The 56,523-nt window shown below is 34.9% G+C and carries 63 protein-coding genes and 1 riboswitch (2 of these 64 cut by a window edge); of the genes, 42 read left to right on the forward strand and 21 right to left on the reverse strand.

The features are described from left to right. Window positions 1-294, reverse strand: the 5' portion of a protein-coding gene (locus LMD38_RS07035; protein ID WP_062821087.1) for an alpha-glycosidase. Its footprint begins 1,467 nt before the window's first position; the window shows 294 of its 1,761 coding nt (coding positions 1-294); the start codon lies at window positions 292-294; its stop codon lies off the left edge, out of view. Between the two features lie 324 nt (window positions 295-618). Between LMD38_RS07035 and LMD38_RS07040 the strand changes: the two genes are divergently transcribed. The 4 genes from LMD38_RS07040 to malR all read left to right on the forward strand — a co-directional run bounded on the left by LMD38_RS07040 (window position 619) and on the right by malR (window position 5,402). Next, a complete protein-coding gene (locus LMD38_RS07040) occupies window positions 619-1,878 on the forward strand; it encodes an extracellular solute-binding protein (protein ID WP_062821086.1) in 1,260 nt (419 codons plus the stop codon). Between the two features lie 76 nt (window positions 1,879-1,954). Next, window positions 1,955-3,256, forward strand: a complete 1,302-nt coding sequence (gene malC, locus LMD38_RS07045) for a maltosaccharide ABC transporter permease MalC (RefSeq protein ID WP_062821085.1) — start codon at window positions 1,955-1,957, stop codon at window positions 3,254-3,256. Continuing rightward, a complete protein-coding gene (gene malD / locus LMD38_RS07050) occupies window positions 3,257-4,099 on the forward strand; it encodes a maltosaccharide ABC transporter permease MalD (protein ID WP_062821084.1) in 843 nt (280 codons plus the stop codon). Window positions 4,100-4,379: 280 nt separating this feature from the next. Further along, the gene (malR, locus tag LMD38_RS07055) at window positions 4,380-5,402 is read left to right on the forward strand and encodes a maltose operon transcriptional repressor MalR (RefSeq protein ID WP_062821083.1); all 1,023 of its coding nucleotides are present in this window, start codon (window positions 4,380-4,382) and stop codon (window positions 5,400-5,402) included. Window positions 5,403-5,416: 14 nt separating this feature from the next. Here malR and LMD38_RS07060 read toward each other — a convergent pair whose 3' ends face one another. Together LMD38_RS07060 and LMD38_RS07065 are read right to left on the reverse strand one after the other, a co-directional pair. Next, entirely contained in the window at window positions 5,417-6,580 is a 1,164-nt protein-coding gene (locus LMD38_RS07060) for an aminotransferase A (RefSeq protein WP_062821082.1), read from the reverse strand. A gap of 123 nt (window positions 6,581-6,703) precedes the next feature. Beyond that, the gene (locus LMD38_RS07065) at window positions 6,704-6,904 is read right to left on the reverse strand and encodes a hypothetical protein (protein ID WP_000929285.1); all 201 of its coding nucleotides are present in this window, start codon (window positions 6,902-6,904) and stop codon (window positions 6,704-6,706) included. A 309-nt stretch (window positions 6,905-7,213) separates the two neighbouring features. Here LMD38_RS07065 and kinB point away from each other — a divergent pair, with 309 nt between their 5' ends. Then, window positions 7,214-8,488 (forward strand): sporulation sensor histidine kinase KinB, encoded by a 1,275-nt coding sequence (gene kinB / locus LMD38_RS07070; protein ID WP_062821081.1) that lies wholly within the window; start codon window positions 7,214-7,216, stop codon window positions 8,486-8,488. A 53-nt stretch (window positions 8,489-8,541) separates the two neighbouring features. Here kinB and LMD38_RS07075 read toward each other — a convergent pair whose 3' ends face one another. Further along, window positions 8,542-9,291: a DUF3967 domain-containing protein gene (locus LMD38_RS07075; protein ID WP_000388461.1), complete on the reverse strand. Its 750-nt coding sequence runs from the start codon at window positions 9,289-9,291 to the stop codon at window positions 8,542-8,544. Window positions 9,292-9,680: 389 nt separating this feature from the next. Between LMD38_RS07075 and nucA the strand changes: the two genes are divergently transcribed. Both nucA and comJ read left to right on the forward strand, forming a co-directional pair. After that, window positions 9,681-10,115, forward strand: coding sequence for a DNA-entry nuclease (gene nucA / locus LMD38_RS07080; protein WP_000811499.1), 435 nt, complete (start codon window positions 9,681-9,683; stop codon window positions 10,113-10,115). 35 nt (window positions 10,116-10,150) lie between these two features. Continuing rightward, entirely contained in the window at window positions 10,151-10,540 is a 390-nt protein-coding gene (gene comJ, locus LMD38_RS07085; protein WP_061182412.1) for a competence protein ComJ, read from the forward strand. A gap of 37 nt (window positions 10,541-10,577) precedes the next feature. Here comJ and metE read toward each other — a convergent pair whose 3' ends face one another. Both metE and LMD38_RS07095 read right to left on the reverse strand, forming a co-directional pair. After that, entirely contained in the window at window positions 10,578-12,866 is a 2,289-nt protein-coding gene (gene metE / locus LMD38_RS07090; protein WP_062821080.1) for a 5-methyltetrahydropteroyltriglutamate--homocysteine S-methyltransferase, read from the reverse strand. A 128-nt stretch (window positions 12,867-12,994) separates the two neighbouring features. Further along, a riboswitch (cobalamin riboswitch) is annotated at window positions 12,995-13,182 on the reverse strand. A gap of 353 nt (window positions 13,183-13,535) precedes the next feature. Next, entirely contained in the window at window positions 13,536-14,093 is a 558-nt protein-coding gene (locus LMD38_RS07095) for a PadR family transcriptional regulator (RefSeq protein ID WP_062821079.1), read from the reverse strand. Window positions 14,094-14,197: 104 nt separating this feature from the next. On the opposite strand from LMD38_RS07095, the gene LMD38_RS07100 reads away from it, so the two are divergent. Then, complete coding sequence (locus LMD38_RS07100) at window positions 14,198-15,634, forward strand: IS4 family transposase (protein ID WP_001053964.1); 1,437 nt, start codon at window positions 14,198-14,200, stop codon at window positions 15,632-15,634. Between the two features lie 207 nt (window positions 15,635-15,841). Here LMD38_RS07100 and LMD38_RS07105 read toward each other — a convergent pair whose 3' ends face one another. Continuing rightward, the gene (locus LMD38_RS07105) at window positions 15,842-17,383 is read right to left on the reverse strand and encodes an MDR family MFS transporter (RefSeq protein WP_061183943.1); all 1,542 of its coding nucleotides are present in this window, start codon (window positions 17,381-17,383) and stop codon (window positions 15,842-15,844) included. A 424-nt stretch (window positions 17,384-17,807) separates the two neighbouring features. Between LMD38_RS07105 and LMD38_RS07110 the strand changes: the two genes are divergently transcribed. Continuing rightward, window positions 17,808-18,308 carry a hypothetical protein gene (locus LMD38_RS07110; RefSeq protein ID WP_000708167.1) on the forward strand — a complete coding sequence of 167 codons (501 nt, stop codon included), beginning with the start codon at window positions 17,808-17,810 and terminating at the stop codon, window positions 18,306-18,308. Here LMD38_RS07110 and LMD38_RS28805 read toward each other — a convergent pair. Next, a complete protein-coding gene (locus LMD38_RS28805; RefSeq protein ID WP_041184695.1) occupies window positions 18,248-18,481 on the reverse strand; it encodes a hypothetical protein in 234 nt (77 codons plus the stop codon). The two genes, LMD38_RS07110 and LMD38_RS28805, sit on opposite strands and share 61 nt — an antisense overlap. A 162-nt stretch (window positions 18,482-18,643) precedes the next feature. Here LMD38_RS28805 and LMD38_RS07120 point away from each other — a divergent pair, with 162 nt between their 5' ends. Next, window positions 18,644-19,285 (forward strand): diguanylate cyclase domain-containing protein, encoded by a 642-nt coding sequence (locus LMD38_RS07120; RefSeq protein WP_000680842.1) that lies wholly within the window; start codon window positions 18,644-18,646, stop codon window positions 19,283-19,285. A 630-nt stretch (window positions 19,286-19,915) separates the two neighbouring features. After that, the gene (locus LMD38_RS07125; RefSeq protein ID WP_000922491.1) at window positions 19,916-20,578 is read left to right on the forward strand and encodes a YkyA family protein; all 663 of its coding nucleotides are present in this window, start codon (window positions 19,916-19,918) and stop codon (window positions 20,576-20,578) included. A gap of 31 nt (window positions 20,579-20,609) precedes the next feature. Here LMD38_RS07125 and LMD38_RS07130 read toward each other — a convergent pair whose 3' ends face one another. Continuing rightward, complete coding sequence (locus LMD38_RS07130; RefSeq protein ID WP_000804868.1) at window positions 20,610-21,068, reverse strand: YkyB family protein; 459 nt, start codon at window positions 21,066-21,068, stop codon at window positions 20,610-20,612. A gap of 177 nt (window positions 21,069-21,245) precedes the next feature. Between LMD38_RS07130 and ppx the strand changes: the two genes are divergently transcribed. After that, window positions 21,246-22,784, forward strand: coding sequence for an exopolyphosphatase (gene ppx / locus LMD38_RS07135; RefSeq protein ID WP_000658869.1), 1,539 nt, complete (start codon window positions 21,246-21,248; stop codon window positions 22,782-22,784). Between the two features lie 107 nt (window positions 22,785-22,891). Further along, window positions 22,892-25,000 (forward strand): polyphosphate kinase, encoded by a 2,109-nt coding sequence (locus LMD38_RS07140; protein WP_014893533.1) that lies wholly within the window; start codon window positions 22,892-22,894, stop codon window positions 24,998-25,000. Between the two features lie 159 nt (window positions 25,001-25,159). On the opposite strand, the gene LMD38_RS07145 is transcribed toward LMD38_RS07140, so the two are convergent. After that, complete coding sequence (locus LMD38_RS07145) at window positions 25,160-25,396, reverse strand: hypothetical protein (RefSeq protein ID WP_000283744.1); 237 nt, start codon at window positions 25,394-25,396, stop codon at window positions 25,160-25,162. A 97-nt stretch (window positions 25,397-25,493) separates the two neighbouring features. Next, window positions 25,494-26,351, reverse strand: coding sequence for a metallophosphoesterase (locus LMD38_RS07150; RefSeq protein WP_000724516.1), 858 nt, complete (start codon window positions 26,349-26,351; stop codon window positions 25,494-25,496). 242 nt (window positions 26,352-26,593) lie between these two features. Between LMD38_RS07150 and fadH the strand changes: the two genes are divergently transcribed. From fadH to LMD38_RS07165, 3 genes are all read left to right on the forward strand, one after another. Then, entirely contained in the window at window positions 26,594-27,358 is a 765-nt protein-coding gene (fadH, locus tag LMD38_RS07155) for a 2,4-dienoyl-CoA reductase (protein ID WP_062822403.1), read from the forward strand. Between the two features lie 225 nt (window positions 27,359-27,583). Further along, entirely contained in the window at window positions 27,584-28,801 is a 1,218-nt protein-coding gene (locus tag LMD38_RS07160) for an EAL domain-containing protein (protein ID WP_000564304.1), read from the forward strand. A 182-nt stretch (window positions 28,802-28,983) separates the two neighbouring features. Next, entirely contained in the window at window positions 28,984-29,472 is a 489-nt protein-coding gene (locus LMD38_RS07165) for a DUF3993 domain-containing protein (RefSeq protein WP_001233820.1), read from the forward strand. Window positions 29,473-29,580: 108 nt separating this feature from the next. Here the strand turns inward: LMD38_RS07165 and LMD38_RS07170 are convergent, their stop codons facing one another. Continuing rightward, window positions 29,581-29,817 carry a glutaredoxin family protein gene (locus LMD38_RS07170; RefSeq protein WP_000717880.1) on the reverse strand — a complete coding sequence of 79 codons (237 nt, stop codon included), beginning with the start codon at window positions 29,815-29,817 and terminating at the stop codon, window positions 29,581-29,583. A 233-nt stretch (window positions 29,818-30,050) separates the two neighbouring features. Here LMD38_RS07170 and LMD38_RS07175 point away from each other — a divergent pair, with 233 nt between their 5' ends. From LMD38_RS07175 to LMD38_RS07220, 10 genes are all read left to right on the forward strand, one after another. Beyond that, entirely contained in the window at window positions 30,051-30,287 is a 237-nt protein-coding gene (locus LMD38_RS07175) for a YkuJ family protein (protein WP_000055151.1), read from the forward strand. A gap of 200 nt (window positions 30,288-30,487) precedes the next feature. Beyond that, window positions 30,488-30,637: a hypothetical protein gene (locus LMD38_RS07180; protein WP_000440537.1), complete on the forward strand. Its 150-nt coding sequence runs from the start codon at window positions 30,488-30,490 to the stop codon at window positions 30,635-30,637. Window positions 30,638-30,711: 74 nt separating this feature from the next. Beyond that, on the forward strand, window positions 30,712-31,230 hold the full coding sequence (locus LMD38_RS07185; RefSeq protein WP_000896650.1) for a ribonuclease H-like YkuK family protein: 519 nt from the start codon (window positions 30,712-30,714) through the stop codon (window positions 31,228-31,230). 107 nt (window positions 31,231-31,337) lie between these two features. Continuing rightward, a complete protein-coding gene (gene abbA / locus LMD38_RS07190) occupies window positions 31,338-31,529 on the forward strand; it encodes an antirepressor AbbA (protein ID WP_000817794.1) in 192 nt (63 codons plus the stop codon). 170 nt (window positions 31,530-31,699) lie between these two features. Then, window positions 31,700-32,143 (forward strand): cyclic-di-AMP-binding protein CbpB, encoded by a 444-nt coding sequence (cbpB, locus tag LMD38_RS07195; RefSeq protein WP_000623566.1) that lies wholly within the window; start codon window positions 31,700-31,702, stop codon window positions 32,141-32,143. Between the two features lie 142 nt (window positions 32,144-32,285). Then, window positions 32,286-33,170 carry a transcriptional regulator CcpC gene (locus LMD38_RS07200; RefSeq protein WP_001984809.1) on the forward strand — a complete coding sequence of 295 codons (885 nt, stop codon included), beginning with the start codon at window positions 32,286-32,288 and terminating at the stop codon, window positions 33,168-33,170. Between the two features lie 71 nt (window positions 33,171-33,241). Next, window positions 33,242-33,964 carry a 2,3,4,5-tetrahydropyridine-2,6-dicarboxylate N-acetyltransferase gene (gene dapD / locus LMD38_RS07205; RefSeq protein ID WP_000783248.1) on the forward strand — a complete coding sequence of 241 codons (723 nt, stop codon included), beginning with the start codon at window positions 33,242-33,244 and terminating at the stop codon, window positions 33,962-33,964. A gap of 61 nt (window positions 33,965-34,025) precedes the next feature. After that, window positions 34,026-35,156, forward strand: a complete 1,131-nt coding sequence (locus LMD38_RS07210; protein WP_062821973.1) for an N-acetyldiaminopimelate deacetylase — start codon at window positions 34,026-34,028, stop codon at window positions 35,154-35,156. Window positions 35,157-35,410: 254 nt separating this feature from the next. Further along, window positions 35,411-36,277, forward strand: coding sequence for a hypothetical protein (locus LMD38_RS07215; protein ID WP_062821974.1), 867 nt, complete (start codon window positions 35,411-35,413; stop codon window positions 36,275-36,277). A gap of 84 nt (window positions 36,278-36,361) precedes the next feature. Further along, window positions 36,362-37,027 carry a potassium channel family protein gene (locus tag LMD38_RS07220; RefSeq protein WP_000504032.1) on the forward strand — a complete coding sequence of 222 codons (666 nt, stop codon included), beginning with the start codon at window positions 36,362-36,364 and terminating at the stop codon, window positions 37,025-37,027. A gap of 39 nt (window positions 37,028-37,066) precedes the next feature. Here LMD38_RS07220 and rnjA read toward each other — a convergent pair whose 3' ends face one another. Next, window positions 37,067-38,734: a ribonuclease J1 gene (gene rnjA, locus LMD38_RS07225; RefSeq protein ID WP_000670369.1), complete on the reverse strand. Its 1,668-nt coding sequence runs from the start codon at window positions 38,732-38,734 to the stop codon at window positions 37,067-37,069. Between the two features lie 4 nt (window positions 38,735-38,738). Continuing rightward, window positions 38,739-38,951 (reverse strand): DNA-dependent RNA polymerase subunit epsilon, encoded by a 213-nt coding sequence (locus LMD38_RS07230; RefSeq protein WP_000576444.1) that lies wholly within the window; start codon window positions 38,949-38,951, stop codon window positions 38,739-38,741. Between the two features lie 547 nt (window positions 38,952-39,498). On the opposite strand from LMD38_RS07230, the gene LMD38_RS07235 reads away from it, so the two are divergent. Continuing rightward, window positions 39,499-40,272, forward strand: coding sequence for a Cof-type HAD-IIB family hydrolase (locus tag LMD38_RS07235; RefSeq protein ID WP_000998288.1), 774 nt, complete (start codon window positions 39,499-39,501; stop codon window positions 40,270-40,272). A gap of 60 nt (window positions 40,273-40,332) precedes the next feature. Here LMD38_RS07235 and def read toward each other — a convergent pair whose 3' ends face one another. Both def and LMD38_RS07245 read right to left on the reverse strand, forming a co-directional pair. Beyond that, entirely contained in the window at window positions 40,333-40,887 is a 555-nt protein-coding gene (def, locus tag LMD38_RS07240; RefSeq protein WP_061183946.1) for a peptide deformylase, read from the reverse strand. Window positions 40,888-41,033: 146 nt separating this feature from the next. Next, the gene (locus tag LMD38_RS07245) at window positions 41,034-41,180 is read right to left on the reverse strand and encodes a YjcZ family sporulation protein (protein WP_000274562.1); all 147 of its coding nucleotides are present in this window, start codon (window positions 41,178-41,180) and stop codon (window positions 41,034-41,036) included. Window positions 41,181-41,693: 513 nt separating this feature from the next. Between LMD38_RS07245 and pdhA the strand changes: the two genes are divergently transcribed. From pdhA to LMD38_RS07270, 5 genes are all read left to right on the forward strand, one after another. Next, entirely contained in the window at window positions 41,694-42,809 is a 1,116-nt protein-coding gene (pdhA, locus tag LMD38_RS07250; protein ID WP_000536893.1) for a pyruvate dehydrogenase E1 component subunit alpha, read from the forward strand. 3 nt (window positions 42,810-42,812) lie between these two features. Further along, complete coding sequence (gene pdhB, locus LMD38_RS07255) at window positions 42,813-43,790, forward strand: pyruvate dehydrogenase complex E1 component subunit beta (protein ID WP_000068166.1); 978 nt, start codon at window positions 42,813-42,815, stop codon at window positions 43,788-43,790. A 92-nt stretch (window positions 43,791-43,882) separates the two neighbouring features. Beyond that, window positions 43,883-45,172, forward strand: a complete 1,290-nt coding sequence (gene pdhC, locus LMD38_RS07260; RefSeq protein WP_000863427.1) for a pyruvate dehydrogenase complex dihydrolipoyllysine-residue acetyltransferase — start codon at window positions 43,883-43,885, stop codon at window positions 45,170-45,172. 5 nt (window positions 45,173-45,177) lie between these two features. Continuing rightward, window positions 45,178-46,590 (forward strand): dihydrolipoyl dehydrogenase, encoded by a 1,413-nt coding sequence (lpdA, locus tag LMD38_RS07265; RefSeq protein ID WP_000260111.1) that lies wholly within the window; start codon window positions 45,178-45,180, stop codon window positions 46,588-46,590. A 239-nt stretch (window positions 46,591-46,829) separates the two neighbouring features. Further along, entirely contained in the window at window positions 46,830-47,057 is a 228-nt protein-coding gene (locus tag LMD38_RS07270; RefSeq protein WP_000697468.1) for a hypothetical protein, read from the forward strand. Window position 47,058: 1 nt separating this feature from the next. Here the strand turns inward: LMD38_RS07270 and LMD38_RS07275 are convergent, their stop codons facing one another. After that, a complete protein-coding gene (locus LMD38_RS07275; protein ID WP_001163309.1) occupies window positions 47,059-47,451 on the reverse strand; it encodes a DUF1885 family protein in 393 nt (130 codons plus the stop codon). A 127-nt stretch (window positions 47,452-47,578) separates the two neighbouring features. Here LMD38_RS07275 and LMD38_RS07280 point away from each other — a divergent pair, with 127 nt between their 5' ends. From LMD38_RS07280 to LMD38_RS07295, 4 genes are all read left to right on the forward strand, one after another. Further along, entirely contained in the window at window positions 47,579-47,875 is a 297-nt protein-coding gene (locus LMD38_RS07280) for a DUF3055 domain-containing protein (protein WP_011040622.1), read from the forward strand. A gap of 196 nt (window positions 47,876-48,071) precedes the next feature. After that, window positions 48,072-48,200: a GapA-binding peptide SR1P gene (locus tag LMD38_RS07285; protein WP_000536778.1), complete on the forward strand. Its 129-nt coding sequence runs from the start codon at window positions 48,072-48,074 to the stop codon at window positions 48,198-48,200. Window positions 48,201-48,259: 59 nt separating this feature from the next. Beyond that, entirely contained in the window at window positions 48,260-48,388 is a 129-nt protein-coding gene (locus LMD38_RS07290; protein ID WP_000536805.1) for a GapA-binding peptide SR1P, read from the forward strand. Window positions 48,389-48,433: 45 nt separating this feature from the next. Next, complete coding sequence (locus LMD38_RS07295) at window positions 48,434-48,562, forward strand: GapA-binding peptide SR1P (protein WP_000536793.1); 129 nt, start codon at window positions 48,434-48,436, stop codon at window positions 48,560-48,562. Between the two features lie 34 nt (window positions 48,563-48,596). Here LMD38_RS07295 and LMD38_RS07300 read toward each other — a convergent pair whose 3' ends face one another. Continuing rightward, window positions 48,597-49,427: a protein-glutamine gamma-glutamyltransferase gene (locus LMD38_RS07300; RefSeq protein WP_062821975.1), complete on the reverse strand. Its 831-nt coding sequence runs from the start codon at window positions 49,425-49,427 to the stop codon at window positions 48,597-48,599. A 75-nt stretch (window positions 49,428-49,502) separates the two neighbouring features. After that, the gene (gene speA, locus LMD38_RS07305; protein ID WP_000084887.1) at window positions 49,503-50,975 is read right to left on the reverse strand and encodes an arginine decarboxylase; all 1,473 of its coding nucleotides are present in this window, start codon (window positions 50,973-50,975) and stop codon (window positions 49,503-49,505) included. 365 nt (window positions 50,976-51,340) lie between these two features. Here speA and LMD38_RS07310 point away from each other — a divergent pair, with 365 nt between their 5' ends. Then, entirely contained in the window at window positions 51,341-51,610 is a 270-nt protein-coding gene (locus tag LMD38_RS07310; RefSeq protein WP_000456556.1) for a UPF0223 family protein, read from the forward strand. 81 nt (window positions 51,611-51,691) lie between these two features. Here LMD38_RS07310 and LMD38_RS07315 read toward each other — a convergent pair whose 3' ends face one another. Beyond that, entirely contained in the window at window positions 51,692-52,318 is a 627-nt protein-coding gene (locus LMD38_RS07315; protein WP_000175082.1) for a YktB family protein, read from the reverse strand. 206 nt (window positions 52,319-52,524) lie between these two features. On the opposite strand from LMD38_RS07315, the gene LMD38_RS07320 reads away from it, so the two are divergent. Further along, window positions 52,525-52,713 (forward strand): hypothetical protein, encoded by a 189-nt coding sequence (locus tag LMD38_RS07320; RefSeq protein WP_001250168.1) that lies wholly within the window; start codon window positions 52,525-52,527, stop codon window positions 52,711-52,713. 88 nt (window positions 52,714-52,801) lie between these two features. Next, window positions 52,802-53,593, forward strand: a complete 792-nt coding sequence (locus tag LMD38_RS07325) for an inositol monophosphatase family protein (RefSeq protein WP_001158698.1) — start codon at window positions 52,802-52,804, stop codon at window positions 53,591-53,593. 44 nt (window positions 53,594-53,637) lie between these two features. Here LMD38_RS07325 and LMD38_RS07330 read toward each other — a convergent pair whose 3' ends face one another. Then, the gene (locus tag LMD38_RS07330) at window positions 53,638-53,817 is read right to left on the reverse strand and encodes a DUF5325 family protein (RefSeq protein WP_000400127.1); all 180 of its coding nucleotides are present in this window, start codon (window positions 53,815-53,817) and stop codon (window positions 53,638-53,640) included. A gap of 140 nt (window positions 53,818-53,957) precedes the next feature. Between LMD38_RS07330 and typA the strand changes: the two genes are divergently transcribed. From typA to LMD38_RS07345, 3 genes are all read left to right on the forward strand, one after another. Further along, window positions 53,958-55,802: a translational GTPase TypA gene (gene typA / locus LMD38_RS07335; protein WP_000914763.1), complete on the forward strand. Its 1,845-nt coding sequence runs from the start codon at window positions 53,958-53,960 to the stop codon at window positions 55,800-55,802. A 157-nt stretch (window positions 55,803-55,959) separates the two neighbouring features. Beyond that, window positions 55,960-56,262, forward strand: a complete 303-nt coding sequence (locus LMD38_RS07340; RefSeq protein WP_000893666.1) for a YlaH-like family protein — start codon at window positions 55,960-55,962, stop codon at window positions 56,260-56,262. A 13-nt stretch (window positions 56,263-56,275) separates the two neighbouring features. Then, window positions 56,276-56,523, forward strand: partial view of a hypothetical protein gene (locus tag LMD38_RS07345; protein WP_061183950.1) — the 5' portion only. 28 nt of this gene lie beyond the right edge of the window; 248 of the gene's 276 nt are visible here — the first part of the coding sequence; its start codon is at window positions 56,276-56,278; the stop codon falls past the right edge of the window.

The raw sequence follows: 56,523 nt of genomic DNA on the forward strand, positions 1-56,523 counted from the left end.
TGCATAAATAAGCGTTTCTGTCTCTGCTTTTAATTCAAATCCATAACGTAAGCGCTTAAATTTTGGCTCGATGGAAATGGACCAATAATCAAACAATGCAGTAGAACCAGTTTTTTTCATCGGTGCACTTGAAGAAATCCACTTCCCGTCTGTCCATTCATAAGGATCACCATAAATAAGATTGGTGCTTTGAACATCGTCTCTTTTCGTACGTATTCGGATATGAATCGTTTTTTCATCGTAAGCGTATGCGTAATTATCTTTTGGCCTATGATAGATGGCGTCTTTAAGCATATAAAAAATCCCCCTTTACTATCTCTATGCATATTGTTCCCTTAAGTATAATAATAAAGCATATGTTGCAAACGATTGCCTTTTGCATAGCTTTAATATTGCTTATAAGAGTAGTATTCATTTCGTATAAAGTCAATGTACAAAGAGTATAGTAATAATATTTTTAAAATTAATATTTGCAAAATGAATAAAAGAATGTATAATGATAGACAAATAGCGCAAACGTTTTCATAGATTGAGATATTGTTTGCGCTTCTATTAAACTATTCAATGCAAACGTTTTCAATTAGTAGGGTACATATACAATTCAGGGAGGTTTTTGGGATGAAGAAAGCATTATCATTATTAACGGTTTCAGCATTATCAATTGGTATGTTATCTGCATGTGGACCGAAAGATTCAGGGAAAAAAGAAGAAAGTAAAGCGAAGAAAGATTACGATCTTCTCGTTTGGGAAGATGAGAAAAAAGGTGTTGGTCTAGAGCAAGCGGTGAAAAGTTTTGAAAAGAAATATAATGTGAAAGTAAAAGTTGAAGAGGTTCAGATGACGAAACAAATAGAAAAACTTCGTCTCGATGGTCCAGCTGGCACAGGACCAGATGTTGTAACATTACCACATGATCATATTGGTAATGCGGTAACAGAAGGACTACTTTCAGAAGTGAAAGTAGATGATACAGTAAAAAGTAAATTTACAGATTTATCAATAGAAGCACAAACATATAACGGAAAAATATACGGTTTACCAAAAGCGATTGAAACACCAATCTTTATTTATAATAAAAAATTGATGCAAAAAGCACCTGAAACGATGGATGAACTGTTTAACTTCTCAAAAGACTTTACGAAAGATGGAAAATACGGATTTTTAGCACTAGGAGATAATTTCTACTTCGCTAATGCATTTATGGCAGGTATGGGTGGTTATGTATTTGGTGAAAAAGATGGAAAGCCAAATGCAAATGATATTGGATTAAATAATAGCGGTGCAGTACAAGGTGCTGAATACATTCAAAAATGGTACAAAGAAAAGTTATTCCCGAAAGGTATTATCGGTGAATCTGGTGGTTCAGCTGCAGATGGATTATTTAATGAAGGAAAAGCAGCATCAATTATGAATGGTCCATGGGCATTCCAAGCGATGGAAAAGGCTGGAATAGATTATGGCGTTGCTCCAATGCCGAAATTACCAAATGGTCAACCAATGAAAACGTTTGTTGGAGTTAAAGGATGGCATGTAACAAGTTTCTCTAAACAAAATGATTTAGCTACAAAGTTCACTGAGTGGGTAACGAATGAAGAAAACGCAAAAATTCGATTTGAGAAAACAAAAGAAATTCCTCCAGTAAAATCAGTAATGGAAGATCCAATTATTAAAGATAACGAAGCTGCAAAAGCAGTTGCAACGCAATCTGAAAATGGAATTCCAATGCCAAACATTCCGGAAATGCAAGAAGTTTGGAAACCAGCTGGAGATGCGCTTCAATTAGTTGTATCAGATAAAGAAGCACCAAAATCCGCACTTGATAGTGCAGTGAAACAAATTAAAGGTAATATTGAGGCAAATCATAGTAAGAAAAAATAAGGTGAAATTCGTGCCTCTAATATGAGGGGCACGAATTCTCTCCCTTCCATGTGGGAAGAAAAAAGGGGGAAGGAACATGCAAACATCTATGGAACCTGCAAAGGGGTTAAACCATTCAAAGCATAGGAAAATGGCAACCATGTTATCAATCATTCCAGGCGTGGGTCAAATGTATAATAAACAATTTGTAAAAGGTCTTATTTTTCTAGTATTAACAGGTTCATTTATTGTAGCCTTTGCTGATTTATTAAATATGGGATTATGGGGCATTGTAACGCTTGGTACAGAAGTTCCACGTGATCATTCTGTCTTTCTATTAGTAGAAGGAATCTTGGCACTCATTGTCATCGTGTTTGGACTCGGAATATATGCATTTAACTTATATGATGCATATCAAAATGGGAAGAAACGTGATATTGGAACACCGTTAAATTCTGTAAAAGAGCAATACCGTAATTTGTTAGATCAAGGCTTTCCTTATTTAATGGTTTCACCAGGTTTTCTACTACTTATCTTTGTTGTCGTATTCCCAATCATCTTCGTAATTTTAATTGGATTTACGAACTATGATTTATATCATTCTCCTCCAGCTAAATTAGTAGATTGGGTGGGCTTTAAAAACTTTATTGATATCTTTACATTACCGATGTGGAGAGATACATTTTTAAGTGTATTTTCTTGGACTGTCATTTGGACATTCGTTGCAACAACATTACAAGTTGCACTTGGTATTTTTTTAGCGATTATCGTAAATCAGCCTGGTATTAAAGGCAAGGCAATTATTCGAACAATCTTTATTTTACCGTGGGCTGTTCCAGCATTCGTATCTATTCTTGTATTTGCTGGTATGTTTAATGAAACATTTGGAGCAATTAATAACCAAGTATTAGCTTTATTCGGGATTGAAAAGATTGCTTGGATGACAGACCCGTTTTGGTCAAAGATTGCTTTAATTATGATTCAAACGTGGCTTGGTTTCCCGTTCGTCTTTGCAATGACAACAGGTATACTGCAATCGATTCCAGGAGAATTATATGAAGCGGCTACAGTAGATGGAGCAACTGCTTGGCAACAGTTCCGCAAAATTACATTGCCACTTGTGTTATACGCAACAGCGCCAATATTAATTACGCAATATACGTTTAATTTTAATAATTTTAGTATTATTTATCTATTTAATAACGGAGGGCCTGCTGTGTCTGGACAAAATGCAGGTGGAACAGATATTTTAATTTCATGGATTTATAAGTTAACGATGACTTCCGCGCAGTACGGAAAAGCAGCAGCTCTTACAATGATTTTATCGTTAATCGTTATTACAGTTGCGTTATGGCAATTTAAGAGAACAAAATCATTCCAAGAAGAGGATATGATGTAAATGAATATTAAACGACAAAAGATGCTACGTCTTTCATTAAGTTATATAGTTATCTTCATAATGTGTGCGATTATTTTCTATCCATTACTATGGATAATTGGCTCATCGTTTAATCCAGGGGATAGTTTATCTGGGTCAAGTATTATTCCGAAAAATGCCACATTAGATCATTATCGCAAGCTACTTGATCTCGATTCAAGTAATTACTTACTTTGGTATAAAAATACTTTGAAAGTTAGCGTAATGACGATGATTTTCTCTGTACTAGCCATTAGTTTTACTGCTTATGCATTTTCAAGATATCGTTTTGTTGGAAGAAAGAATGGTTTATTAACATTTTTAATTTTGCAAATGATCCCAAACTTTGCAGCGTTAATCGCACTATATATATTAGCTCAGTTAACAGGGTTACTTGATACACATCTTGCATTAATTTTAATTTATGTAGGCGGAGCCATTCCGATGAATACATGGCTTATGAAAGGGTATTTTGATACGATTCCGAAAGAGTTGGATGAATCAGCTCGAATGGATGGAGCAGGACATTTTCGTATTTTCTGGCAAATCATTATGCCACTTGCAAAGCCAATCGTAGCGGTTGTAGCGTTATTTACTTTCATCGGTCCATTTACAGATTTCATTTTAGCGAGTATTATTTTGCGCACACCAGAAAATTATACGTTAGCAGTTGGGTTATATGAAATGGTAGCGAAGAAATTTGGTAATGAATTTACAACGTTTGCAGCGGGTTCAGTATTGATTGCAATCCCAATTTCAATTTTATTCCTATCACTACAAAAATATTTTGTTTCCGGTTTAACAGCTGGAGGTACAAAAGGATGAAAAATGGGACATTACGTCCCATTTTTCTTTTCATCTCCCTATAAATAAGTTTATAGGGAGATGAAAAGAGATTTGACATCCCATATGAAAAGAAGTGAAATAAATAGTATATTATAGTATAGGAAAAAAGAGCTCTATCCCTTACAATACATGGAGAGGGAGAATATGATAGGTTTTACAAGATAGAATCAATGAAAGTTTATGACTTCTCCTATTACTTGCAACGGGTGCAAGATGAAAATATATAAAATGGCAGAGAAGTGAAAGGAGGGGGATTTTTATGACAGTTACAATTAAAGATGTGGCGAAGAAGGCGAATGTAGCACCATCTACCGTTTCTCGTGTAATTGCTGATAATCCAAGTATAAGTGAAAAAACAAAGCGTCGTGTTCGGAAAGTAATGAGTGAACTAGGGTATCATCCTAATTTAAACGCAAGAAACCTAGCTAACCAAACAACAAAAACACTTGGCCTTGTTATGCCAAGTTCTGCAAGTAAAGCTTTTCAAAATCCGTTTTTCCCAGAAGTTATAAGAGGGATTAGTTCGTTTGCACATGTGGAAGGGTATGCACTTTATATGTCGACAGGTGAAACGGAAGATGAAATTTTTAATGGTGTTGTAAAGATGGTGCAGGGGCGCCAAATTGGTGGCATTATTCTTTTATATTCAAGAGAGAATGATCGGATTATTCAATATTTACATAAACAAAATTTCCCGTTCGTATTAATCGGGAAACCATATGATCGTAAAGAAGAAATTACATATGTAGATAATGACAATTATACAGCTGCAAGAGAAGTAGCAGAATATTTGATTTCATTAGGTCATAAACAAATCGCGTTCATCGGCGGTGGATCAGATTTACTTGTAACGAGAGATCGTTTGGCTGGTATGAGTGATGCTTTAAAATTAGCAGACATTGTATTACCAAAAGAGTATATTTTACATTTTGATTTCTCAAGAGAAAGTGGTCAACAAGCTGTGGAGGAATTAATGGCGCTAAAGCAACCACCGACAGCAATTATGGCAACGGATGACTTGATTGGACTTGGTGTGCTAAGTGCACTTTCTAAAAAAGGGTTCGTTGTACCGAAGGATGTTTCAATTGTAAGTTTTAATAATGCTTTATTATCAGAAATTTCGAGTCCGCCACTTTCGACAGTTGATGTGAATATATACCAGCTAGGATATGAGGCAGCAAAAGCTTTAGTTGATAAAGTAGAGAATGCAGAGTCTACTGCAAAGTGTATCATTATTCCGCATAAATTATTGAAGCGTCAAACTTGTGATCATTATGCATAAAAAAAGCTAAGAGTTTAACTCTTAGCTTTTTTTTGTAGAAAGGCTTCTAAACGGTCACAGCCTTCTTTTAAAGTTTCAATACTATACGCATAGGACAAGCGAAGGTAGCCTTCCCCATATTCAGAGAATGCTGTTCCGGGAACGACGGCAAGTCCAGCTTCTTTCACAAGATCAAGTGCAAAATCAAATGATGAAGATGTTAAATGGCCAACATATGGGAATAAGTAAAATGCACCTGTTGGCTTTTCAACTGTTAAGCCCATTTGAATGAGTCTATTATATACGTAATCACGGCGTTTTTTGTATTGATGACGCATCATTTTTGGTGCATCTTTAGCAGCTGTTAATGCTTCAATTGCAGCATATTGAGCGATTGAAGTAGCGCACGTTACGTTGTATTGATGAACTTTTAATATATGCCCAGCTAAATAGTTTGGTGCGAATAATAGACCGATACGCCAGCCAGTCATCGAATGCGATTTTGATAAACCGTTAATGACGATAGTCTTTTCGCGCATTTCTGGGAAATGAGCAATCGATGTATGTGTTTGTTCATATACAAGTTCGCTATAAATTTCATCAGAAAGGACGAAAATCTTTTTATCTTTTAAAACATTTACAATATCCTGTAGTTCTTCTTTTGATAAAGTTACACCAGTTGGGTTAGAAGGATACGGCAGTACGACGCATCTTGTTTTTTCTGTAATGGCATTTTTTAGTGCATCGGCTGTTAAACGGAAGCCAGTTTCACGAACATCTATAAATACAGGGGTTGCACCGCATAATCGAATAATCGGCTCGTACCCTGGATAAATAGGGGCAGGTAAAATGACTTCTGTTCCTGGCTCTAAAATCGTTCGAAATGCAACATCAATTGCTTCACTAGCACCGATTGTAACGATGGTTTCGTTTTCAGGTGAATAATGTAAATCGTAGTTATCTTTTACAAAGTTACAAGCTGCCTTGCGTAATTCTAGTAAACCAGCGTTATGTGTATAGCTTGTATAATTTTCTGTAATAGCCCGTTTTGCCGCTTCTTTTACGAGAGAAGGTGTAGGAAAATCAGGTTGTCCAATTGTTAAAGAGATAAGATTATCATAGTTTTGAATCATATTAGAGAATTGACGGATTCCAGAAATTTGGATGTCCTTCACTCTAGGGTTAATGAATTGTTCCATTGTATCTCCCTTTCTTCCGTTTGAAAATTAAATTCATTTTAACATATTTTCTATCATTTCGCTTGCGTATATGGTATGTAGAAAGAGAAGGATAATAGAAAAAAAGCCGCTGTAAGCGACTTTTTAATATCCGTATTCCCAATCTATTTCATCTTCATTCCAAAGTACAGAGGATACTTTGCCAAGGTGAACAACTGATTCATTCACAGCGCATGTGCAATTTTCTTCTCCTGTTTTATGCTGTAACTCTTCGTACACTGATTTTTCAACGTTTTCTAGAACGACCAAATTTTCTTCTTTTAAAACAAGCGTAGTACCCGCCATATTTATCTTCCTCCTACTAAAATAATGATCACTTATTTGTAAACATAGATAGTATGGATTATATGCTGTATTTTGCTATAGTTGTCCGTCTTATGAAGTATTTTTTATTTTCTTTGTAATCCGTATTCATTGTATACTGCCGGGCAGAAATTTGGTACAGGGTTTACATTCATTTCGAAAATCTGTAACAATTATTATGTGTTGTTAACAAAGAATTAACAAATATGTTAAGAAAAATCAAAATTTTAAAACAAACAAACCTGTAAAATGATATAATCATATCAAAATACATATAGGGGATGAGAGGCTATGGAGCTTATCCGTGATTTAATGATCCAAATTGCCATCATTATTTTGCCACTATTTTTATACGAAGCGATTCGTTTAAATCGTTATCAAGAAATGCCTCCGAAGCCGAACCGCTACTTTATTATGTTTTTATCTAGCATTACACTCGTTCTCTCTATGACATACTCTATTTGTTTTGGGGACGTTTGCGGGTATAACTTTCACCCAATCCCAATTGTTAGTGGTTTTTTATATGGTGGGATTGTTGGTTTAATCCCGGCCGTTATTTTTGTTGTCTATGAATGGGCGCTAAAGGGCATAAACCTTCTTCCAGTCATAGAAGTAATATTTCTATTGATAGTTCCATTATTTTTATCAAAGAAATGGTCTCTATTTTCAAGGGATAAGAAGCTAATTTTAGCATTTATGATTTCATCATTGTACGTACTTGTTTCTTTAGTGATTGGTATGATTAACGTTCTGTTAGAAAAGGGATTTACACCATATGTTTCGCACTTATATAGCGGATATATATTTGCTTCGCTTATTATGGTTATGACAATGGTATTTCAGGTGTACTTAACAGAATATTTAAATGAAAATGCAATACTACGTACAGAGATGCAAAAGTCAGAGAAACTTAATATTGTAAGTGAGTTAGCAGCAAGTGTTGCACATGAGGTTCGAAACCCACTCACTGTTGTTCGTGGTTTTATTCAATTGCTAGAAAGTACGGAAGATGTGAAGAATAAGGATTATATGCGTCTCGTATTAGCTGAATTGGACCGGGCAGAACAAATTATTTCAGATTATTTAAATTTAGCAAGACCACAAATTGAGAAAAAAGAACATATTTGCTTATCCGCTCAATTAATAGAAATGACAACTCTTATGTCATCATTTGCAGCGATGCAAGGTGTATATTTGCAAGTTGAGATTTCTGAAAGTCTTTATACGATCGGTGATAAAACGAAATTGAAGCAAGCTATTATGAATGTTGTTAAAAATGGTATTGAAGCAATTCAAGGAAATAAAGGATATTTAAAAGTAACGGCTATGCAAAAAGATGAAACGATTGTAATAAGAGTTAAAGACAGTGGTGTTGGGATGACGAAAGAACAATTAGCAAGGCTCGGACAACCGTATTATTCTTTAAAAGAAAAAGGGACAGGATTAGGACTAATGGTAACATTTAGTATTTTACAAGCGCATAATGGTACGCTGGAATATAAAAGCGAAAGTGGGAAAGGGACTGAAGCGATTATTATATTGCCAGCTGTAAGAAATAAGGAATAAAAGTTACCGATAGAAGGTAACTTTTTATTTTATATTAGAAAAAATATATTATGCTATTCAGTTGTTTTTTCTTGTTTTGTTCGGCTAAATAAACTTCTAAATGATTGGAAAAAGCTTTGTTCTTTTGAGGCGGCGACTAATCTTTTTGTTTCTTGAATTTCGCGAATTACTTGCATAAGTTGTGCATCACGGTTGCTATCTTTATTATAAATTTGATTTACGAGTTTATTCATTTTTTCTTCTTGTTTAGATTCTCGTTTATACATATGATTCATTAATAAGTCCATCTTTTCTTTTTGCAGAGCATCTGTTTGAGCGGCATGATCCACTAACTCTTGTAGCATTTTTTCTTGAGATCCTTCTTTTACATAAACTTGTTGCATCAACTCATCTAGCTTTTCATCTTTTAAACGATTTTGGGTAATAAGGGTAGAATTTTGATGAATAATGGCTTCATTTAGTTGAGCGAGCATTTCAAGTTTTAACATGAACTCCTCGAAGTTACGCCCATCTTCTTTTTCTTTCGGTTGTATTTCTTGCGTATCTTGTATAACTGGTACAGGTGGGGCCTCTTTTTCTTTTAAAATAATTGGTATCGTTTCTGAAATATCTTCCTGCAATGTAGCAGCTCTTTCATGTATAGATTTCAATAGTTTTAAATCATCAAGTTTATAAATACGAGCATCAGCTGTTTTAGAAATTATATAACCATGTTCCTCTAACAGTTGACTATATTTGCGGACTATATGTTTTGGGATGCCTGTTTTATTCGTCACATCTTTCGTTTTATAGGTAGCTTCCATGATATTTCCTCCCCAAAAAGTATCGTATATATCATTTCAATCTTTTATGAGGACTTCCTTTGAAAAAGAATGTCGGAAGGTTATTAGTTTTCTACAGCATTAGTGAAAAGATGAAGAAAAATGAGAGTTTTTGGCGGAATGGCGAAGAAGAGCTAAAATAATGTCTGAAAACATATACAGGATAAGTTTGTTATAATAAAGTGAAACTTTAATCAGTGGGGGTTTTATTCATCCACCACTGATTATCAGCCCTCACCAATCGGGCTTTTACGGACAGTTAATCCCCCACCTAACTTCTTTGCTTTCGCTGAATTTTGAGGTGGGGGTCTTACTGCTCGTTAATGCGTGATAACTGAGGAAAAGAAACAGGTAGAATCACGGAGGTATACATGAAACAATTAAAAGGTATTATCATTTCAATTATTGCAATTCTTTCTATTGTAGTAGCGGTGTATGAAGTGCTTGTTCCAGAGGAAACAAGTATTAAAAAAACAAATGCGTATGATCAAGTTCTAGAATTTCCGAAAGATCGATATCCAGAGACAGGGAAACATATTACGGATGCTATAAAAGAAGGACATTCAGAAGTTTGTACAATCGACCGTGGTGGTGCTGCGGATAGAAGAAAATTATCGTTAGCTCCATACCCATCAAAAAAAGGGTATGATCGTGATGAATGGCCAATGGCGATGTGTAAAGAAGGCGGAAAAGGAGCGCATATTGAATATATAAGTCCAGCCGATAACCGCGGAGCAGGCTCTTGGGTAGGAAATAAGTTAGATAAATACCCAGATGGTACGCGTGTGAAATTTGACGTAAAGTAGTAGTTGCATATTTCATAATGAAGGAGAAGGGAACGATGGAGTTAACAATTTCGTATTCGCAATTAATGTTGATGAACTATGACGGTGATCAGCCTTACGTTGACTGGACGGATGAAGATTTTGAAAGAGGTTATGCGAAGGCGGATGGAACTGTTATTTTTGAAGCACTTTCTGATTATACTTGTGAAGTAAAAGTGACCCTAGGGAAACATATTGAGAAAAAAGAAGTGATTAGAACGGTTACAGTTCCTTTTACAGTTGAAAATGAATGTATCGTTGTAGCAAGTATTCTTTCAAATAAATTTCAAATTCCTATTCCAAATGGTGAGTATACGGTTGTATTACAAGCAACACCTCTTGAAGAACCAACGGATGATGAATTATATAAAATACAATATGAATTCTTTTTTGAAAGTAAAGAATAAAAAATGGGGTATCCTCAAAAAGGATACCCCATTTTTATTATGCGTTTGTTTTTAGCAAGGAACGAGCGTCTTTTGCCGCTTGCACCATGTGCTCTAAAGCTGGAATAACTTCTTCTGTTCTTCTCGTTTTCAAACCACAATCAGGATTAATCCAGAAATATTTAGGATCGCATACTTTTAAAGATTGTTCTACGATTTTATACATTTCATCTTTACTTGGTACACGTGGGCTATGAATATCATATACACCTAGACCGATGCCTTTTTCATATGTTGTATGTTTTAATGTATCAATAAATTCACCGTGACTTCTTGATGTTTCGATAGAAATCACATCTGCATCTAATGCGCGAATCGCATCAACGATATCTTCGAAGTTACTGTAACACATATGAGTATGAATTTGTGTTTCATTTGCTACAGAAGAAGTTGCTAAAAGGAAGGATTGTACTGCCCATGTAATATAAGCGTCCCAATCTTTTTCTTTTAGTGGCATACCTTCACGAAGTGCTGGCTCATCGACTTGAATTACTCGAATTCCAGAAGATTCAAGTCGTTCAATTTCGTGACGAAGAGCTAATGCAATTTGATATGAAACTTCTTTTCTTGGAATGTCATTTCGAACGAAGGACCAATTTAAAATCGTAACAGGTCCAGTTAACATTCCTTTTACAACTTTTTCTGTTAAGCTTTGTGCATAAACAGTTTCCTTAATAGTCATTCCATCAATAAAGGCTACATCACCATAAATAACAGGTGGTTTTACGCAGCGAGAACCGTATGATTGTACCCAACCGTTTTTAGTGAATGAGAAACCAGCAAGGCGCTCACCAAAATATTCGACCATGTCAGTTCTTTCAAATTCACCATGTACAAGAACATCAAGACCAATTTCTTCTTGGTAACGAATCCATTTTTCTGTCTCTTTTTCAATAAATTGTTCATATTGTTCATTTGAAATAGCACCGTTACGCCATTCTTTTCGCGTTTGGCGAACTTCAGTTGTTTGCGGGAAGCTACCGATAGTTGTTGTTGGTAACAACGGTAACTTCAGGGCAACTTGTTGTAATTCATATCGTTTTTCAAATGGAAGAGGACGTGAAAAATCTTCTTCTTTTAATGCTGTTCGTGCTGCTTTGACATCTTCTCGGTTACGTGCAGCAGATGAACGAATTGTATGATGTACATTTCGATATGTTTCCAGCTCATTATGAATGCTTTCTGTACCTTGAGTTAGAGCGGAATGAATAAGAACTAACTCTTCTAATTTTTGATTTGCAAATGCCAACGCATCAAATAGCTCAGTCGATAAGTGAGTTTCTTCTGTTTTATCGATTGGCGTATGCAATAAGCTACAAGAAGGCTGAACGATGAAATCTTTCGTTTGGACTTGTTTTTGTAACGTTGTAAATAACGTAAGAACTTCATCAAGATCGGCTCTCCAAATGTTACGGCCATCTATACAACCAACAGCTAAAGTTTTATCAGCTGGGAATCCATATTTTGAAATAGCATGTAGATTACCTTCTTTACCATGAACGAAATCTAATCCAATACTTGATACTGGGAATGTAATAATTTCTTCATAGTTTTCTTCTACACTATCAAAATATGTTTGTAAAAGAAGATTCGCATTTGGAACTTCTTTACGAATAGCTTCATAAATTTCTTTTGCTTGTTGAACTTCTTCTTTCGTTAAAGAAGCGAAAATCGGTTCATCAACTTGAATGATTTGTGCACCAGCTGCATGTAGTTCTGAAAGCAGTTGTACGTAGGGTGCAACTAACTGTTTTAAAATAGTAGCAAATTGTTCTTGTGTATAGCCTTTAGCTAATTTCAAGAAAGTATATGGTCCTAAAATAACAGGTTTTCCATCTATTCCTAATTCTTGTTTTGCCTCTTCGTATAAGCGAAGTGGACGATTATCTTTTAAAGAGATTTGTAATCCCTCTTCATATTCTGGAACGATATAATGATAGTTTGTGTTAAACCATTTTGTCATTTCGGAAGCTACGTGATCTTTAGAGCCACGCGCCATTGCGAAATATACATCAAGGTAAGATGTAAACTCAGAAAAACGTGATGGGATAAATCCTAGCATATAAGCAGTGTCCAAAACGTGATCGTAATATGTAAAGTCGCCAATTGGAATAAGTTCAATCCCTTTTTCTTGCTGTGCTTTAACGTGTTGAAGACGAATTTCTTTCATTGTTGTTAAAAATTGTTCTTCATCAATTTTATTAGACCAAAAAGCTTCCAATGTTTTTTTCCACTCTCGTTGTAGTCCGATACGTGGATAACCTAAGTTACTTGTTTGAATTGCCATTTCAAATTCCTCCCCAATTGAAAGTAAGCATTTCCGTTTACTAGGAAATACCTATAACAAAAAGCATAAAGGCATAGAAAATAAGCCTTCCTTTTTGTTTTAACACCTCATCATCATCCGTGAATCTATCAGTGTTGTTAAAACAGGCAGGTCTCCTGACTTATGCTTCATATGATTTCTTTCACCTTCCCGTTTTCACAGTGGCATTAAAAAGAAATCTCAGCATTTACAGTGGCGGGACCGTGTTGGAGTTTCACCAAGCTTCCCTTTTAAACACGAAACAAACTGTTCGTGTACCCATTTTCCTTTTGAAAGGAATTTAACAAGCGATATGATATTGAAACAAATTCTAACACAATTTTTGGAATTTTGTCTACTGTTTTGAAATAAGAAAATTCTAAAGTTTTTTTATTTTAATTATTTGTATTTTTCTGATTTTTTTAGAGTGGAGAAACATGAGGAGAATTGAAATAAAGTGCGATTAAATTGATAAAGAAATGGGTACCTATACATACATAAGATGCCAGTTATGTTATTAAATAATTGGTTTATCTTATATAGAAAATTAAACAAGCATAACCCCATCCTAAATTAGAATGGAGTTATATTTGTTTTAGAATTTGAAATAAAATAACTATATTGTCATTTTACAGTTTCTATTTTGAAAGTTTAATCCACATCTATATCAATTTCTGAAAGTCGCCCGGCAACAGCATCTGCAAGAAGGGTGTTTAACCATTGCAATTCAACTGTAATATGTTCAATAACGCTTTGCAAAATATATAGTTGTGCGCGTGGGATTTTTCCTTTGCTACAGTCATAAATAGTTTGCATGTTATGTAAATATTGAACGGTATCATTTTTCTTTTTTTCTAAAATAGGAATTAACTCTTGATCATCACCAAAATGAGCGAAAGAGAGTGCCGAATAAATTGGTTTATATATTTGATTTTTTGCCTCGAATTGTTTTAATAATAATGTGTGAAATAAACGTTTACCTTCGTTTGTTATATGAAAAATTGTTTTATCTGGTCTATTTGTATCTCGAACAATAGTTGTAACACGAATTGCCCCTTGTTTTTCTAATTGCTCAAAGGCATAGTAAAGTGATCCTTTTGCATATTTAATATAACAGTCCATTTGTCGTTCTTTCATTATGTGCTGCACTTCATATGGATGTTTATCCCCTTCGAGTAGCAAGCCGAGAATGACTAATTTCATGCTCATGCTGTCTCAACCCCATGCCCATCAACTTAAGAATTTTCACTACCCCCAAGTGACAAAAAACGTTATTCTTTCTAAAAAGCTAGCTAGAAAGGGTGACATTTTTTATGAATCTTTCGATTCAAGATGAATTACAACTATTTTCTGAAGAACTGTATCGTCATTTAACCCCTTCTCTTTTGGAAGAACTCGCAAAAGAATTGGGTTTTGTAAAAAGAAAACGAAAGTTTTCTGGAAATGAATTAGCTACCATATGTATTTGGGTAAGTCAACGTACAGCGAGTGACTCGCTTGTTCGACTATGCAGTCAATTACATGCGGCCACAGGCACTCTTATGAGTCCAGAAGGACTCAATAAACGCTTTGATAAAAAAGCGGTTGAATTTTTGAAATATATTTTTTCGGCATTATGGAAAAGTAAAATCTGTGAAACATCGGCCATTTCAAGCGCGGCGCTCACGTATTTTCAACGAATTCGTATTTTAGATGCGACGATTTTCCAAGTACCAAAACATTTAGCCCATGTATATCCTGGATCAGGTGGTTGTGCACAAACAGCGGGTATCAAGATTCAATTAGAATATGACTTACATAGCGGACAGTTTCTAAACTTTCAGATAGGTCCAGGAAAAAATAATGATAAGACCTTTGGAACAGAATGCTTAGACACATTACGTCCAAGCGATTTATGTATCCGTGATTTAGGTTATTTTTCATTAGAAGACTTAGATCAAATGGATCAACGAGGTGCTTATTATATATCCAGATTAAAATTAAACCATACCGTGTATGTAAAAAATCCGTTTCCAGAATACTTTCGAAACGGAACCGTAAAAAAGCAATCACAGTATATCCAAGTTGATTTAGAACATATTATGAACAATTTAAAACCCGGTCAAACATACGAAATAAAAGAAGCTTACATTGGAAAGAATCAAAAACTATTCACACGTGTAATTATCTATCGTTTAACAGACAAACAGATACAGGAACGTAGAAAAAAACAAAGTTACACTGAAAGTAAAAAGGGTATTACATTTTCAGAAAAGAGTAAACGATTAACGGGTATCAACATATATGTCTCAAATACGCCTGAAGGAGTTGTTCCGATGGAACAAATACATGACTTTTACTCCCTTCGCTGGCAAATAGAAATTATTTTTAAAACGTGGAAATCCTTATTTCAAATTCATCATTGGCAAACTATCAAAAAAGAGCGATTAGAATGTCATGTGTATGGAAGACTTATTGCCATCTTTATCTGTTCTTCTACGATGTTTAAGATGCGTAAACTTCTTTTGCAAAAGAACAAAAGAGAATTAAGTGAATATAAAGCCATTGGGATGATTCAAGATCATGTATCGCTGTTATATCAAGCGATACAGAGAAACACCCAAAATCTAACAAAGATTTTAATCCGTTTGTTCGACCTCCTACAGAAGAATGGACGGAAATCTCATCGATATGAGAAGAAAACTATCTTTGATATTATGGGTGTTGTCTATGAGTATAATGGGTTTGGAAAACAAAAGAAAGCTGCATAATTTTTAAAATGAAACTCGTTAGAGTTTATTTGGTGTGTGTACTTTTCAATACCAAAAGTACATTACGTGTTTTTTAGTTTGTTTGAACGAAAGTTCATTTTGTTTTCGTTCTTAAGTTGATGGGCATGTGTCTCAACCCCTATATATATAAACTTTATACATATTATAAACGGCATATCCGTTTTCATAAAGGGATATGCCGTTATATTAGCTTACTTGCTTTTGTTTTTGTTTCGTTGTTGGTCCTGTAAAAAGACGCTCATTTCCCATAAGTAAAATGCAAATAATACTTAGTACAGCCGGGATCAGTGCCCAGAAGAATGTACTGGCAATAGATGTAGCTAGAGCTTCTTTAATACCAGTTAATATTTCAGCTGGTATTTTATCGGTAGCACCTGGTGATAATAAGAAACTTGTGTCTCCACCCTTTGGAGCTAATTTTGCTAGTTCAGGTGGGAAGAGAGTGTTTAGTTTATCTGTAAAAATATGATTTTGAATTGTACCGAAAATTGTTACACCAAGAGTCATACCGAGTGAACGGAAAAATGAGTTTGTTGATGTAGCAGAACCACGGTCTCTCATTTCTAATTTGTGAATCGAAGACATACTTAAAACTGAGAATGAGAAACCAACACCAAGTCCAGCGAGAACCATAAATAGTGTTACGAGTAGGCGAGGTGTATCCATTGTTAAAGTGCTTAGTAAATAAATGCCAAGAACGAAGAAAACTCCAGATGCCATCATAATGTTACGATAACTTGTTCGAGAAGCTAACTGTCCACCCGTTTGACTTCCAATTACAGAGCCAATCATCATAGGTGTTAAAATTAACCCAGCATTTGAGGCTGAACCACCGAGAACACCTTGAACAAAGATTGGGATATAAACTGTACAGATGATAAAAGCGGCACCATAGAAAAAGGCAACACCTTGGCTAGCTGCGAATAAAGGTTTTTTAAATAGATGGAAAGAAATGATAGGCTCGGTTGCTTTTCGTTCTACGAAGAAGAAAATAATAAGCATAATAACAACTGTTGTAAATAAGCCGATAATCACAGTGGAATTCCATGCGTATTCTTTACCACCAAGTTCTAAGGCGAACATTAAGCAAACGATACTAATAACAAGTGTAATAGCGCCAGCCCAATCAATTTTTTGTTTTCTAAATTCTAGAGATTCACTGTAATATTTCGTAATGAAGAAGAAGGAAATAAGTCCTAATGGAATATTAATATAGAAGACCCAGTGCCAACTTATATAGTCTGTAATATAAGCACCTAATAAAGGGCCGAATACACTAGATGTTCCGAAAACAGCACCGAATAGCCCTGTCATTTTTCCGCGCTTTTCTGGTGGGAATATGTCGTACATAATAGTGAAGGCGATAGGCATAAGAGCGCCGCCACCAATTCCTTGAATTGCTCTATAAATACTTAGTTGCTCAATACTAGATGCTGTTCCGCAAAGTGCAGAACCGAACAAGAAAAGAATAAGGCCACCAATATAAAAGCGTTTCCGTCCATACATATCAGAAAGTTTTCCGAAGATAGGCATCCCTGCCATTGTTGCTACCATATATGCAGACGTAACCCAAACGAACTTGTCAAATCCTCCTAGGTCTCCAACGATTGTTGCCATTGCTGTTGCAACGATTGTATTATCCATTGCAGCCATTAAAATACCAAGTAGTAAACCCGCAACAACAAATTTTGTCTTGCTGGAGTCTTTTTTTGATAATTGAGATTCCAAAGATAACCCTCCTTTAATAATAAGTAAACTATATTAAGTTTTGAGTGCAGCGCATAAAAATTATAAATATATTTTTTAAAATCAATTTACACAAGTGCACTGACAAAGCCATAAAGAATATTATAGTCAAATTTGACTAAAAGGCAAACTTTTTTTCCGTCAAAATATTCTGTTGTATGGACAGCGAAAGAGTGAGTAATACTTAGTATTGGTAAAAAGTCAATGAAGGAAATTGTAAAAAAATATTTCAGTAAGAATACCTGCTGTTAACAGATGAAAAATGGTTTTTTCTTTACTTTGTCGAATAGGATAAAAGGAAGAGTAATAACTATATATCGTTTGTAACGAGCTTTATTAATATTGTGTAGAGAGGCAGAATAAGGTCGTATGGATATGATGCATCTGAAATGGGGTGAATATTATTATGAAAATATGGAAACGAATTCCGGATCAAGGAAGGCGTTCAATACCGCTACAACCGGTATTATGGATTGATGGCTCAAAAAAGGAAAACGAATGTCCTAACGTAGCAGTTACATTACAAATCCGTAGTATGTATAAAGAAAAATTTTCATATGAACTGACCTGTGATGTAAACGACATACTTATTATTCGAATTGAAGTTGAAAATAAAGGAATGAAAATGATTTCACGAGTTGTAGTAAGTCATATGATTCGGGATTATTTTGCATATATTCCAAATTCATTAAAGGCTGATAAGGGAATGAGCGAGTTTCTGTTCCAGCTTGTAAGGTGGAGAATCGATAATTTATTACCAAATGAGAAGGTAGAATTAATTTGTAAAATAAAAGCAAATAAAGATAAAGAACTCAAAAACACACTATTTCAGGCTACATATACATTTCAATATAACGGAGTATCATATGGTCCGCTGCAAACAAATGAAGTTGTTGTACGGCAATGATAAAAAGGAACCTGTATGAAAGGTTCCTTTTTTGTTCGATCCATATTTACAATAGCGTCAATTTGATTATATGTAATGAAGTTTACTCCGAAAGAATTAAATAGTAATTTTAGCGACAACAGAAACCCCGATAGTAAACGTATAATATCTGATAGATTTTTCTTTTGTAGCATGTAGGTCACCATATTTCTAAAATGATGTATGGTATATATGAAATAGAATAGAAATGGTAGACAAGCTTAAGCGGAAATGTACACTCAATATGTACATTTTTTATTTTGTAGAAAAACATAATTGTTATAGAAACATATATTGGTATAGAAGGGAGGCGAAGTATGAAACATAAAGGGAAAATTAGTGGATTATTACTTGGGAATACAGTGGCAGTTACAGAATGGATTGCGCTTCAGGATGTAATTACAAAACTGGATTCGCGATCATTTTATACCGTCTTTATTATTTATATATTGCAAATGATACTCAGCTATTATTTTGGACATTGGTATGATAAAAGAGCGAGTGGGCGTATGGATACGGAAGTAGGAGGAATGGCAAGTAATGATTTTGTAGTTGATTTTTTTGAGAAAGTAGCTGCTTTATCAGAACGAGATTCTCATAATATTACAGTGTACATTCTTTCTGTGAAAGAATGGAAAGGACTAAAAGAAACAGTGCAAGAAAAAAAATTGGAGGTGTTAGTACAAAAGTTGGAGAGTACGATTGTAAAGACAATTCGTAAAGGCGATGTCGTTACGAAGTGGGATGAAAATAAGTATGTTATTGTGGCGATCGATAACGGACATGAAAAATCGACAATAACAAACCGATTAATGAAAAATATTGAAAGTGAAATAGAAAATGGCTTGTTAAGTATGACTCTATTATTTGGGGCTGCTAGTTATCCAATAGAAGGAAAAACGTTTGAAGAATTGTTAAGAAAGGCACAAAATCAATTGTACCAGCATAGAAATTCGTAAAAAAATAAGTAAAACTTTGATGTAAAGAAATATGATATGAAGAAGTTTTGATTGTAACATTTTTTTGACTTTTATTACAAAAAGGACTTTTTTTGTAATAAAAGTCTTTAAAAATATATGAAATAGGCATATAATTATGATGGATGTGTCAATGCATTTTGCACAATGTGTTTCACTTTAAAAGTGTAGAGGAAAGCATACTCTACACTTTTCCTTTTTAGGGAATAGTTGCAAGATAGCATTTATACTGTGTAAAATGAACAAAGAGATTATTTGATAGAAAGCGGGAAAGGGAATGATAGAATGATAGACGTGAGAGAACAACGAACATCTTTTATCAGGTGAATGATTACTGTTGTTCTTCAAATTAGTATGGTTGTGATGAATTCCGTTGTACTTTTGTGTAATACATAATATCAATAGGTTTTAAAAAGTGCCAAGTAAAAGATGGATATGGAACTGCTATTTAGTCCAAAAACGGAAAATGTAATTTCAAGTAATACAATTTGTACAAGCATTATAAACAATATGAATGATTTTCGTGAAAAAGGTGCGAGTGTGGAGTTTATAGAAGGTTATACAATTTCATAGCTTTTTACACGATGATCGTATATAAGTAGGAGGAAAAAGATGTTGAAATATAGTAAATTAGCAATTGTAACTGCATTATCAATGACTTTACTAGCGGGTTGTTTCGGGCCGAAACCAGAAGAGGAATTATATGTTGCATTTGAAAATGCTGCAAAGCAAGAAAAAACAATGTTTGAAGATGCAAAAAAACTTGAAACTTTAGAGAAAGAGGGACAAGAATTATATAACCAGATTGTTCAAGAAGGAAAAGATAATAATCAAACTGTTAAGGAAAAACTAAACCAAGCAGTGAAAAATACAGATGAACGAGAAAAAGTGCTTAAAAAAGAAAAAGAATCTTTAAATAAGGCACAAGAAGAAGTGAAATCGGCAGATAAATATGTGAAGAAAATTGAAGATAAGAAATTGAAAGATCAAGCGGATAAAGTGAAAAGCACATATGAGAAACGACATGATTCATTTAACAAAATGTATGATAGCTATAATAAATCGTTAAAACAAGAAAAAGAATTATATACAATGCTACAAGATAAAGGTACAAAATTAAAAGATATTAGTGAAAAAGTAAAAGTAGTAAATCAGTCTTACAAAGATATTGAATCAGAAAAAGACAAGTTTAATGAATTTACGAAATCTTATAATACAGAAAAAATAGCTTTTTATAAACAAGCAAATATTAAAATTAAAGAAGAGAAAAAATAAAACAGTTTGGCCTACAATTGGCCAAACTGTTTTATTTTTTTGTATAGGTACGACTATACCATGGGACAGGTTCACTTAATTTTTTTTCTTGTTTTAGCGCTTCAGGACCAATATAATCTTGAAGTGTTTTTTTTGCTACTGTTAAAGATAAGGTTGTTTTCGGATTTCGATAGGAGGATTCAAGATGACCGAGATGTGGTAGGATTCGAAAATCTTCTTTTGTAGGAGGAATATGGAAAAAGTAATCACCTAAACGTATAAGAACATCAGATTGTTGTTGGCTAAAACGTGGATTTCTAGAGAAATGTAATCCTTCTTTAATAGCTTTTTTTTCAGTAATTAAGCGTTCTAAAGCTGTCTTTTTTAACCAGTATAAATACTTCGGATTAGTTGCAGCTTTAGCATGACGATTCACAACGAAAATAGATTGAGCTAGTCGATTAATAGAATGTTGGTTTTGTAATTGAGATTGTGGTTGTGAAGGTTTCATATTAAATCTCCTTTCAATTTTTCATTATTATACCATAAGTAAAAGCGATTTTTATTATATGCAAAAAGTGATTGTATATATTTTCAATATTAAAGCAATATTGTTACAAAAAACAACTATTTTGTATAATAGTAATAGAATGTGTTTTAGAAATTTGATAATGAAAGAGTGAGAAGTTTGAAAGAAATATTAAAACAGCAATATGCCATTATAGATATTGGATCTAATACAATGCGTTTAGTTATTTATGAAAAGCAAAACGGAGGTTTTTATAAAGAGATTGAGAATACGAAAGTGGTTGCAAGGTTAAGGAATTACTTAGTCGATGGTGTGTTGATTGAAGAAGGAATAGAGGTATTGTTACAAACATTATTTCAATTTCAAGAAAGTACACGATTCCATCAGTTGCGCCATGTACTTTGTGTTGCAACAGCAACAATTAGGCAGGCTGAGAATCAAGAGGAAATTAAAAAACTTGTTGAAGGACAAACAGACTTTACTCTTAGAGTATTATCAGAATATGAAGAAGCACGTTACGGCTATTTAGCGGTTATGAATTCAACTTCGTTCTCGGAAGGGATTACAGTAGATATTGGTGGAGGAAGTACGGAAGTTACATACTTTCGAAATAGAGAGATTTTAGAGTATCATAGCTTTCCTTTTGGGGCACTTTCTTTAAAGCAACAATTTATTAAAGAGGATATACCTACTGAAGAAGAGTTGGACAAGCTTCAAACGTACCTAGAATATCAATTTCGAACATTACCATGGTTAATTGATAAGAAATTACCCCTTATTGCAATTGGTGGTAGTGCGAGGAACTTAGTGAAAATTCATCAAAATTTAATTTGTTATCCTATAGCAGGAGTACATTTATACAAGATGAAAGAAGAAGATATTAAAAATGTGAAAGAAGAATTGGAAGGCTTGTCGTTCATAGAACTTCAAAAATTGGAAGGATTGGCAAAAGATCGAGCGGATACAATTGTTCCCGCAGTCGAAGTATTTCATACGCTTGTTAATGTTATAGAGGCACCAGCATTTGTATTAAGTAGAAAAGGATTAAGAGAAGGTGTTTTCTATGAAGAGTTGACAAAAGATTTGGGGATTTCATATTATCCGAACGTGGTCGAAGAAAGTTTGTATTTATTATCACATGAATATGAAATGGACATGGAATTTGTAATGCAGCTTATTAAACATGGAAGATTAATTTGTCAACAGCTTGAAGAAACAGGGCTGATTTCTATGTCAGTAAAAGACTGGGAAGTGTTCCATCAAGCAGCGAAAGTATTTAATATAGGCAAATATATAGACGAAGAAGCGAGCCGCTTACATACGTTTTATTTATTAGCAAATAAAACAATTGATGGTATGATGCATAAAGAGCGAGTTAGATTAGCGCTTATTGCGTCTTATAAATCAAAAATGTTATTCAAACAACATCTGTCTCCGTTTGAAGGATGGTTTGATAAAAACGAACAAAAAAAAATCCGCCTATTAGGGGCTGTTTTACAATTTTCAGCAGCTCTAAATATAAGACAAAGATCGCTTGTTGAATCGATATCTATAACAGAAAGTAAAGAAGGATTAACATTTAAAATTGTATGTGAGCAATCGGCATTAGCGGAAAAAGTGCAAGCTGAAAAGCAAAAAAAGCAGCTGGAAAGAGTATTGAAAACGAATATTAACTTATTCTTCGAATCAAAACACTAAGTTGTACGGATGTCTTTACAAAAAAATAACACTTTGGAATATTGTAATTTGTTAAAATGAAAGTAACTAAATTATAGTAAAAAAGTTTCAAGGGAAGTGTGAAGAGGATGGAAATGTTGAAGGGGAATATAGTCAATTTAAATGATACAGCTTATTACAACAATAGAGAACTAAGTTGGTTAGCATTTAATGAACGTGTACTACAAGAAGCACAGGATGAGATGAATCCGCTTTTAGAAAGATTAAAGTTTATTAGCATTTTTAGCTCCAATTTAGATGAATTCTTTATGGTACGTGTAGCAGGATTGAAGGATCAAGTGAGCGCTGGGTTTAACCAACCAGAAAATAAGGCTGGCTTAACACCAAAAAAGCAATTAAATAAAATTGCGATAAAGGCCCATGAATTAATGACTGTACAATATGATACGTTTAAAAATTATGTGTTGCCAGCGTTAGAGTTAGAGGGGATTGAGCGTTTAACATTCCATGATTTGACGAAAGAACAAAGAGAATTTATAGAAGAGTATTTTGATGAGCAAATTTTCCCAGTCTTAACACCTGTAGCTATCGATGCGTATCGTCCATTTCCTATGTTATTAAATAAAAGTTTGAATTTAGCTACTCTTTTATATGATGAGAAACAAGTGGAGGAAGAAAACCGCACGAAGTTAGGAATTGTACAAGTTCCTTCATTACTTGAACGTTTCATATTTTTACCGAGTGAAGGGCAAAAGCATAAATTTATTTTATTAGAAGATGTAATTAGTGGTTTTACTCATAAATTATTCACTGGATATAAAGTATCATCTGTTACTCGTTTCCGTATTACACGCAATGCGGATTTAACGATTCATGAAGAAGGTGCGAGAGATTTATTAAAAGTAATTGAAAAAGAATTAAAAAAGCGTAAGTGGGGAGCTGCTGTACGTTTAGAAGTTGGCAAAGAACACATTGATGAAAGAGTATTAGCGTTATTATATGAAGTGTTGGAAGTAAAAGATGAAGATGTGTATATAATGGATGGACCGTTAGATTTAACATGTCTATTTTCTTTATATAAAAAACTAGCGCCTTTATATGAACATTTAGTATATCCGGCTCTTATTCCGCAACGACCTCAAGATTTAGGGGATGCGGAAGATGTATTCGAAAAAGCAATTGAGCATGATATTTTATTACATCATCCGTTTGAATCGTTTCAGCCAGTAGTTGATTTTGTTCGTGATGCAGCAGACGACCCGAATGTACTTGCGATCAAACAAACATTATATCGAGTAAGTGGTGATTCTCCAATTATTCAGGCGCTAAAGGTAGCGGCTGAAAAAGGGAAACAAGTGACGGTATTAGTTGAGTTAAAGGCAAGGTTTGATGAAGAAAATAATGTGCATTGGGCTAAAGAATTAGAACAGGCGGGTTGTCATGTGATTTACGGTGTAAGTCATTTGAAAACACATAGTAAAATTACGCTAGTTGTAAGAAGAAAAAACGGAAAAATTGAAAGGTTCGTACATCTTGGAACCGGAAATTACAATGATGCAACCGCAAAGCTATATACTGATTTTGGCTATATTACATCACGAAAAGACTTTGGGGTCGATGCAACAAATTTCTTTAATTATTTGAGTGGTTATACAACAAAGCCGCATTTTCATCATTTATCGGTTGCACCATTTGATATAAGAGAGCAATTTATCGATTTAATAGATGAAGAAATTCGTTATCATAGGCAATATGGAAATGGATATATCATTGCTAAAATGAATTCATTAACTGATAAACCACTTATTAAAAAAATGTATGAAGCATCACAAGCTGGAGTAAAGGTAGAGCTCATCGTTCGAGGAACATGCTGCCTACGACCTGGTATTCCAAATGTAAGTGAAAATATTCGTGTAGTTAGTGTTGTCGGGAGATATTTAGAACATAGCCGTATTTATTATTTCCATCATAATGGAGAAGAGAAAATATATTTATCTTCAGCTGACTGGATGACAAGAAATATGGAGAAACGTGTAGAAATATCTTTCCCGATATTAGATATTGAAATGAAGGCACGAATTAAGGCGATTTTACAGCTTACTTTAGCTGATAATGTGAAAACACGTGAACAAAATAAAGACGGTGAATATTATTATGTTATTAATAATGGGGCAGAAGAGATTGATAGCCAAGTGAAGTTATTTAAGATGGCGTATCAAAACACAGATGCTGAATAATGAGAACAAAGTAAAAAACCTCTTTTTTAAGAGGTTTTTTACTTTGTTCTCTACTTATTATAAAGGATGCGTAGAGAGAATACTTTTTATTATAAGCATGTTAATGGATTATGAATCGGTTAAGAAAGGAAATAACATTAGTAGAATTGTTGCGGTACATTAATAATAGAATGGTTGTTGACAAGGTCCGCCATAACAAGGATAAGGTGTCGGCGGTGGGAAAGGTGGTGGATATGGTGGGTAATACGGTCTAGGACCGAAAGCTAATGCTCCGCCAAGCAGTCCACCAGCAATACCAGCTAGAAATGGGACGCCAAAAAACGGAAAGAAGCGTGAGTCGCCTACTGGACCAATAGGTGCTGAACGGACTGGGATTGGTTGATAATATGGATACATGAACAAACCTCCTTTATTGGACTCACTTTTATCATATGGTAAATGAAACATGGATGAGCGCGTACAAGAAAGGATATGTAAGAAAATAGGCGAATGATTACGAATGTTGGAGTGTAAAAATTGTTATCTCAGGTTTTGCCATAAATCGGAATGGGACACGTGTTCTGCCAAGGCCGCGATTGACATAGAGAGCTAAATCTTGGATCGTATAGAAACCTTCTACATAATTTTTAGCAAGTGCTGGGGTAATAATAGCGCCTAAAAAAGGGATTTGTACTTGTCCGCCATGGCTATGACCAGAAAGTTGTAAGTTAACCGGATATGTAGCAATTTGCGGTGCAATATCTGGTTCGTGAACAAGAACAATGTTATAAATGTTTTTCCGAGCGCGCTGTAGTGTCTCCTTTATTTTTGGTTTGCCTAATAGTATATCATCAAGACCGAAAATTGAAATTTCACTATTATCCAGTAGACGGATTCTCTTTTCACTGTTTAGTAACAGTTCAAATCCAGATTCACGCATGATGTGTTCGTAGTATTCCGTTCCATATCCGCCGTGATCATGGTTACCATAAATAGAAAATTTACCGAAGGGTGCTTGTATATTTTTTAAAATAGATGCAACGAAAGGAGTGTCAGTATATGTTTGATAATTATCAATGAGATCACCAGTAAAAAGAACAATGTCGGGTTTTACAGCATTAATTTTAGAAACGATTTGAGATAAATGTTGGAGAGAGAAATAGTACCCGAGATGTAAATCGCTAAATTGAAGAATCTTCATACCGTGAAAGCTTTTTGGTATGAGTTGTGATTTCAATGTATGTTCTGTAAAAGAGAGCAGATGAGGCTCAATATATTTAGCGTAATAGTATCCGATACTAGTCGTTATAAATGAATATAGGCAAGTACGCATTCCAGTTTTTAAAAAATCTCTTCTCGTAATTTTCTTCATAAAAATATGAGTATACCTATTTGTCTTATATTACATGTGTTCGTTACATTTACAGGTTACTCAAATCTCCTTTCGTTTTTTTTAATATATTTTAAATCATGTAAAAGTAGTATAGATAACGAAAAAGTGAATAAAAAGAAATCTCTTTACGTTAAAATATCAGAAAAGTTTAAAAATATAAAGATTTCTATTAAATAAAATGATAAAATGAATGTGTATTCATTTTTTGGAGGGGGATATATATGAAAGAAAAAGTAGTTATTGTAACAGGTGGATCGAGCGGAATGGGAAAAGGAATGGCGACTCGCTTTGCAAAAGAAGGGGCACGAGTTGTTATTACAGGACGTACAAAGGAAAAACTAGAGGAAACAAAATTGGAAATTGAACAATTTCCAGGACAAATATTACCGGTACAAATGGATGTAAGAAATACGAATGATATTCAGAAAATGATTGAACAGATTGATGAGAAGTTTGGACGAATTGATATTTTAATCAATAATGCAGCTGGAAACTTTATTTGTCCAGCAGAAGATTTATCTGTGAACGGCTGGAATTCGGTTATTAATATTGTGTTAAACGGTACATTTTACTGTAGCCAGGCTGTCGGAAAATATTGGATTGAAAAAGGTATAAAAGGAAATATTATTAACATGGTAGCAACATATGCGTGGGATGCAGGTCCGGGAGTTATTCATTCGGCTGCAGCGAAGGCTGGAGTATTAGCAATGACGAAGACACTCGCTGTTGAGTGGGGACGTAAATATGGAATCCGAGTTAACGCTATTGCGCCAGGACCAATTGAACGTACGGGCGGTGCTGATAAATTATGGATTTCAGAAGAAATGGCTAAGCGTACGATACAAAGTGTTCCGCTTGGAAGACTTGGTACGCCAGAAGAAATTGCAGGTCTAGCTTATTATTTATGTTCAGATGAAGCTGCGTACATAAATGGAACTTGTATGACAATGGATGGAGGACAACATTTACATCAATATCCATTTTAAAAGGGATAAGGAAAATGTGACGGAATTGTGACATATGAAAGAAAAGTGTTTACAAGAGGTCATATATACGTTATATTTAAGACCTCTTTTTTCTTCATAGTAGAATTGCTAATTCCCCTTAGCATTTTACCCCTCTAATCCCTTCAGGAAAACTGAAGGGATTTTTTATTATTTTTCCGTAAATATCATGTTATAATTTTTGAAAAGTAAAGGGAGGGAAGCACGTTGATAGATGCATTAGATGTAATGAGTAACTTGGATAAAGTCCTTCCTTATTATCAAGCAATTTTTAGTGCTGATGAACATACTGTAATTGGATATGAAGTAGTAGGGCGTATTCAAACAGAAGAGGGCATACAAAGTTTAGCTTCTTTCTTTCATGATGACTCTATTCCAAGTGAGTTTCAACTAGAAGCGGATAACATTATAGTAGAAAAAGCTTTAAATCGTTATTTAGAAAGTGATCAAAAACTATTATTATTTATACATCGGAATGCTAACGTATTGATGAACGATGATGATGAAAGTTTGCTTCAACTTTTATTGATGTATGAAAAACAAGGTTTAAATTTGAAAAACATTGTTTTAGAAATTACAGAACATGAATGTAAAGAAGATATAGAGCAATTTAATCATTTGCTTATGTATTATCGTACATATGGTATTCAAATTTCGATTAATAAAGTCGGAACAGGTACAAGTAATTTAGAACGTATTAGCGTGTTAGCACCTGATATTTTAAAAGTAGATTTAACAAATTTAAGGCAAACTGCACTTTTACAATCTTATCAAGATATTTTATATTCTTTATCATTACTTGCTAGAAGAATTGGTGCGACATTGTTATATGAAGAAATAGATGCTTTTTATCAATTACAATATGCATGGAAAAACGGTGGTAGGTACTATCAAGGGAATTATTTGAAAGAATGCTTACCTGATTTTATTGAAACGAACGTTTTGAAAGAACGACTTGGTAATGAGTGTCATCAATTTATTCAACATGAGAAGAAAAAACTACAAAAGATTTATAATTTAACAGAAATGTTACGTGATCGAATTGGCGATGTTTTAGCCAAACAGAAAAAGAATGAAGATATAAATGATTGGTTATTACAATTTAGCCAAAGTGTATCACAATGTAGTTTTCGTATATTTATTTGTAACGAAGATGGTTTCCAACAATCAGGAAACGTTATGAAAAAAGATGGGGAATGGATTGTGATGCCTGAGTATTACATGAAGAACTGGAGTTGGCGCCCGTATTTTCTAGAGAATATTATGAAAATGCGTTTTGAGAATAAGGCAAGACTTTCAGATTTATATGCTGATATTGAAACCGGTGAGATGGTACGAACATTTTCTTTCCCGATTGATGATGAAAACTTTTTATTTATAGATTTATCGTATGAATATTTATATGAAGAAGATGTTTTATTTTAATGCACGAAGAGATTCGTGCATTTTTTGTTTGTTTTTATCATAAATTGGTAATAGTGAAAATGGTGCCGAAAATGCTGTCTATCGTTGTAAAGATTTTACGAACGAAACCAGCCCTTTCTTTGCATAATCATTGTTACAATGAATACTACAAAGACAAGTTTTCTAAAAAGGAAGGTGAAAAAATGAGGAAATATGGAATATGGTTAGTTCTATTTGTATGTGTTGCCTTTCTAGTTGGTTATAGTGTTACAACTGTTTTAGGAAAAGAGGAAGTGAAAGTCGATCGGAAAGAAGTGTTTGTAACGATACAAAAAGGCTATGAAAGCCAATTTTCAATTCGTGGGAAGCGTTTGCCGATGAATAAGATGATAGAAACGTTATCACCATATTTTACAGAGAATTTCCTTCAAGTATTTACAGATGAAAATAGTAGAAGTGATAAACAAAGTGGTGAATATTTACTTCCAGCAAAAGAAGCGCCATTTTCTTTTAATTCAGAAACGAAAATGTCATATGATGAAGAGCATAAAATTTTATATGTTTATGAGCGGGCGAAAAGTGGACAATATCAAATTGTAACATTGCAAAGAGATCAAGGGAAATGGAAATTGGCCGGATATCATGAAAGCCAAGAACTTTTAACTGAAATAAAAAGGTTACAACAATTATAAAGTGAAACTTTAATCAGGGCATATCCTGTTTAATATGAACTTGCCACAATCAGATGCATACTTCCAAAATATAGCGGGATAAAAATAGGAATAGGTCTTTACCTATTCCTATTCTATATTAAGAAGTTGTTGTAATTTTTCAATTTGAAAACCAGCAACAACTTCTCCATCAATTACAACCGTCGGAGTTGAATAAGAATCATAGTCATATAAAAGACGATTGCGAGCAGCGGCGTCTTTTTTTACGTCAAATTCTTCGTATACAACGTTATTATGCTTTAAAAATTCTTTCACAATAACACATGGCGGACAATCAGGTTGTGTGTAAACCTCAATTTTTTTCATTGCAATTCCTCCTTTTTACTGTTTTTTATTATATTCTTCCAGTATAAAAATCGCAATAAAGAAGGGAAAAGATGTTCTTTCTGTTTTTTCCTTCGTATTTCGACAAATTTTTAGTTGAGTTTCTGGCCAATAACCTTTATCCTAGAGTGTGGAACATTTTTTCTGTTATGACGGATAGAATGAGTATAGCTGTAAAACCTATTGGTAGGAAGATCAGAGAAAGGAGAGATTTCATGTCTCTACTCCAAGGAATTTTAACTCGACTTGTTAGTCTACAAGAACAAGCTGAAAGCGGTGAAGTAGCACAACGCTATTTTGAAGTGAACGGTGAGCGCAAATGTAGCGTGAAATTTTTCGATAAAAGTGAAATGTATGAGTTAGAAGTGTATCAACAAGGTGAAAAACCTCAAGTGTATCAATTCGATAATATCGACATGGTTGCAATTGAGATTTACGATATCATTTCTTGATACATATAAAAAAGGTGTTGCCATAGGGCAACACCTTTTTTAGTTCTATTACTTTTAGTATATATGTATAAGGATTTTTCATTTTTCCTACAATGGTAATAAAGTGAAAGTGTAATTAGTAGGGTTTCTTCGGCCTATACTGTTTATTATCCATCACCAATTGTAAATAGCGGGATGAAAATAGTGAGGAGGTGTGTTATATGGAACGTTTACCAGTTGTGATTTGTCCTAATTGTCACAATTCTGCTGAGATTATTCATGTACTAACGGCTCAATCGAATCAAAACGTAATTTATACGTGCCAAGTTTGCCATTATGTAATTCGGAATATTGAAACGAATAAAGGGTAGGGAGTTATAATTTTTGTTTTTGTCCCATACAATGAGAATACGAAAAGTCTGTCTAATTGAAAGGACGTGACTATGTGGCCGGTGAACATAAATTTTATAATGTTTCAGAGAGACATTTAAATTTTGATATGGTCTTTACCCGTATTTGTAATTTCATTGAAAAGGATCCGCGAAATTTATATCGTTTATCCATTGGGACAGACTCACAAGCACATCAAAAGGATACGAGGTTTATTACGGCAATTCATATTCATCGCGTTGGAAAAGGAGCCTGGGGGTGTTTACACCATCAATCAGTAAAAGATAAGCCAGCAACTTTACGTGAGAAAATATATTTAGAGACGCAGTTTAGTCAAGAAATTGCATGCCTATTTACTCCAAATCATATACAAACAATATGGGATTTATTGCATCCATATGCTCAAGATGGTGCTGGTTTTATAATGGAGATTCACTTAGATATCGGAAATGATGGTTTAACAAAAGAATTTATTCTAGATATGACAGCGAAAATTCAAGCGATGGGATTAACTGCAAAAATTAAGCCAGATGCTTATGCGGCGTTTAGTTATGCAAATCGATATACGAAATAAAAACAATTTATATATTTCTTCCACTAAAAACTGAATATTACATCTATTAAATAGGCTGAAAATTTTATATAATAATGGTAACGATGCGAGTATAAGGAGAGGGGTATATGAAAAGGGAATTTGTTTTAACGGAAGAAGAGGAAAGTTTGTTACTAGATATTTTATTTCAGCAAAATTATGCGAGTGAAATTTTAGCTGTGGAACTTACAGATATCGAGAATGGTTTAAAAAAGACAGACGTGATGCAATATAAAAAAATCACAAGGTTATTTTACAGATTAAAAAATAAAGGGTATTAAGCGCTACCGGAATGGTAGTCTTTTTTTTGTGTTATATGCTAAAATAGCTGTGTAATTTTGTTTTTTACTGAAAGAATGTAAGGACAAAATAATAATGTGAAAACGCTGTCATAAAATGTGAATAGAGCCGGTAATTATAAGCAGGAAAAAGGGAAAATGGGGGATGTAATATGATTAGTATTCCAAAAGACGAGTTTCAACAAATTTTTGTAAAAGATTTAATGATTTCATCAGAAAAAGTAGCACACGTCCAAATAGGGAATGGTTTAGAGCATGCTTTACTCGTACTTGTGAAATCTGGATATTCGGCGATACCTGTTTTGGACCCGATGTACAAATTGCATGGGTTAATTAGTACTGCTATGATTTTAGACGGTATGTTAGGGCTAGAACGCATTGAGTTTGAAAGACTTGACGAAATGAAAGTAGAGCAAGTAATGAAGAAAGATATTCCGGTTCTTAAGTTAGAAGATTCATTTGCAAAAGCATTAGAAATGACTATTGATCATCCATTTATTTGCGCTGTCAATGAAGATGGGTATTTTGAGGGGATTTTAACACGTCGAGCGATTTTGAAATTGTTGAATAAAAAAGTAAGGCAACATAATCGATAATGTGAGAAAAGTGACTTCATAGAACCGAAGAAGTCACTTTTTTTTCGTGCATATCAGTTGTGTATGTATTATATTTAAAAAGATAAAAAATATAAGCGTATGTAGTTAAATTAAGGATGAAAAGCTTATTGAGATAAGGTGTATGGAAGCTAAGGAAAGAGGGAGAAAGTTGCAAATTGATGATTTTCAAATGATGGTTGTGTTAGCACAGGAATCAAATATGAGAAAAGCGGCGGAACGTTTATTTGTTTCACAACCTGCGCTTAGTCAACGATTACAATCTATGGAGAAACAATGGGGAATGAAGTTTTTTATTCGCTCGCAAAAAGGATTGACAATTACACCTGAAGGGGAAAAAGTCGCAAATTACGCAAAAGAAATGCTACAAAGGGAAGAGGATATTAAAAGTGAGCTAGCTGTTTTTAGAACAGAAACTCATGGGACGTTAAAAATAGCTGTCGCATCAGTTATTGGTCAATATTGGCTTCCTCCTGTTTTGAAGAAGTTTGTACATAAATATCCTTCTGTAAAAATATCGCTGTTTACTGGCTGGAGTAGTGAAGTGCAAAAGCAATTTTATGAAGGAGACGTTCATGTTGCTATATTGAGAGGAACACAAGAATATAAAGGCCAGAAGCAACAATTATTTGAAGATGAACTTTATTTAGTGGATAAAGAAATAAAAGATATTTCGATGTTAAAAGAAACAAATAGACCATTTATTCAATTTAAAAGTGATTCGACTTATTATGGACAAATACAAAATTGGTGGTATGGTTTATTTTCTAATCCACCTAAGAGAACAATTGTCGTTGATCAAATTGAGACTTGCAAACAACTCGTTTTAAATGGTATAGGTTATGCTCTTTTACCTTCTACTGTTTTAAAAGAAGTACAGGAAAATATGTATAAAACACCTGTCCAATTAACGAGAGAAACATGGTTATTGACGAGTGAATCAGCTAGACAATTGAAGCAAGTACAAGCATTTTTAGAAATTATAGAAGAAATTCAAATGGAAAAATAGGATTATTATCTTGCTACTCGCCCTATCGTTTGGTAGAGTAACATTATAAATGGATTTAGGAGGCAACAAGAATGAAAATGATGGACGCTAACGAAATTATTTCGTTTATTCAAAAAAGTGAAAAGAAAACTCCTGTAAAGGTATACATAAAAGGGGATTTAAAAGAAGTAACATTCCCTGAAACGGTACAAGCATTTGTAAATAAAAAGTCTGGTGTATTATTTGGAGAATGGTCTGAAATTAAGACAATTCTAGATGAAAATAGCAAGTACATTGTTGATTACGTTGTTGAAAATGACCGTCGTAATTCTGCAATTCCAATGCTTGATTTAAAAGGTATTAAAGCTCGTATTGAGCCAGGTGCGATTATTCGTGACCACGTTGAAATCGGCGACAACGCTGTTATTATGATGAATGCAACAATTAATATCGGTGCTGTAATTGGTGAAGGGTCTATGATCGACATGAACGCGGTACTTGGTGGACGTGCAACTGTTGGTAAGAACTGTCACGTAGGTGCAGGCGCAGTACTTGCAGGTGTTATTGAGCCACCTTCAGCAAAACCAGTTATCGTTGAAGACGATGTTGTTATTGGTGCTAACGTAGTTGTGTTAGAGGGAGTTACAGTAGGTAAAGGTGCAGTTGTAGCAGCAGGAGCTGTTGTAACAGAAGATGTACCTCCATATACAGTTGTAGCAGGTACTCCAGCACGTGTAATTAAAGAGATTGATGAGAAGACAAAAGCAAAAACTGAAATTAAACAAGAGCTTCGTCAATTAAACCCAGAGAAATAAAAACAAAAAAGCGTAAGAGCATAAACAGGCTCTTACGCTTTTTATAGATAGAGGTGCAAAAATGGTAGTAAGCAAATTCGTTCAAATTCGTAGAGACTTACACAAAATACCGGAAATTGGATTTAAAGAGTGGAAAACACAACAGTATATTTTAGATTACATAGGAACGCTTTCGAATGAACATGTGGAAGTGAAAGTATGGAGAACAGGTGTCATTGTTAAAGTAAAGGGAAGAAATCCAGAAAAAGTTATAGGTTATCGCGCAGATATAGACGGTTTACCAATTACAGAGGAAACTGGATATGAGTTCGCTTCTGTTCATGAAGGAATGATGCATGCATGTGGACATGACTTACATACGACAATCGGTTTAGGCCTCCTAACAGCAGCTGTAACAGAAAGAATAGATGATGACCTTGTATTTCTATTCCAACCAGCTGAAGAAGGGCCTGGAGGGGCTCTTCCTATGTTAGAGAGTGAAGAGTTAAAAGAATGGAAGCCGAATATTATTCTCGGCCTTCATATTGCACCTGAATACCCTGTAGGAACAATTGCTACAAAAGAGGGGCTATTATTTGCAAATACATCAGAGTTATATGTTGATTTAAAGGGGAAAGGTGGACATGCAGCTTATCCTCATACTGCAAATGATATGATTGTCGCAGCTAGTCACCTTGTTACACAGCTTCAGTCTGTTATTAGTCGTAATGTAAACCCACTTGATAGTGCAGTAATTACAATCGGAAAAATAACAGGCGGTACAGTTCAAAATATCATAGCAGAAAAGTCTCGGTTAGAAGGAACGATTCGAACGTTATCAGTGGAATCAATGATTCGTGTTAAAAGTAGGGTTGAGGCAATTGTTGCAGGTATAGAAGCTTCCTTCCAATGTGAAGCGGTTATTGACTACGGAGCGATGTATCATCAAGTATATAACCATGAAGCATTAACGAGAGAGTTTATGCAATTTGTAAGTGAACAAACTGATATGAAAGTAATTACATGTACTGAGGCAATGACAGGTGAAGATTTTGGTTATATGCTTCAAGAGATTCCTGGATTTATGTTTTGGCTTGGAGTAAATTCAGAATATGGTTTACATCATGCAAAATTAAAGCCAGATGAAGAGGCTATTGAGAAAGCTATCGTATTTTTAGATCAATATGTAAAGTGGAAGGGAACTAGAAAGTAAATTTGCTCGCCAACTTTGTAACAATTTAAAGTGGGTATTCGTTAGTTCCAAGGTGAAAACATCTTTTATATCTGTTCTGGATACACATCGGCATACAAATGGATAAAATAATGAGCAGTGGTTTTGAGCCGCTGCTCATTATTCATTATCACTTATTGAGAAGATGATTAGTTAACTAGCTTATATATGTTTACAATTCGTGTGGAGAGTGTGTAAAATCAAGGTGAAACGTAGAAAAAAGGGTGGGGAATTACGTGCAGATTAGCAGTGCGATTTTATGTTTTGTTTTATATACATATGTTATTATTGCGGCGGTTTATTTTGGGATAAGTTTTTATGCCTACCGTTTAGCGAATAATCATGAATATGAAGAGACATACAACTGGGTGAAAAGGTATTTATCACCTGTACTAGAAATTATGAATGGGTTTGTTCTTTTTTTATTTATTGGATTAATTGCTTTTTCAACGAGCTTAGTAGGAAATAAGACTACATTATTTGTACTAGGTATCATTATTTTTATGCTATTAGGAATTCGTATTGGTAATACGGTATTTTGGAATGAGAGAAAAGTAGATGGTTGGACGGGAATGCTAATACCGTGTATGCTAGCTGCTATCGTGACGAATATAGAACATGAATATTATCAGTTGCATTTTTGGCTCATAATTGTTTTAACAATTCTCTCTGTGTTGTATATAAGTACTGTCGTGCTAACATACATTGCAAATGAAAAGGGAGATGTAAAAGGTACGCATTTCTTTAGAGGGCGTGCATTGTTATGGAGTGTGCCAACGATGGCGGTTATAGCAATTATTGCGATATTAGTAAATGGGTATCAATTTACGAATTGGCAACTGTTTTTAGAAAATTGGTGGATTTTCATTCTTTCGTTTATCGCTTTTTTAGGTGCAACGCATTATTTATTCCATCAACACCATTACATATTGGCATTGCTATTCGCATTCACACAACTATTATTTGCTTTCTTCGGACAAGAAACGTTATTATTCGTTTTTGAAACGTTTAGTTCATTTGGAAACATATTTGTATTTGGTATGTTAATTTTCAGTATCGTATTTTATTTACAACAGTATTTTTATATGCAAAAACAAAAATAAAGAATGATATACAGGTTTTTGTAGCAAATCTAAAGTATGTTACAATAAAAATACATAGTATTCGATGTTATTGGAGGAATTTCTGTGGGTGAAAAAGAGAAAGAATTTGCTGTCATTGGGCTTGGGCGTTTTGGTGGAAGTATTTGTCGGGAACTTGCTCAATTAGGTATGGAAGTAATGGCAATTGACTCAGATGAGGATAAAATTAATGAGTTTGCAAATATAGCTTCACATGCTGTAATTGCAGATTCAACAGATGAGATGGTATTAAAAAGTCTTGGTATTCGTAATTTTGATCATGTAGTCGTTGCGATTGGAGACAATTTAAATTCAAGTATTTTAACAACATTAATTCTGAAAGAGTTAGGTGTAAAAAATATTACTGTAAAAGCTCAAAATGATTACCATGAAAAAGTATTAAGTAAAATAGGAGCAGATCACATTGTGCACCCAGAGCGTGATATGGGAAAAAGGATTGCTAATAATATTGCATCAAGTAATGTGCTAGACTATCTTGAGCTTTCAGATGAGCATAGCATTGTAGAGATTATTGCAAATAAAAAAATTGATGGTCATTCTTTAATCGAATTAGATATTCGTGCGAAGTTTGGATTGAATATTGTAGCGATTAAACGTGGTAAAGAAGTTATTGTATCCCCTCGAGCTACGGAAAATATTCAAGCGGGAGATATATTAATTGTAATTGGTCATGACGATGAAGTAGATCGTTTCAAGCACTTTTTAAGATAAGAGAAAAGGACAATACCATAAAGGTATTGTCCTTTTTTCTTATATCTCCATAATGATTGGTAAAATCATTGGGCGACGTTTCGTTTTCTCATATAGGAATGGTGCTAATGTATCTGTAATTTCATTTTTAATTTCAGACCATTGCGTTGTTTTACGTTCCATTACTTTTTCTAAATGAGTTGTAATTAATGTTTGAGCATCATTAATTAAATCACTACTTTCGCGCATATAAACGAAACCACGTGAGATAATATCAGGCCCTGCTGCAACTTTAAATTCTTTCATATCAATGCTTACAACGACAATAACAAGTCCTTCTTCAGAAAGGATACGACGATCGCGTAATACGATATTACCGATATCTCCAATACCATTTCCGTCAATATAAACAGATCCAGATGGTATTTTACCAGCTACACTTGCTTCATCTGAACGTAAGGCAAGAACATCACCATTATCCATAATGAAACAGTTTTCTTCTGGAATACCACAATCATTTGCTAATTTCATATGCATACGTTGCATACGATATTCACCATGAATTGGCATGAAATACTTCGGTTTAATTAGACGAAGCATTAGTTTTTGTTCTTCTTGTCCACCGTGTCCACTCGTATGAATGTTTGACAGTTTTCCGTGGATTACATCAGCACCAGCACGGTACAACATATTAATTGTACGGCTTACACTAACTGTATTACCAGGGATTGGTGAAGAAGAGAACACAACTGTGTCGCCAGGAATAATTTGAATTTGACGATGGGTACCATTAGCAATACGTGAAAGTGCTGCCATTGGCTCCCCTTGACTACCTGTACATAAAATAACAACTTTATTAGCCGGTAGACGATTTAATTGAGATGCATCTATGAATGTATCTTTCGGACAGCGAATATAACCGAGGTTTTGTCCGATTTCAATCGCTGCCTCCATACTTCGGCCAAATACAGCCACTTTACGATTGTTTTCAACAGCCGCTTCAACGACTTGTTGCAAGCGATGGATATTTGATGCAAAGGTTGCGAAGATAATACGACCTTCTACTTTGCGGAAAATATCTTGAATACTATCACCAACACGGCGCTCAGACATTGTAAAGTTTGGAACCTCACTGTTTGTACTGTCAGATAAGAGACAAAGTACACCGTCTTTTCCGATTTCAGCCATTTTTGTTAAGTCCGCTGGTTCACCAACCGGTGTGAAGTCAAATTTGAAATCTCCAGTATGAACCACTTGTCCTTGAGGTGTTTTCACAACAACTCCGTATGAATCTGGGATACTGTGAGTTGTACGGAAGAAGGAAACAGATGTCTTTTTAAATTTAATAACATCATCTTCTTGAATTTCATAAAGCTTTGCTTTACGAAGTAATCCGTGCTCTTCTAATTTGTTTTTGATTAGTGCAATTGCTAATTTTCCGCCATAAATCGGAATGTTCACTTGACGTAATAAGTAAGGAATTCCACCGATATGATCTTCGTGACCATGTGTAATGAATAACCCTTTAATTTTATCTTCGTTTCGCACAAAATAAGTGTAATCTGGTATTACATAATCGATTCCGAGGAGTTCGTCTTCTGGAAACTTAATTCCAGCGTCAATTATAATAATTTCATCTTGAAATTGAACAGCATATGTATTTTTACCGATTTCACCAAGACCACCTAAAGCAAAAACGGCTGCTTGATCATTCTTTAGAAATTTCATATGACTATACGATTTCCGCTAATGTTAAATCAGCGTTTTCTTTTTCATATTCAAGATGATTGCCAGTCACAGACTGAACGAATTCGATATTATATGCGAACTTATTTAATTTTGTACGAACATCCTTTTCAGACGTAGCCTCTAAATATAAAACTTTTGTATTTTCACGTACTGGAACCTCAGTCATTTTTTCTTGATAAAATACTTTAAAAATCATTTGGAAAACCTCTCCTTGTCTATGTTTTGCATTATCTGTTACTTATTATAAAGCAAACAGTCACGATTTTCATGTTTTTTCGAATGAGAATGAAGAAAAAGCCCGAAATGGGCACAATTTAAGCGATCGTCTTTTTACGGACTAGATCTTTTAAATAACGCTTCAGCTTTTTCTTCAGCTTCTTCAGCATGATTACTCCTTCCTTTCCTTATTTTAAACATGCATATTACTAGTGAAAACGCCGTCTCTGATATAAGAAAGAGGACAAAAGTGAATGTTGAATCTTGTCTTTTCTCATACAGAGAAAGTTATTCTATAGTAACGATTAGTAGCCGTTAGTTATAGATATAGTATGAGAAAGAATAGAAAAGAAAATTCATACGAACAAGTATCCACATTTTTTACTAATATATATATGCAGGTTTCATAAATAAGGTCAGAAAGTGAACGCTTTCTTCACAGATGTTTAATATGTTATACTTTTTTTTAGCATTTGAAAAGCGATAATCAAAATAGGAATATAGAGTAACAGAAAGGATTTTGACAAATGAATGATAAAATTGTCTTTTTTGATATTGATGGAACATTATTAGATCATGATAAGAAGATTCCGCAATCTACACGAGATGCAGTAAGACAGTTACAAGAAAAAGGCGTGCATGTAGCAATTGCGACAGGACGTGCACCATTTATGTTTGAAGATATTCGTAAGGAACTGAATATCCACAATTATGTTAGCTTTAATGGACAGTACGTTGTATTTGAAGATGAGGTAGTATTTAATAACCCATTACATCCAGCTGCTCTACATAAGTTTACTCAGTTTGCAAAACAAGAAGGATATCCGCTTGTATATCTTGATCATCAAGAAATGAGAGCATCAGTGGAATATCATGATTATGTGAAAGAAGGGTTTGGCAGTTTACATTTTGAGCATCCGGCATATGAACCTGATTTTTATGAGAAGCGTAATATTTATCAAACACTTCTTTTCTGTGAAGTAAATGAAGAAGAAAAGTTTATAAATCAATACCCAGACTTTCATTTTATTCGCTGGCATGCGTATTCAATGGATATTATTCCAAATGGTGGTTCTAAGGCAAAAGGGATTGAGAAATTTATTGAAAAATTAGGATTTAACCGTGAACAAGTGTATGCATTTGGGGATGGCTTAAATGATTTAGAAATGATTGAAGCAGTTGGGACAGGTATTGTGATGGGGAATGGTCATGAAGACTTGAAAAAACTTGCGAATCATGTGACAAAGGATGTTAGTGAAGACGGTATATATCACGGTTTAAAATGGGCTGGATTGCTATAAGTGAATATGGAATCTATTTCATATAGTAAAAAGGCGGAAGAGTGTATTCCGCCTTTTTTACTATCGCTCCAGAGGTTTTGAATCGTCAGGAGCGGTAAATGGATTTTCTTTATTAATGTGGTCATAGAACATAACACCATTTAAATGGTCAATTTCATGTTGAAATACAATTGCTGGTAACCCTTTTAAACGTAATTTCACTTCTTCGCCGTTAATAGAAGTTGCTTTCACTGTAATTCTTGTATAACGAGGGACATAACCAGGTACTTCACGGTCTACTGATAGACAGCCTTCACCACTTTGTAAATATGTACGTTCAACAGAATGGCTAATGATTTTTGGATTGAATAATGCATGACTATATAACGTACCGTCCGTATCTGTTACATGAACCGCAATCATTCTTTTTGAAATACCGATTTGCGGAGCCGCTAATCCGATTCCAGGGCGTAAACTATATTTTTCAGCCATTTCAGGATCTTGGCTATTTATTACAAATTCAATCATTTCTTTAAGAGTATTTGTATCTTCTTCGCTCGCTGGTAGTACTACCTCTTCTGCAACGTTTCGCAAAATAGGATCTCCTTCGCGAATTACATCTTTCATTGTAAGCATATGTAATCTCTCCTTTCCCTTTTAGTCTACCAAAGGAGATGGAAAAAGTCATCGGCAAGTAAGGGGAAGATAGATCGGTTATGTAGGAATAAAAAGAAAGAGACGGCAGAGCCGTCTCTTTCTTTCCATAGTTGTTTCATTTTACATTAGCGAATGCAAGCAGCACCAACGATAATTAAAAGAATAAACAACACAACGATTAAGGCGAAGCCGCGTCCAGACCCACCACAAGAACCGCCATAACCGTAGGAAGGATATGAACAAGTTGGATAGCAATATGAATATCCGTACATGAGATGACCTCCTTTATCATTTCCCGCTAATACTGCGGTTACTATAATGTATGGAGGGAAGAGTAGAAATGTATGGGTAATTACCTATAAAAGGAAGAAGAGTTTGTATATTTTTGCTAAGAAGAGAGAAAAACTAAAGGGAATTAAATCGTTTACATATTATTCTAAGAGAAAAAACAAGTTAAAAAGGGAATAATATAACAGTAGGTTAATGCTTACTAATACAGATGTGAAAAATAAAAACACGTTTGTGTAGGAGAAACCTGCAGATTATTTATAAAAAAACGTATTCAAAGTAATTGACATCGTAATTAGAATAGTTGTAAACTAAAAAACGTGATCAAGATTGTATTAATATGTTTCTGAAAAAACATTAGTACAGATTGTTAGGTACACAAAATTATTCTCAACCGACAAATAAATTTGTTGGTTTACATTGTTGCGGTTTCCATCTAGCTAATAGATAGTGAAAGCGTTTCAGAATATGGTTCAAGAGAGGAAGAGGTGAACGGAATGGGTACTAAAACAAAAAAGACCCTATTTAATGTTGATGAGCAAATGAAAGCTATCGCAGCTCAATTTGAAACATTACAAATTTTAAATGAAAAAGGCGAAGTTGTGAATGAAGCAGCTATGCCTGAATTATCTGATGATCAATTAAAAGAATTAATGCGCCGTATGGTGTATACTCGCGTACTAGATCAACGTTCTATTTCTTTAAACCGTCAAGGACGTTTAGGTTTCTACGCACCAACAGCTGGACAAGAGGCTTCTCAATTAGCAAGTCATTTCGCACTTGAAGCAGAAGATTTCATCTTACCAGGATATCGTGATGTGCCACAATTAGTATGGCACGGTTTACCATTATACCAAGCATTCTTATTCTCTCGTGGACATTTCATGGGTAACCAAATGCCTGAGAACGTAAATGCACTTGCTCCACAAATCATCATCGGTGCGCAAATCATCCAAACTGCTGGTGTTGCGTTAGGTATGAAATTACGTGGTAAAAAATCTGTTGCAATTACTTACACTGGTGACGGTGGTGCTTCACAAGGTGACTTCTACGAAGGTATGAACTTTGCGGGCGCATTCAAAGCTCCAGCAATCTTCGTTGTACAAAACAACCGTTATGCAATCTCTACTCCAGTAGAAAAGCAATCTGCAGCTAAAACTGTAGCACAAAAAGCAGTAGCAGCAGGTATTTACGGAATTCAAGTAGACGGTATGGATCCATTAGCTGTATACGCAGCAACTGCTTTCGCTCGTGAGCGTGCAGTAAATGGCGAAGGTCCTACTTTAATCGAGACTTTAACATTCCGTTACGGTCCACATACAATGGCTGGTGATGACCCAACTCGTTACCGTACAAAAGATATCGAGAACGAATGGGAACAAAAAGATCCAATCGTACGCTTCCGTGCATTCTTAGAAAACAAAGGCCTATGGTCTCAAGAAGTTGAAGAGAAAGTAATCGAAGAAGCAAAAGAAGATATCAAACAAGCAATTGCTAAGGCTGACCAAGCTCCAAAACAAAAAGTTACTGATTTAATGGAAATCATGTACGAAAAAATGCCTTACAACTTAGCTGAACAATATGAAATTTACAAAGAAAAGGAGTCGAAGTAAGCCATGGCTCAAATGACAATGATTCAAGCAATCACTGATGCTTTACGCGTTGAAATGAAAAATGACCCTAACGTACTTGTGTTTGGTGAAGACGTTGGTGTAAACGGCGGTGTATTCCGTGCTACTGAAGGTTTACAAGCTGAATTCGGTGAAGACCGTGTAATGGATACTCCACTTGCAGAGTCTGGTATTGGTGGACTTGCAGTTGGACTTGCACTTGAAGGATTCCGTCCAGTTCCAGAAATCCAATTCTTCGGTTTCGTTTATGAAGTAATGGATTCAATTTCTGGTCAATTAGCTCGTATGCGTTACCGTTCTGGTGGACGTTGGACTGCTCCAGTAACAGTTCGTTCTCCATTCGGTGGTGGTGTTCATACTCCTGAACTACATGCTGATAGCTTAGAAGGTTTAGTGGCTCAACAACCTGGTCTAAAAGTTGTTATTCCATCTACTCCATACGATGCAAAAGGTCTTTTAATCTCTGCGATTCGTGACAACGATCCAGTTATCTACTTAGAGCATATGAAATTATACCGTTCATTCCGTCAAGATGTACCAGAAGGCGAATACACAATTGATTTAGGCAAAGCTGACATCAAACGTGAAGGTACAGATGTATCTGTTATCGCTTACGGTGCTATGGTTCACGCTGCATTAAAAGCTGCTGAAGAACTTGAAAAAGAAGGTATCTCTTTAGAAGTTGTTGACTTACGTACAGTTCAACCATTAGATATCGAAACAATCATCGCTTCTGTTGAAAAAACAGGCCGCGTAGTTGTAGTTCAAGAAGCTCAAAAACAAGCTGGTATTGCAGCTAACGTTGTAGCGGAAATTAACGACCGTGCAATCTTAAACTTAGAAGCTCCAGTTGTACGTGTTGCAGCTGCTGATACAGTATTCCCATTCTCTCAAGCTGAGAGCGTATGGTTACCAAACCATAAAGATATTGTTGAAGCTGTTAACAAAGTAATGAACTTCTAATTTTTACTTATTCATGTGCAAAAGAAATCAGCACATGCTGATTTCTTTTGCCATATTCCATAATAAAGAAATGAATCAGGGGGCTGAATTCCGTGGCATTTGAATTTAAACTACCAGATATCGGTGAAGGTATCCACGAAGGTGAAATCGTAAAATGGTTTATTAAACCAGGCGACGAAGTAAACGAAGACGACGTACTTCTTGAAGTACAAAATGATAAAGCAGTAGTAGAAATTCCTTCTCCTGTTAAAGGTAAAGTACTTGAAGTACTTGTAGAAGAAGGTACGGTTGCAGTAGTTGGAGATACATTAATTAAATTTGATGCTCCTGGATACGAAAACCTTAAATTTAAAGGCGACGATCATGACGAAGCTCCTAAAGCTGAAGAAGCAAAAGAAGAAGCTCCTAAAGCTGAAGCTACTCCAGCAGCAACTGCAGAAGTAGTAAATGAGCGCGTAATCGCTATGCCATCTGTTCGTAAATATGCTCGTGAAAACGGCGTAGACATTCATAAAGTAGCTGGTTCTGGTAAGAACGGTCGTATCGTAAAAGCTGACATCGATGCATTTGCAAATGGTGGACAAGCAGTAGCAGCAACTGAGGCTCCAGCAGCAGTAGAAGCTACTCCAGCAGCAGCGAAAGAAGAAGCACCAAAAGCACAACCAATTCCAGCTGGTGAATATCCAGAAACTCGTGAGAAAATGAGTGGTATCCGTAAAGCAATTGCGAAAGCAATGGTTAACTCTAAACATACAGCTCCTCACGTAACATTAATGGATGAAGTAGATGTAACTGAACTTGTTGCTCACCGTAAGAAGTTCAAAGCTGTTGCAGCTGACAAAGGTATTAAATTAACTTACCTTCCATACGTTGTTAAAGCTTTAACATCTGCATTACGTGAATATCCAATGTTAAACACTTCTTTAGATGATGCTTCTCAAGAAGTAGTTCATAAACATTACTTCAACATCGGTATCGCAGCTGATACAGACAAAGGTCTATTAGTACCAGTTGTTAAAGATACAGATCGCAAGTCTATCTTCACAATTTCTAACGAGATCAATGATCTTGCTGGTAAAGCACGTGAAGGTCGTTTAGCTCCTGCTGAAATGAAAGGCGCTTCTTGCACAATTACAAACATTGGTTCTGCAGGTGGACAATGGTTCACTCCAGTTATCAACCACCCAGAAGTAGCAATCCTTGGTATCGGCCGTATCGCTGAGAAACCAGTTGTGAAAAACGGTGAGATCGTTGCAGCTCCAGTATTAGCATTATCTCTAAGCTTTGACCATCGTTTAATTGACGGCGCAACTGCTCAAAAAGCATTAAACCAAATTAAACGTCTATTGAATGACCCACAATTATTAGTAATGGAGGCGTAATAACAATGGTAGTAGGAGATTTCCCAATTGAATTAGATACAGTCGTTGTTGGTGCAGGTCCTGGTGGATACGTTGCGGCAATTCGTGCAGCACAATTAGGTCAAAAGGTAGCAATCATTGAAAAAGCTAACCTTGGTGGCGTATGTTTAAACGTTGGATGTATTCCTTCAAAAGCGTTAATCAATGCAGGTCATCGTTATGAGAATGCAATGCATTCTGATGACATGGGTATCACTGCAGAGAACGTAAAAGTTGACTTTACAAAAGTTCAAGAATGGAAAAACGGCGTAGTTAAGAAATTAACTGGCGGTGTTGAAGGCCTTCTTAAAGGTAACAAAGTTGAAATCATTCGCGGTGAAGCTTACTTCGTAGATGCTAACACATTACGCGTAATGACTGAAGATGCAGCTCAAACTTATACGTTTAAAAATGCTGTTCTTGCAACTGGTTCTACACCAATCGAAATTCCAGGATTCAAATACTCTAAACGTGTTATCAACTCTACAGGTGCTTTAAGCTTACCTGAAATTCCTAAAAAACTTGTTGTAATCGGCGGCGGTTACATCGGTATGGAATTAGGTACTGCATATGCTAACTTCGGTACAGAAGTTACTGTAGTAGAAGCTGGCGACGAAATCTTAGCTGGTTTCGAAAAAGCTATGAGCTCTGTTGTTAAACGTGCTCTACAGAAAAAAGGTAACGTAACAATCCATACAAAAGCTATGGCTAAAGGCGTTGAAGAAACAGAAACTGGCGTAAAAGTTAGCTTCGAAGTTAAAGGTGAAATCCAAACTGTAGAAGCAGATTACGTATTAGTAACTGTAGGTCGTCGTCCAAACACTCAAGAAATCGGTCTTGAGCAAGTTGGAGTTAAAATGACTGACCGCGGCATCATCGAAATCGATGAGCAATGTCGTACAAATGTACCAAACATCTATGCAATCGGTGATATCGTTCCTGGACCACCATTAGCTCACAAAGCTTCTTACGAAGGTAAAGTAGCTGTAGAAGCAATTAGTGGTCATGCGTCAGCTATCGATTACATCGGAATTCCTGCAGTATGCTTCACTGATCCAGAATTAGCATCTGTTGGTTACACTAAGAAACAAGCTGAAGAAGCTGGAATGACTGTAACTGTATCTAAGTTCCCATTCGCTGCTAACGGTCGTGCATTATCATTAAACAGCACTGACGGTTTCTTACAACTTGTAACACGTAAAGAAGATGGTCTTCTTGTAGGTGCTCAAGTTGCAGGTGCAGGCGCTTCTGATATTATTTCTGAGATTGGTTTAGCTATCGAAGCTGGAATGACAGCAGAAGATATCGCTCAAACAATCCACGCTCACCCAACATTAGGTGAAATCACAATGGAAGCAGCTGAAGTTGCTCTTGGAATGCCAATTCACATTGTAAAATAATTTAAGTAATGAAAATAGCCCATCTCTTATTTAAAGAGATGGGCTATTTTTTATTTTATAATAAAAGTGGCTTGCAAGGTCTTTATACGTACTTGTCGAATGAATATATAATAATTTAATTGAATTGTTAAAACATATATAAATCCAAAAGCCGTATATATGCTTTCGTGTAATATGTAATTGATTCAAACTTAATACCATATATTAATAAAATAGAGCATGTCAAAGGAGAAGGTTCCATGAAAATATTACATGTTATATTTTATCATTTTTTATTATGGAGTGGTTTTTCTGTTGTATTATCATTGTCAAATGGTGATAAGTTGCATTATAAAGTCATTCTATTTTTTGTATTTCTTTATTTAGCATATGTGATCGCATATTTTGTATTGCAAATTAGAAAGCAGGCATTATTCCTTACGTGTTCAAATTGCATACTTTTCTTAATTATATTTTCTATTTTTTAAATTAACGTTTATAGAAATACATTGTTCTTCCATTAAATAATTTCAACTCTCCTTCTAATTTCTTCGCTAGAAAACGGCAAAATTCATTTGCTTTTCCTTTATCACCAAATGTTGCATTAGGTGGTAAAGAAACTTGAATATAAGTTTGTTCCTTTTCTATACCGACACCAACATAAATGGAGTCATATCGATCGTGCGTAGATTGTAGTTTGAATGTTGTTGCTGATGTATCTAAAATTTCATACGGAAAAGCGGTATTTGTATAAGCGTAATTAATTTGAACACCAGTTTTGGAAGTAACTGTTTTATAATAATGAAAAAGTTGTTTTATATCATCTATTGAAACAGATTGTTGATTGGATTTAGGTACAAGCGTAATAAAGGCATGTTGCATATAAGTTCCCCCTAACTTAGTAGAATACTCTCATTCTACATCCTACTGAATTTTTTGACAATTAAAAGGAGTATTCCTTTTTTTGTTTAATATACTAATGAAAGGTGATGTAGAAAGGTGGAAACCGATGTTTGAAAAATTGTATGATGAGCATGAAAGTGTGAAGGTACGATTTTTGGGGTTTATGACACATGATACTCGTTATGATTTTGGTGTTATTTATACAAATATGTTTTTTGGAAAGCCACTTATTGTTTGCATGCAAACAGGAAGGTCTACTTTACTTGGACGAGATGATGTAGAGAATGTTCAACATTTGCAGGAAGTGTTCAAATTAGGTTCAGAAGAGGAAGCAGCTGAGTTAGCTCAGTTTTTCTCATTTTTAGTTCCATCTACATCTTTGCATGCGGAATATGAAGAATAAATAATGTAAAACAGTCGTACGTATAAATATGGCTGTTTTTTTGTTTGAATATCGCATACTAATTTAAAATAAAAATATTTAATGTGTTATACTAAAAACCTATTGACGTAAAAAGTATAACATATTAAAATAAAGACAGAAAGTTAAGCGGTTACAAAAAAGTTTTTGGGATTATAAACTTAGGGGGAAATGAAAAATGGGAACAATCGTATGTCAAGATTGTGAAGGTACAATTGCACACTTCGAGGATGAGAAAGTAACGGTACTTTACGGGAAATGTGGATCTTGCGGATGTGATCACACAGAGCATACAAAAGCCCAATAATTGATAGGAAATGGACAGCTGAAAGTTTTTAGGACCATAAACTTAGGGGGAAATGAAAAATGGGAACAATCGTATGCCAAGTATGTGAAGGAACAATCGGACATTTTGAAGATGAAAAAACGACAGTGCTTTACGGAAAATGCGGAACAAATTGTGACTGTGCTAGTAGAGATAATGCGAAAGCTTAATGATAAATAAATAGATTACTATTAAAACTCAGGGGGAAATGAAAAATGGGAACAATCGTATGCCAAGTATGTGAAGGAACAATCGGACATTTTGAAGATGAAAAATCAACAGTACTATACGGGAAATGTGGATCTCATTGCGACTGTGACCATAAAGAACATTCAAAAGCTTAAATAAAAAAAGCGCCTACATATGTAGGTGCTTTTTTTAATAAACTGTAGTTGTGTTGCCAACTGTTGCAACAATTGCATCATCTCTAATCGGAATAAATCCTATGGATGTCTGTGGTGTGTTAGAAGAAGCGTGGTAGCTCATAAGACGGCTATCGATACGGGTAATAGTATCGGTTAAGAAAGCGGAAATAAAAGCGTAAGGGACTCGTCGCTCATTTAACGCGTATATAATTTCTTCTTTTGTTTTTACACCTACGCCATGCCCATAAAAAAAGAAATTTCCTAGATAGATTGTATTTTCTCCTTGCCACTCGATTGTAGCTGGGTTCACTTGTGGATTTTTAAAGTAAACGAGATCACCTGGGACAAGATCGCCACCCGTCTTTGTTATGAGCTTTAAATCTTGATCGTAGTCCCACGTATAAAGTAAAAGGTTTGCAAAGAGACGGTTGAAGGTTTCTTCCTCATATAATGCTAGTAAAGCTTTGTAAAAAATAATGATCATAGCGGTGGCACATTCAGTTCCATATAGTTTTCCGTTTTTGAAAATATCTTGTATGGCAATGGAAGGGGGTATGTTTGGAAGGAGCTCGAATCCTCCAAGAGATGTTCTTTTCCAATACTGAGGGTTACAAAAAGATTGTTGAAATGTGCGAAACTGAAAACCACTTTGAAAAAGTTCTAATGCAGAAGTAATAATATGAACACGCAAATTTAGATCAAAGCTGAGTTCATCAGATGTTCGGAAGGAATAGATTTCTTGATTTCCTGCCATTATAGATAAAATTTGTTGTTTCTCATTTGCAAATGGCTCATATTCATTTGTGATATAAGGATGTACAATAGAACGGCCTATTACAATCATAATAGTATCCCCACCTATACGTTACATTACATAATATCGTATGAGAAAAGGCCAAAAGGGTGAAAGAAAAGCCTATCAACTGATAGGCTTGTACTCTTTAATCACGCGTAATGTTTGTAATGTCATATCTTCAGGACCTTGTACAGGTAAACCTGCTTCTAAGTTTTTACGAATATACTCTAAGTTATCTTGTGTAATAATTTCCCCCGGAGTAAAGATTGGAATCCCTGGCGGATAAACCATAACGAAATCAGCTATAATACGACCTGCTGCATTTTCAAATGGGATGACTTCTGTTTCCGAATAAAAAGCATCTCGAGGAGAAAGTGCTAAAACAGGTATTTCTGGAATTTCTACTTGCACTTGAACACCTTTATCAGCTTTATTTTTAAATGTTGCTGATAAATCTTGTAATGCTGCAATAAGTGTATTTGTCTCACTTTCTGTATCCCCAAAAGTGACAAGACATAGTATGTTGTATAAATCTGAGAGCTCTACTTCAATGTTATATTGCTCTCTAAGCCATACTTCAGCCTGATGGCCTGTAATACCTAAATCTTTTACAGATACAATTATCTTTGTAGGATCATAGTTAAAAGTAGCATCCGTACCTAGCATTTCTTTCCCTGGACAGTAAAGATGTTCGATATCATTTATAGCATCACGAACTTGTTCCGCTAATTGTATTGTTTGTTCTATGAGTGCCGTTCCTTCTGTAGCAAGACGTTTTCTAGCAACATCTAGGGAGGCTAACAAGATGTAAGACGTTGATGTAGTCGTAAGCATGCTAATAATAGATTGAACATGTTTTACGTTCACAAGGCCTTCTTTTACATTAAGAATAGAACTTTGCGTTAAAGATCCACCTAATTTGTGAACACTTGTTGCTGCCATATCTGCACCGGCTTGCATCGCTGACATCGGCAGTTCATCGTGAAAATGAATATGAACACCATGAGCCTCATCAACGAGTACAGGGATATCGTAAGAATGTGCTAATTGTACAATCTGTTCTAAGTCCGCAGCAAAGCCAAAGTATGTTGGGTTAATAACAAGTAGGCCTTTCGCATCTGAGTGCTCTTCAAGTGCCTTTTTGACAGATTGAATTGTGATTCCATGTGAAATACCAAGTTTTGGATCAATTTCAGGATGCATGAAAATAGGTTTTGCACCTGAGAAAATAATAGCTGACATTACTGATTTATGCACGTTTCGTGGTACTAGTATTTTGTCACCAGGACCGCAAACGCTCATCACCATTGTCATAATTGCGCCACTTGTACCTTGAATAGAAAAGAAAGTATGATCCGCACCAAATGCAGCGGCTGCTAAATCCTGTGCTTCTTTAATCATACCTTTTGGATGATGTAAATCATCGAGCGGCGCAATATTAATTAAATCAATTGCTAATGCATTATGCCCAATAAATTCGCGAAATTCAGGATCCATGCCCTGTCCTTTTTTATGCCCTGGAATATGGAATTGAATTGGATTTCGCTTACTGTGCTCAACTAAAGCGGTAAACAATGGTGTTTCGTATTGGGACAATCTATACACCCCTTCTTTTTTAATATTTATTAGAGTTTGTTTTATATAATCTTGTTCTAAAAAAGTTACGTTCTTTTTTAGAATGAGACTTGTTTTTCTGCCATTCACAAAAGCTTTTTTGAGATGGGAGCTTCACTTTATTTTCTATAAAACAAAAGCATTATATCACCAATAATTATAGATGTATAGCAAAAAATATTTTTACGGTGAGTATGTTAAATAGTAGCTTCCTACTAACTTCTAGTGGAAGGCAATTCCATTAAAATGAATAAATAGTGTATAATGCAAAGTGGCTATAGTGAAGTAGAAAAAATCACTTTAAGATAGCGTATTGAAATAAGAAGAAATGATAAATGAGGTGCGAAATGGAATATCAATATCCGTTAGATTATGATTGGTCAAATGAGGAAATGGTTACAATTGTGAAGTTTTATGAAGCGATTGAGAAAGCATATGAAAAAGGAATTGTAAGAGAAGAATTAATGGGTTTATATCGTCGTTTTAAAGAGATTGTTCCATCGAAAGCAGAAGAAAAGAAAATTGATAAAGAGTTTCAAGAAGTAAGTGGATATTCTATATACCGTGCGATTCAGAAGGCTAAAGAAATTGAAGAAGAAAAGCTTGTGAAAATGTAAAAAATATTTTGAAAAATAAAAACTGAAGTGATATAATGTGATAACAACTAAAAACGGACAATATAAATTGTCCGTTTTCTACTATCGATTACAAAGTGCATATAAAGGAAGGAGTGATTGCATCGTAGATTCAATCTTAGCAAGGAATTGTTCGTTGGTCATTGCTGAAAACTCCTCTGGTGATATATGAATACCAACTAATAATTCTGCTTTTTTCACAGTAGCTAGACGTTCAATCATCTTTTGTAAATCATTTGTTTCAAGTGTTTTATGTAATTTTACACTTGGTTTAGTATGGTCAATGGACCAAACGAAGTCATTTGGAATATTTGTTTTTAAATCATTTATATGTTCTAAGAAGGCGTGAGCCGTCTCCACTTTTTGTGGACACTCATAGATTAAACCAAAGTATATGAAGGCATGAGTACCCCATAATCCAATTTGGAAATGTGGTAGCATTTTATATCCGCGTTTATTTGTTGAAAAAGCAACCCAAGTATCGTTTGGTGGATTGACTTTGCGACGTGCGTGTTTTGCTACATGATAAAAAAAGTTCTCATCAGTTTGTTTGGATAAATACGCTGCAAACTGTTCCCCTAAAGCTTCTAGCTTAGGATGAATGTTCGTTTTAATTGCACTCATTCGTTCTTCGAGACCATCAACTGTAAAGACCTCAAAATCAGTTGATTTGAATGTTTGTAGTGTCATGATTGTTCCTCCAACTCCTATTTTGCTTTTATTTTAGCATAGCTTGTACTATTCATAAAAAAAACAGCACAAAAAAATTTAAATAAAAAAATATAATTTTGTTGCATAGATGATTTATCCAACATAGTATAGTATAAAACAAAAAATCAGAAAATTGAATCAATTCTAGTCCGAGGGCAGACGAATATTGGGAGGAGGCAAATAATATGAGACAGGTGATTAATGCGTTAAAGAGAACAGATGCTGAAAAGAGAATACCGGTGCTACGTTTGGAGCTAGATTATGAATTAGCGACTTTATATGATGCGATGATGGAAAATGATAAACAGAAAAAAGAAGAGTGTGTACAAAAGTTAGAAGTGTTAAGACTTGAAATGATTCGTTTAGAAGCGTAATAATAGTATATGTATAAAAAATTAGTTGGTGCGAACCTTATAAAGGGTTCGTTTTTTCTGTGAACAGTATAGATCGGAGTGTTTAAACATGCAAGAAGTATGGAAAGACATCGATGCACACGCCAAACAGTGGATTCGGGATGCGGGAGAGCGTTTAATGGCATCAATGAAAAAAGCACTTATTATAGAAACAAAATCAAATGCAGCTGATTTAGTAACAAATATGGACCGAGAAATAGAGCAGTTTTTAATTGGGAAAATTAAAGAAACATTCCCACATCATCATATTTTAGGTGAAGAGGGCTATGGAGACGAGGTAACTTCTTCTGACGGGGTTGTTTGGTTAATTGATCCAATTGACGGCACGATGAACTTTGTTCACCAAAAAAGAAATTTTGCAATTTCAATTGGAATTTATGAGAACGGTATCGGAAAGATTGGACTTATTTATGATCCAGTTCATGATGAATTATATCATGCGTTAAAAGGGGCTGGAGCATTTTGTAATGAAGTACCAATACCTTTATTACAAAAAGGTACTGTAGAGCAAGGTATTGTAGCTTTAAATGCGATATGGCTTACCGACAATCCATTGCTTAATATGGAAAGTATGATGGCACTTGTTAAGAAAGCAAGAGGCACGAGATCATATGGCTGTGCAGCATTAGAGATGGTATACGTTGCAACTGGAAGAATCGATGCATATGTAACGCCTAGATTATCACCATGGGACTTTGGTGGGGGACAGATAATTGTAGAGGAAGTTGGAGGCAAGGTAACAACATTCTCCGGAGCGCCACTTTCTATCGTAGAGAAGAGTAGCGTATTAGTTGCGAAGCCAGGGGTGTATGAAGAAGTGTTATCGTTTATATCCAAGTAACAAAAAAAGTAAGAGGCTGTATACAGGCTTCTTACTTTTTGACGTTATTGCGATTTACGCATTTTTCTTTTTGTTACAAAACCGTATCCAACTGTAACAAATGTGCCGATAATGCAAATAATAATACCGATTGGACTATTTTCAGCAATCATAATGCCGATACCGATTAAGAAAATAACACCGATAATTGCAGTTAATAAAAAGCGATATTGAATGTGTTCCATTTCTTCACCCTCCAATCTCATTTTACTTTCACAAAAGTAAGAATACAACTATATTTTCATTCTTGATTTTATTTTAATTGCTATTGTATCCCCTTCGCTCTTATAATAGAGAAGGATTAAAAAGACATTAGGAGTTGGACATGTTGAAAAAACGACAAGATTTACGTAATATAGCAATTATTGCCCACGTTGACCATGGTAAAACAACACTTGTTGACCAGTTATTACGTCAAGCGGGGACTTTCCGTGCGAACGAACACGTTGAAGAGCGCGCAATGGATTCAAATGATCTAGAAAGAGAGCGCGGTATTACAATTTTAGCGAAAAATACTGCGATTCACTATGAAGATAAAAGAATTAACATTTTAGATACACCAGGTCACGCTGACTTCGGTGGAGAAGTAGAACGTATTATGAAAATGGTTGATGGTGTTTTACTTGTTGTTGATGCATATGAAGGTTGTATGCCACAAACACGATTTGTTTTAAAGAAAGCTCTTGAGCAAAACTTAACTCCAATCGTAGTTGTAAATAAAATTGACCGTGACTTCGCTCGCCCTGATGAAGTAGTTGATGAAGTAATTGACTTATTCATCGAACTTGGTGCAAACGAAGATCAATTAGAGTTCCCAGTTGTATTTGCATCAGCAATGAACGGAACAGCAAGCTTAGATTCAAACCCAGCAAATCAAGAAGAGAATATGAAATCATTATTTGATACAATTATTGAACATATTCCTGCACCAATTGATAACAGCGAAGAGCCACTTCAATTCCAAGTAGCACTTCTTGATTACAACGACTATGTTGGACGTATTGGAGTTGGACGCGTATTCCGCGGTACAATGAAGGTTGGACAACAAGTTGCTTTAATGAAAGTAGACGGAAGCGTAAAACAATTCCGCGTAACAAAATTATTTGGTTACATGGGATTAAAACGTCAAGAAATTGAAGAAGCAAAAGCTGGAGACTTAGTAGCTGTTTCTGGTATGGAAGACATTAACGTTGGTGAAACAGTATGCCCAGTTGAACATCAAGATGCGTTACCATTATTACGTATTGATGAGCCAACACTACAAATGACGTTCCTTGTAAATAACAGTCCATTTGCAGGTCGTGAAGGTAAATACATTACATCTCGTAAAATTGAAGAGCGTCTTCGTTCACAATTAGAAACAGATGTAAGTTTACGTGTAGATAATACAGAGTCTCCTGATGCATGGATCGTATCTGGACGTGGGGAACTACATTTATCTATCTTAATTGAAAACATGCGTCGTGAAGGTTATGAACTACAAGTATCTAAGCCAGAAGTAATTATTAAAGAAGTTGATGGCGTAAGATGTGAGCCTGTAGAGCGTGTACAAATCGATGTACCTGAAGAATACACTGGTTCTATTATGGAATCTATGGGTGCACGTAAAGGTGAAATGTTAGATATGGTGAATAACGGAAACGGTCAAGTTCGCCTTACTTTCATGGTTCCAGCACGTGGTTTAATTGGTTACACAACAGAATTCTTAACATTAACTCGTGGTTACGGTATTTTAAACCATACATTCGATTGCTACCAACCAGTACACGCTGGACAAGTTGGTGGACGTCGTCAAGGTGTTCTAGTTTCACTTGAAACAGGAAAAGCATCACAATACGGTATTATGCAAGTTGAAGACCGTGGTGTAATCTTCGTTGAACCAGGTACAGAAGTATATGCTGGTATGATTGTCGGAGAACACACTCGTGAGAATGACTTAACAGTTAACGTTGTGAAAATGAAACAACAAACTAACATTCGTTCTGCGACGAAAGATCAAACTTCAACAATGAAAAAACCACGCTTAATGACTTTAGAAGAATCATTAGAGTACTTAAACGATGACGAGTTCTGTGAAGTAACTCCAGAATCCATTCGTTTACGTAAAAAGATTCTTGATAAGAGCGAACGTGAAAGAGCTGCTAAGAAAAAGAAATCTGTAGAAGCGTAAAATAGTAAAACAGCTACCTTTAATTAAGGTAGCTGTTTTTTTATGTTTATTTTTTAGAATATTTACTCTTTTTGTGGACAGTATTTTTTTCACAGGTTACTCTTGTATTAAGTACATAAAGAAAAATGGTTTGATTTATGAGGAAGGGGGATAAATAGTGTTAGAAAGAATGTCGTTTTTTGCGAAGTTATGTAAAGTTGATGAAAATCCAGAACTAGGGATGTGGTTACTGTATGGCGTCATTATTATATTAAGTGCACTTGTGTATAATTTAGGTTTTGCAAGAAAGCTATCTATAATAAAAAATATAGTGATATATATATCGTTAGCGATTGGGTGTACAGTGTTAACTTTCTTTGCAGTTTTTTTACCTGTTGGAGAGGGGCTTGTTGTAGCAGCAATTGTACTTGGGATTTATAGGTTGAGATTACGTCAAGCAAGACAACAAAAAGCAGGATGAGGGGGGAAGCTTTATGCGTTCCGTACAAGATGCGTTATATAATTGGTTAACAATTAAAACAGTTGCCGAAGCACGTCCGGATGATAGTGCTGCAAAAGAAACGTATTTGTTATTTCAAAATATGATATATGAAGAACATAAATTGAGAAATGTGGAAGTTAAGAAGAACGAGGAAATGTATATAGTTACATATGAAATAAATGGAGAAAGAAAATCTGCAAGGTTTCCATTAGAAGCTATTGATTGTTTTTTGGATCAAAT

It is taken from the genome of Bacillus pacificus (genome assembly GCF_020861345.1).
Lineage (GTDB): Bacteria > Bacillota > Bacilli > Bacillales > Bacillaceae_G > Bacillus_A > Bacillus_A pacificus.

What these genes read in the sequence shown, in the direction of transcription:
- comJ (WP_061182412.1), top strand. Translation starts at nt 10,151, where the DNA reads ATGGAGTTAACAATTTCGTATTCGCAATTAATGTTGATGAACTATGAC.
- LMD38_RS07150 (WP_000724516.1), bottom strand. Translation starts at nt 26,351, where the DNA reads ATGAAGAAAATTACGAGAAGAGATTTTTTAAAAACTGGAATGCGTACT.
- lpdA (WP_000260111.1), top strand. Translation starts at nt 45,178, where the DNA reads ATGGTAGTAGGAGATTTCCCAATTGAATTAGATACAGTCGTTGTTGGT.
- kinB (WP_062821081.1), top strand. Translation starts at nt 7,214, where the DNA reads ATGGAGCTTATCCGTGATTTAATGATCCAAATTGCCATCATTATTTTG.
- LMD38_RS07075 (WP_000388461.1), bottom strand. Translation starts at nt 9,291, where the DNA reads ATGGAAGCTACCTATAAAACGAAAGATGTGACGAATAAAACAGGCATC.
- LMD38_RS07040 (WP_062821086.1), top strand. Translation starts at nt 619, where the DNA reads ATGAAGAAAGCATTATCATTATTAACGGTTTCAGCATTATCAATTGGT.
- typA (WP_000914763.1), top strand. Translation starts at nt 53,958, where the DNA reads ATGTTGAAAAAACGACAAGATTTACGTAATATAGCAATTATTGCCCAC.
- LMD38_RS07320 (WP_001250168.1), top strand. Translation starts at nt 52,525, where the DNA reads ATGAGACAGGTGATTAATGCGTTAAAGAGAACAGATGCTGAAAAGAGA.
- pdhB (WP_000068166.1), top strand. Translation starts at nt 42,813, where the DNA reads ATGGCTCAAATGACAATGATTCAAGCAATCACTGATGCTTTACGCGTT.
- LMD38_RS07180 (WP_000440537.1), top strand. Translation starts at nt 30,488, where the DNA reads ATGGAACGTTTACCAGTTGTGATTTGTCCTAATTGTCACAATTCTGCT.
- LMD38_RS07325 (WP_001158698.1), top strand. Translation starts at nt 52,802, where the DNA reads ATGCAAGAAGTATGGAAAGACATCGATGCACACGCCAAACAGTGGATT.
- nucA (WP_000811499.1), top strand. Translation starts at nt 9,681, where the DNA reads ATGAAACAATTAAAAGGTATTATCATTTCAATTATTGCAATTCTTTCT.
- LMD38_RS07175 (WP_000055151.1), top strand. Translation starts at nt 30,051, where the DNA reads ATGTCTCTACTCCAAGGAATTTTAACTCGACTTGTTAGTCTACAAGAA.
- LMD38_RS07275 (WP_001163309.1), bottom strand. Translation starts at nt 47,451, where the DNA reads ATGCAACATGCCTTTATTACGCTTGTACCTAAATCCAATCAACAATCT.
- LMD38_RS07065 (WP_000929285.1), bottom strand. Translation starts at nt 6,904, where the DNA reads ATGGCGGGTACTACGCTTGTTTTAAAAGAAGAAAATTTGGTCGTTCTA.
- LMD38_RS07165 (WP_001233820.1), top strand. Translation starts at nt 28,984, where the DNA reads ATGAGGAAATATGGAATATGGTTAGTTCTATTTGTATGTGTTGCCTTT.
- rnjA (WP_000670369.1), bottom strand. Translation starts at nt 38,734, where the DNA reads ATGAAATTTCTAAAGAATGATCAAGCAGCCGTTTTTGCTTTAGGTGGT.
- LMD38_RS07200 (WP_001984809.1), top strand. Translation starts at nt 32,286, where the DNA reads ATGGAAGCTAAGGAAAGAGGGAGAAAGTTGCAAATTGATGATTTTCAA.
- LMD38_RS28805 (WP_041184695.1), bottom strand. Translation starts at nt 18,481, where the DNA reads ATGCTACAAAAGAAAAATCTATCAGATATTATACGTTTACTATCGGGG.
- LMD38_RS07170 (WP_000717880.1), bottom strand. Translation starts at nt 29,817, where the DNA reads ATGAAAAAAATTGAGGTTTACACACAACCTGATTGTCCGCCATGTGTT.
- LMD38_RS07290 (WP_000536805.1), top strand. Translation starts at nt 48,260, where the DNA reads ATGGGAACAATCGTATGCCAAGTATGTGAAGGAACAATCGGACATTTT.
- LMD38_RS07095 (WP_062821079.1), bottom strand. Translation starts at nt 14,093, where the DNA reads ATGAGCATGAAATTAGTCATTCTCGGCTTGCTACTCGAAGGGGATAAA.
- LMD38_RS07245 (WP_000274562.1), bottom strand. Translation starts at nt 41,180, where the DNA reads ATGTACGGATATTCATATTGCTATCCAACTTGTTCATATCCTTCCTAC.
- LMD38_RS07300 (WP_062821975.1), bottom strand. Translation starts at nt 49,427, where the DNA reads ATGATTGTAATAGGCCGTTCTATTGTACATCCTTATATCACAAATGAA.
- LMD38_RS07110 (WP_000708167.1), top strand. Translation starts at nt 17,808, where the DNA reads ATGAAAATATGGAAACGAATTCCGGATCAAGGAAGGCGTTCAATACCG.
- def (WP_061183946.1), bottom strand. Translation starts at nt 40,887, where the DNA reads ATGCTTACAATGAAAGATGTAATTCGCGAAGGAGATCCTATTTTGCGA.
- LMD38_RS07285 (WP_000536778.1), top strand. Translation starts at nt 48,072, where the DNA reads ATGGGAACAATCGTATGTCAAGATTGTGAAGGTACAATTGCACACTTC.
- LMD38_RS07315 (WP_000175082.1), bottom strand. Translation starts at nt 52,318, where the DNA reads ATGACACTACAAACATTCAAATCAACTGATTTTGAGGTCTTTACAGTT.
- LMD38_RS07125 (WP_000922491.1), top strand. Translation starts at nt 19,916, where the DNA reads ATGTTGAAATATAGTAAATTAGCAATTGTAACTGCATTATCAATGACT.
- LMD38_RS07280 (WP_011040622.1), top strand. Translation starts at nt 47,579, where the DNA reads ATGTTTGAAAAATTGTATGATGAGCATGAAAGTGTGAAGGTACGATTT.
- fadH (WP_062822403.1), top strand. Translation starts at nt 26,594, where the DNA reads ATGAAAGAAAAAGTAGTTATTGTAACAGGTGGATCGAGCGGAATGGGA.
- LMD38_RS07330 (WP_000400127.1), bottom strand. Translation starts at nt 53,817, where the DNA reads ATGGAACACATTCAATATCGCTTTTTATTAACTGCAATTATCGGTGTT.
- dapD (WP_000783248.1), top strand. Translation starts at nt 33,242, where the DNA reads ATGAAAATGATGGACGCTAACGAAATTATTTCGTTTATTCAAAAAAGT.
- LMD38_RS07230 (WP_000576444.1), bottom strand. Translation starts at nt 38,951, where the DNA reads ATGATTTTTAAAGTATTTTATCAAGAAAAAATGACTGAGGTTCCAGTA.
- abbA (WP_000817794.1), top strand. Translation starts at nt 31,338, where the DNA reads ATGAAAAGGGAATTTGTTTTAACGGAAGAAGAGGAAAGTTTGTTACTA.
- LMD38_RS07210 (WP_062821973.1), top strand. Translation starts at nt 34,026, where the DNA reads ATGGTAGTAAGCAAATTCGTTCAAATTCGTAGAGACTTACACAAAATA.
- LMD38_RS07140 (WP_014893533.1), top strand. Translation starts at nt 22,892, where the DNA reads ATGGAAATGTTGAAGGGGAATATAGTCAATTTAAATGATACAGCTTAT.
- LMD38_RS07295 (WP_000536793.1), top strand. Translation starts at nt 48,434, where the DNA reads ATGGGAACAATCGTATGCCAAGTATGTGAAGGAACAATCGGACATTTT.
- pdhA (WP_000536893.1), top strand. Translation starts at nt 41,694, where the DNA reads ATGGGTACTAAAACAAAAAAGACCCTATTTAATGTTGATGAGCAAATG.
- LMD38_RS07310 (WP_000456556.1), top strand. Translation starts at nt 51,341, where the DNA reads ATGGAATATCAATATCCGTTAGATTATGATTGGTCAAATGAGGAAATG.
- malC (WP_062821085.1), top strand. Translation starts at nt 1,955, where the DNA reads ATGCAAACATCTATGGAACCTGCAAAGGGGTTAAACCATTCAAAGCAT.
- cbpB (WP_000623566.1), top strand. Translation starts at nt 31,700, where the DNA reads ATGATTAGTATTCCAAAAGACGAGTTTCAACAAATTTTTGTAAAAGAT.
- LMD38_RS07130 (WP_000804868.1), bottom strand. Translation starts at nt 21,068, where the DNA reads ATGAAACCTTCACAACCACAATCTCAATTACAAAACCAACATTCTATT.
- LMD38_RS07120 (WP_000680842.1), top strand. Translation starts at nt 18,644, where the DNA reads ATGAAACATAAAGGGAAAATTAGTGGATTATTACTTGGGAATACAGTG.
- LMD38_RS07235 (WP_000998288.1), top strand. Translation starts at nt 39,499, where the DNA reads ATGAATGATAAAATTGTCTTTTTTGATATTGATGGAACATTATTAGAT.
- LMD38_RS07270 (WP_000697468.1), top strand. Translation starts at nt 46,830, where the DNA reads ATGAAAATATTACATGTTATATTTTATCATTTTTTATTATGGAGTGGT.
- metE (WP_062821080.1), bottom strand. Translation starts at nt 12,866, where the DNA reads ATGGCAATTCAAACAAGTAACTTAGGTTATCCACGTATCGGACTACAA.
- LMD38_RS07060 (WP_062821082.1), bottom strand. Translation starts at nt 6,580, where the DNA reads ATGGAACAATTCATTAACCCTAGAGTGAAGGACATCCAAATTTCTGGA.
- LMD38_RS07145 (WP_000283744.1), bottom strand. Translation starts at nt 25,396, where the DNA reads ATGTATCCATATTATCAACCAATCCCAGTCCGTTCAGCACCTATTGGT.
- LMD38_RS07100 (WP_001053964.1), top strand. Translation starts at nt 14,198, where the DNA reads ATGAATCTTTCGATTCAAGATGAATTACAACTATTTTCTGAAGAACTG.
- malD (WP_062821084.1), top strand. Translation starts at nt 3,257, where the DNA reads ATGAATATTAAACGACAAAAGATGCTACGTCTTTCATTAAGTTATATA.
- malR (WP_062821083.1), top strand. Translation starts at nt 4,380, where the DNA reads ATGACAGTTACAATTAAAGATGTGGCGAAGAAGGCGAATGTAGCACCA.